This window comes from Actinoplanes sp. NPDC049548 (genome assembly GCF_040676695.1).
Taxonomy (GTDB): domain Bacteria; phylum Actinomycetota; class Actinomycetes; order Mycobacteriales; family Micromonosporaceae; genus Actinoplanes.
In genome coordinates, this window is the sequence record NZ_JBFAPM010000007.1 from 114,696 (window position 1) to 168,998 (window position 54,303).

General features: G+C 72.1%; 60 protein-coding genes and 2 pseudogenes (2 of these 62 running past the window's edge). 29 read left to right on the top strand and 33 right to left on the bottom strand.

What is annotated here, in order from left to right; all coding sequences use genetic code 11:
* From AB0J80_RS16085 to AB0J80_RS16110, 6 genes are all read left to right on the top strand, one after another.
* Positions 1 to 923 carry the 3' portion of a DUF1996 domain-containing protein gene (locus tag AB0J80_RS16085; protein WP_364705243.1) on the top strand. Its footprint begins 520 nt before the window's first position, so the window shows 923 of its 1,443 coding nt (coding positions 521-1,443); its start codon lies beyond the left edge, outside the window; it ends in the stop codon at positions 921 to 923.
* A 150-nt stretch (positions 924 to 1,073) separates the two neighbouring features.
* A complete protein-coding gene (gene aceB, locus AB0J80_RS16090; protein WP_364705245.1) occupies positions 1,074 to 2,621 on the top strand; it encodes a malate synthase A in 1,548 nt (515 codons plus the stop codon).
* Between the two features lie 2 nt (positions 2,622 to 2,623).
* The gene (locus AB0J80_RS16095) at positions 2,624 to 3,778 is read left to right on the top strand and encodes an aldolase/citrate lyase family protein (protein WP_364705247.1); all 1,155 of its coding nucleotides are present in this window, start codon (positions 2,624 to 2,626) and stop codon (positions 3,776 to 3,778) included.
* 53 nt (positions 3,779 to 3,831) lie between these two features.
* Positions 3,832 to 5,145, top strand: coding sequence for an allantoinase AllB (gene allB, locus AB0J80_RS16100; RefSeq protein WP_364705248.1), 1,314 nt, complete (start codon positions 3,832 to 3,834; stop codon positions 5,143 to 5,145).
* Positions 5,145 to 6,146, top strand: a complete 1,002-nt coding sequence (gene alc / locus AB0J80_RS16105) for an allantoicase (RefSeq protein ID WP_364705250.1) — start codon at positions 5,145 to 5,147, stop codon at positions 6,144 to 6,146. Before allB ends, alc begins: the two co-directional genes overlap by 1 nt.
* Before the next feature lie 43 nt (positions 6,147 to 6,189).
* A complete protein-coding gene (locus AB0J80_RS16110) occupies positions 6,190 to 6,954 on the top strand; it encodes a methyltransferase domain-containing protein (RefSeq protein ID WP_364705252.1) in 765 nt (254 codons plus the stop codon).
* Here the strand turns inward: AB0J80_RS16110 and AB0J80_RS16115 are convergent.
* Positions 6,932 to 7,486, bottom strand: coding sequence for a hypothetical protein (locus tag AB0J80_RS16115; protein WP_364705254.1), 555 nt, complete (start codon positions 7,484 to 7,486; stop codon positions 6,932 to 6,934). The genes AB0J80_RS16110 and AB0J80_RS16115 overlap by 23 nt on opposite strands.
* 83 nt (positions 7,487 to 7,569) lie before the next feature.
* Here AB0J80_RS16115 and AB0J80_RS16120 point away from each other — a divergent pair, with 83 nt between their 5' ends.
* The 3 genes from AB0J80_RS16120 to AB0J80_RS16130 are packed head-to-tail and all read left to right on the top strand — an operon-like array spanning position 7,570 to position 10,509.
* On the top strand, positions 7,570 to 8,160 hold the full coding sequence (locus AB0J80_RS16120; RefSeq protein WP_364705256.1) for a dihydrofolate reductase family protein: 591 nt from the start codon (positions 7,570 to 7,572) through the stop codon (positions 8,158 to 8,160).
* Positions 8,161 to 8,212: 52 nt separating this feature from the next.
* On the top strand, positions 8,213 to 9,415 hold the full coding sequence (locus AB0J80_RS16125; RefSeq protein WP_364705258.1) for an aminoglycoside phosphotransferase family protein: 1,203 nt from the start codon (positions 8,213 to 8,215) through the stop codon (positions 9,413 to 9,415).
* A complete protein-coding gene (locus AB0J80_RS16130) occupies positions 9,412 to 10,509 on the top strand; it encodes a methyltransferase domain-containing protein (protein WP_364705261.1) in 1,098 nt (365 codons plus the stop codon). The genes AB0J80_RS16125 and AB0J80_RS16130 overlap by 4 nt, the downstream gene beginning before the upstream one ends.
* 27 nt (positions 10,510 to 10,536) lie before the next feature.
* On the opposite strand, the gene AB0J80_RS16135 is transcribed toward AB0J80_RS16130, so the two are convergent.
* The 6 genes from AB0J80_RS16135 to AB0J80_RS16160 all read right to left on the bottom strand — a co-directional run bounded on the left by AB0J80_RS16135 (position 10,537) and on the right by AB0J80_RS16160 (position 16,220).
* The gene (locus tag AB0J80_RS16135; RefSeq protein ID WP_364705262.1) at positions 10,537 to 10,785 is read right to left on the bottom strand and encodes a helix-turn-helix transcriptional regulator; all 249 of its coding nucleotides are present in this window, start codon (positions 10,783 to 10,785) and stop codon (positions 10,537 to 10,539) included.
* On the bottom strand, positions 10,785 to 11,276 hold the full coding sequence (locus AB0J80_RS16140; RefSeq protein ID WP_364705263.1) for a DUF2975 domain-containing protein: 492 nt from the start codon (positions 11,274 to 11,276) through the stop codon (positions 10,785 to 10,787). The genes AB0J80_RS16135 and AB0J80_RS16140 overlap by 1 nt, the downstream gene beginning before the upstream one ends.
* A gap of 63 nt (positions 11,277 to 11,339) precedes the next feature.
* Entirely contained in the window at positions 11,340 to 12,518 is a 1,179-nt protein-coding gene (locus AB0J80_RS16145; protein WP_364705265.1) for a DUF1996 domain-containing protein, read from the bottom strand.
* 96 nt (positions 12,519 to 12,614) lie between these two features.
* Positions 12,615 to 13,277 carry a response regulator transcription factor gene (locus tag AB0J80_RS16150; protein ID WP_364705267.1) on the bottom strand — a complete coding sequence of 221 codons (663 nt, stop codon included), beginning with the start codon at positions 13,275 to 13,277 and terminating at the stop codon, positions 12,615 to 12,617.
* A complete protein-coding gene (locus AB0J80_RS16155) occupies positions 13,265 to 14,572 on the bottom strand; it encodes a sensor domain-containing protein (RefSeq protein ID WP_364705268.1) in 1,308 nt (435 codons plus the stop codon). The genes AB0J80_RS16150 and AB0J80_RS16155 overlap by 13 nt, the downstream gene beginning before the upstream one ends.
* Before the next feature lie 70 nt (positions 14,573 to 14,642).
* On the bottom strand, positions 14,643 to 16,220 hold the full coding sequence (locus tag AB0J80_RS16160) for a phospholipase D-like domain-containing protein (protein ID WP_364705270.1): 1,578 nt from the start codon (positions 16,218 to 16,220) through the stop codon (positions 14,643 to 14,645).
* 98 nt (positions 16,221 to 16,318) lie between these two features.
* Between AB0J80_RS16160 and AB0J80_RS16165 the strand changes: the two genes are divergently transcribed.
* Together AB0J80_RS16165 and AB0J80_RS16170 are read left to right on the top strand one after the other, a co-directional pair.
* Complete coding sequence (locus AB0J80_RS16165) at positions 16,319 to 16,447, top strand: hypothetical protein (RefSeq protein ID WP_364705271.1); 129 nt, start codon at positions 16,319 to 16,321, stop codon at positions 16,445 to 16,447.
* Between the two features lie 88 nt (positions 16,448 to 16,535).
* Positions 16,536 to 18,038: a hypothetical protein gene (locus AB0J80_RS16170; protein ID WP_364705273.1), complete on the top strand. Its 1,503-nt coding sequence runs from the start codon at positions 16,536 to 16,538 to the stop codon at positions 18,036 to 18,038.
* Positions 18,039 to 18,053: 15 nt separating this feature from the next.
* Here AB0J80_RS16170 and AB0J80_RS16175 read toward each other — a convergent pair whose 3' ends face one another.
* The 10 genes from AB0J80_RS16175 to AB0J80_RS16220 all read right to left on the bottom strand — a co-directional run bounded on the left by AB0J80_RS16175 (position 18,054) and on the right by AB0J80_RS16220 (position 24,759).
* Positions 18,054 to 18,698, bottom strand: coding sequence for a DUF4241 domain-containing protein (locus tag AB0J80_RS16175; RefSeq protein ID WP_364705275.1), 645 nt, complete (start codon positions 18,696 to 18,698; stop codon positions 18,054 to 18,056).
* 78 nt (positions 18,699 to 18,776) lie between these two features.
* Entirely contained in the window at positions 18,777 to 19,748 is a 972-nt protein-coding gene (locus AB0J80_RS16180; protein WP_364705277.1) for a pirin family protein, read from the bottom strand.
* A 10-nt stretch (positions 19,749 to 19,758) separates the two neighbouring features.
* On the bottom strand, positions 19,759 to 20,217 hold the full coding sequence (locus AB0J80_RS16185; protein WP_364705278.1) for a MarR family transcriptional regulator: 459 nt from the start codon (positions 20,215 to 20,217) through the stop codon (positions 19,759 to 19,761).
* A 45-nt stretch (positions 20,218 to 20,262) separates the two neighbouring features.
* Positions 20,263 to 20,862 (bottom strand): HAD-IA family hydrolase, encoded by a 600-nt coding sequence (locus tag AB0J80_RS16190; protein WP_364705280.1) that lies wholly within the window; start codon positions 20,860 to 20,862, stop codon positions 20,263 to 20,265.
* A 32-nt stretch (positions 20,863 to 20,894) separates the two neighbouring features.
* On the bottom strand, positions 20,895 to 21,317 hold the full coding sequence (locus tag AB0J80_RS16195; protein WP_364705282.1) for a hypothetical protein: 423 nt from the start codon (positions 21,315 to 21,317) through the stop codon (positions 20,895 to 20,897).
* 30 nt (positions 21,318 to 21,347) lie between these two features.
* Positions 21,348 to 21,965 carry a Clp protease N-terminal domain-containing protein gene (locus AB0J80_RS16200; RefSeq protein WP_364705284.1) on the bottom strand — a complete coding sequence of 206 codons (618 nt, stop codon included), beginning with the start codon at positions 21,963 to 21,965 and terminating at the stop codon, positions 21,348 to 21,350.
* 1 nt (position 21,966) lies between these two features.
* Complete coding sequence (locus AB0J80_RS16205) at positions 21,967 to 22,203, bottom strand: helix-turn-helix domain-containing protein (protein WP_364705286.1); 237 nt, start codon at positions 22,201 to 22,203, stop codon at positions 21,967 to 21,969.
* A 100-nt stretch (positions 22,204 to 22,303) separates the two neighbouring features.
* Complete coding sequence (locus tag AB0J80_RS16210; RefSeq protein WP_364705288.1) at positions 22,304 to 22,513, bottom strand: DUF3072 domain-containing protein; 210 nt, start codon at positions 22,511 to 22,513, stop codon at positions 22,304 to 22,306.
* Between the two features lie 42 nt (positions 22,514 to 22,555).
* Positions 22,556 to 23,338, bottom strand: a complete 783-nt coding sequence (locus AB0J80_RS16215; protein WP_364705290.1) for a VOC family protein — start codon at positions 23,336 to 23,338, stop codon at positions 22,556 to 22,558.
* A 152-nt stretch (positions 23,339 to 23,490) separates the two neighbouring features.
* Complete coding sequence (locus AB0J80_RS16220) at positions 23,491 to 24,759, bottom strand: cation:proton antiporter (RefSeq protein WP_364705291.1); 1,269 nt, start codon at positions 24,757 to 24,759, stop codon at positions 23,491 to 23,493.
* Positions 24,760 to 24,840: 81 nt separating this feature from the next.
* Here AB0J80_RS16220 and AB0J80_RS16225 point away from each other — a divergent pair, with 81 nt between their 5' ends.
* Positions 24,841 to 25,638: an SDR family oxidoreductase gene (locus AB0J80_RS16225; protein ID WP_364705293.1), complete on the top strand. Its 798-nt coding sequence runs from the start codon at positions 24,841 to 24,843 to the stop codon at positions 25,636 to 25,638.
* A gap of 4 nt (positions 25,639 to 25,642) precedes the next feature.
* Here the strand turns inward: AB0J80_RS16225 and AB0J80_RS16230 are convergent, their stop codons facing one another.
* Both AB0J80_RS16230 and AB0J80_RS16235 read right to left on the bottom strand, forming a co-directional pair.
* Positions 25,643 to 26,317 carry an HAD family hydrolase gene (locus AB0J80_RS16230; protein WP_364705294.1) on the bottom strand — a complete coding sequence of 225 codons (675 nt, stop codon included), beginning with the start codon at positions 26,315 to 26,317 and terminating at the stop codon, positions 25,643 to 25,645.
* A 9-nt stretch (positions 26,318 to 26,326) separates the two neighbouring features.
* Entirely contained in the window at positions 26,327 to 28,477 is a 2,151-nt protein-coding gene (locus AB0J80_RS16235; RefSeq protein WP_364705296.1) for a SpoIIE family protein phosphatase, read from the bottom strand.
* A gap of 189 nt (positions 28,478 to 28,666) precedes the next feature.
* Here AB0J80_RS16235 and AB0J80_RS16240 point away from each other — a divergent pair, with 189 nt between their 5' ends.
* Complete coding sequence (locus tag AB0J80_RS16240) at positions 28,667 to 29,671, top strand: cellulose binding domain-containing protein (protein ID WP_364705658.1); 1,005 nt, start codon at positions 28,667 to 28,669, stop codon at positions 29,669 to 29,671.
* A 199-nt stretch (positions 29,672 to 29,870) separates the two neighbouring features.
* Positions 29,871 to 30,506, top strand: a pseudogene (locus tag AB0J80_RS16245) (hypothetical protein); the annotation flags it as partial.
* 1,445 nt (positions 30,507 to 31,951) lie between these two features.
* Here the strand turns inward: AB0J80_RS16245 and AB0J80_RS16250 are convergent.
* On the bottom strand, positions 31,952 to 32,308 hold the full coding sequence (locus AB0J80_RS16250; RefSeq protein ID WP_364705298.1) for a DUF6401 family natural product biosynthesis protein: 357 nt from the start codon (positions 32,306 to 32,308) through the stop codon (positions 31,952 to 31,954).
* 140 nt (positions 32,309 to 32,448) lie between these two features.
* Here AB0J80_RS16250 and AB0J80_RS16255 point away from each other — a divergent pair, with 140 nt between their 5' ends.
* Positions 32,449 to 32,877 (top strand): hypothetical protein, encoded by a 429-nt coding sequence (locus AB0J80_RS16255; protein ID WP_364705300.1) that lies wholly within the window; start codon positions 32,449 to 32,451, stop codon positions 32,875 to 32,877.
* A 288-nt stretch (positions 32,878 to 33,165) separates the two neighbouring features.
* On the opposite strand, the gene AB0J80_RS16260 is transcribed toward AB0J80_RS16255, so the two are convergent.
* The gene (locus AB0J80_RS16260) at positions 33,166 to 33,369 is read right to left on the bottom strand and encodes a hypothetical protein (RefSeq protein WP_364705302.1); all 204 of its coding nucleotides are present in this window, start codon (positions 33,367 to 33,369) and stop codon (positions 33,166 to 33,168) included.
* Positions 33,370 to 33,652: 283 nt separating this feature from the next.
* Here AB0J80_RS16260 and AB0J80_RS16265 point away from each other — a divergent pair, with 283 nt between their 5' ends.
* Positions 33,653 to 34,336, top strand: coding sequence for a hypothetical protein (locus AB0J80_RS16265; protein WP_364705304.1), 684 nt, complete (start codon positions 33,653 to 33,655; stop codon positions 34,334 to 34,336).
* A gap of 181 nt (positions 34,337 to 34,517) precedes the next feature.
* Here AB0J80_RS16265 and AB0J80_RS16270 read toward each other — a convergent pair whose 3' ends face one another.
* The 4 genes from AB0J80_RS16270 to AB0J80_RS16285 form a co-directional block, all read right to left on the bottom strand.
* On the bottom strand, positions 34,518 to 34,757 hold the full coding sequence (locus AB0J80_RS16270; RefSeq protein WP_364705305.1) for a hypothetical protein: 240 nt from the start codon (positions 34,755 to 34,757) through the stop codon (positions 34,518 to 34,520).
* A 62-nt stretch (positions 34,758 to 34,819) separates the two neighbouring features.
* On the bottom strand, positions 34,820 to 35,284 hold the full coding sequence (locus AB0J80_RS16275) for an SRPBCC family protein (RefSeq protein WP_364705307.1): 465 nt from the start codon (positions 35,282 to 35,284) through the stop codon (positions 34,820 to 34,822).
* 49 nt (positions 35,285 to 35,333) lie between these two features.
* Positions 35,334 to 35,723: a DUF2795 domain-containing protein gene (locus AB0J80_RS16280; protein WP_364705309.1), complete on the bottom strand. Its 390-nt coding sequence runs from the start codon at positions 35,721 to 35,723 to the stop codon at positions 35,334 to 35,336.
* Between the two features lie 28 nt (positions 35,724 to 35,751).
* Positions 35,752 to 36,720, bottom strand: coding sequence for a YihY/virulence factor BrkB family protein (locus tag AB0J80_RS16285; RefSeq protein ID WP_364705311.1), 969 nt, complete (start codon positions 36,718 to 36,720; stop codon positions 35,752 to 35,754).
* 98 nt (positions 36,721 to 36,818) lie between these two features.
* Here AB0J80_RS16285 and AB0J80_RS16290 point away from each other — a divergent pair, with 98 nt between their 5' ends.
* Positions 36,819 to 38,408 (top strand): NAD(P)/FAD-dependent oxidoreductase, encoded by a 1,590-nt coding sequence (locus tag AB0J80_RS16290; protein ID WP_364705313.1) that lies wholly within the window; start codon positions 36,819 to 36,821, stop codon positions 38,406 to 38,408.
* On the opposite strand, the gene AB0J80_RS16295 is transcribed toward AB0J80_RS16290, so the two are convergent.
* The gene (locus tag AB0J80_RS16295) at positions 38,399 to 39,412 is read right to left on the bottom strand and encodes an SDR family oxidoreductase (protein WP_364705315.1); all 1,014 of its coding nucleotides are present in this window, start codon (positions 39,410 to 39,412) and stop codon (positions 38,399 to 38,401) included. The genes AB0J80_RS16290 and AB0J80_RS16295 overlap by 10 nt on opposite strands.
* Entirely contained in the window at positions 39,409 to 39,855 is a 447-nt protein-coding gene (locus AB0J80_RS16300; protein WP_364705317.1) for an SRPBCC family protein, read from the bottom strand. The genes AB0J80_RS16295 and AB0J80_RS16300 overlap by 4 nt, the downstream gene beginning before the upstream one ends.
* A gap of 123 nt (positions 39,856 to 39,978) precedes the next feature.
* On the opposite strand from AB0J80_RS16300, the gene AB0J80_RS16305 reads away from it, so the two are divergent.
* The 5 genes from AB0J80_RS16305 to AB0J80_RS16325 all read left to right on the top strand — a co-directional run bounded on the left by AB0J80_RS16305 (position 39,979) and on the right by AB0J80_RS16325 (position 44,794).
* Positions 39,979 to 41,178 carry a glycosyltransferase gene (locus tag AB0J80_RS16305; protein WP_364705319.1) on the top strand — a complete coding sequence of 400 codons (1,200 nt, stop codon included), beginning with the start codon at positions 39,979 to 39,981 and terminating at the stop codon, positions 41,176 to 41,178.
* A gap of 81 nt (positions 41,179 to 41,259) precedes the next feature.
* Entirely contained in the window at positions 41,260 to 42,165 is a 906-nt protein-coding gene (locus AB0J80_RS16310; protein WP_364705321.1) for an ABC transporter ATP-binding protein, read from the top strand.
* Positions 42,166 to 42,167: 2 nt separating this feature from the next.
* Positions 42,168 to 42,908 (top strand): ABC transporter permease, encoded by a 741-nt coding sequence (locus tag AB0J80_RS16315; RefSeq protein ID WP_364705323.1) that lies wholly within the window; start codon positions 42,168 to 42,170, stop codon positions 42,906 to 42,908.
* A gap of 6 nt (positions 42,909 to 42,914) precedes the next feature.
* A complete protein-coding gene (locus AB0J80_RS16320; protein WP_364705325.1) occupies positions 42,915 to 44,171 on the top strand; it encodes a sensor histidine kinase in 1,257 nt (418 codons plus the stop codon).
* Complete coding sequence (locus AB0J80_RS16325) at positions 44,168 to 44,794, top strand: response regulator transcription factor (RefSeq protein WP_364705327.1); 627 nt, start codon at positions 44,168 to 44,170, stop codon at positions 44,792 to 44,794. Before AB0J80_RS16320 ends, AB0J80_RS16325 begins: the two co-directional genes overlap by 4 nt.
* Here the strand turns inward: AB0J80_RS16325 and AB0J80_RS16330 are convergent.
* The 6 genes from AB0J80_RS16330 to AB0J80_RS16355 form a co-directional block, all read right to left on the bottom strand.
* The gene (locus tag AB0J80_RS16330) at positions 44,791 to 45,273 is read right to left on the bottom strand and encodes a VOC family protein (protein WP_364705329.1); all 483 of its coding nucleotides are present in this window, start codon (positions 45,271 to 45,273) and stop codon (positions 44,791 to 44,793) included. The two genes, AB0J80_RS16325 and AB0J80_RS16330, sit on opposite strands and share 4 nt — an antisense overlap.
* 134 nt (positions 45,274 to 45,407) lie before the next feature.
* Positions 45,408 to 45,581 (bottom strand): hypothetical protein, encoded by a 174-nt coding sequence (locus AB0J80_RS16335; protein ID WP_364705331.1) that lies wholly within the window; start codon positions 45,579 to 45,581, stop codon positions 45,408 to 45,410.
* Between the two features lie 14 nt (positions 45,582 to 45,595).
* Entirely contained in the window at positions 45,596 to 46,099 is a 504-nt protein-coding gene (locus tag AB0J80_RS16340) for a hypothetical protein (RefSeq protein ID WP_364705333.1), read from the bottom strand.
* 13 nt (positions 46,100 to 46,112) lie between these two features.
* A complete protein-coding gene (locus AB0J80_RS16345) occupies positions 46,113 to 47,759 on the bottom strand; it encodes a RecQ family ATP-dependent DNA helicase (RefSeq protein ID WP_364705334.1) in 1,647 nt (548 codons plus the stop codon).
* 39 nt (positions 47,760 to 47,798) lie between these two features.
* Positions 47,799 to 48,749: a TIGR03557 family F420-dependent LLM class oxidoreductase gene (locus tag AB0J80_RS16350; RefSeq protein ID WP_364705335.1), complete on the bottom strand. Its 951-nt coding sequence runs from the start codon at positions 48,747 to 48,749 to the stop codon at positions 47,799 to 47,801.
* An 18-nt stretch (positions 48,750 to 48,767) separates the two neighbouring features.
* Positions 48,768 to 48,896, bottom strand: a complete 129-nt coding sequence (locus AB0J80_RS16355) for a hypothetical protein (RefSeq protein WP_364705337.1) — start codon at positions 48,894 to 48,896, stop codon at positions 48,768 to 48,770.
* Between the two features lie 174 nt (positions 48,897 to 49,070).
* Here AB0J80_RS16355 and AB0J80_RS16360 point away from each other — a divergent pair, with 174 nt between their 5' ends.
* From AB0J80_RS16360 to AB0J80_RS16390, 7 genes and pseudogenes are all read left to right on the top strand, one after another.
* Positions 49,071 to 50,648 (top strand): glycoside hydrolase family 3 protein, encoded by a 1,578-nt coding sequence (locus tag AB0J80_RS16360; RefSeq protein WP_364705338.1) that lies wholly within the window; start codon positions 49,071 to 49,073, stop codon positions 50,646 to 50,648.
* Between the two features lie 32 nt (positions 50,649 to 50,680).
* On the top strand, positions 50,681 to 51,004 hold the full coding sequence (locus AB0J80_RS16365) for a hypothetical protein (RefSeq protein WP_364705340.1): 324 nt from the start codon (positions 50,681 to 50,683) through the stop codon (positions 51,002 to 51,004).
* A gap of 60 nt (positions 51,005 to 51,064) precedes the next feature.
* A complete protein-coding gene (locus tag AB0J80_RS16370; protein ID WP_364705342.1) occupies positions 51,065 to 51,886 on the top strand; it encodes a DUF1206 domain-containing protein in 822 nt (273 codons plus the stop codon).
* 92 nt (positions 51,887 to 51,978) lie between these two features.
* Complete coding sequence (locus AB0J80_RS16375; RefSeq protein ID WP_364705344.1) at positions 51,979 to 53,187, top strand: mechanosensitive ion channel domain-containing protein; 1,209 nt, start codon at positions 51,979 to 51,981, stop codon at positions 53,185 to 53,187.
* A 71-nt stretch (positions 53,188 to 53,258) separates the two neighbouring features.
* Positions 53,259 to 53,696: a phage holin family protein gene (locus AB0J80_RS16380; RefSeq protein ID WP_364705346.1), complete on the top strand. Its 438-nt coding sequence runs from the start codon at positions 53,259 to 53,261 to the stop codon at positions 53,694 to 53,696.
* A pseudogene (locus tag AB0J80_RS16385) lies at positions 53,693 to 53,857 on the top strand (DUF3618 domain-containing protein); the annotation flags it as partial. The gene AB0J80_RS16380 and the pseudogene AB0J80_RS16385, both read left to right, overlap by 4 nt.
* A 269-nt stretch (positions 53,858 to 54,126) precedes the next feature.
* Positions 54,127 to 54,303: the 5' portion of a DUF4235 domain-containing protein gene (locus tag AB0J80_RS16390; RefSeq protein WP_364705348.1), read on the top strand. Its footprint extends 96 nt past the window's final position; only the first 177 of its 273 coding nucleotides appear in the window; it begins with the start codon at positions 54,127 to 54,129; its stop codon lies beyond the right edge, outside the window.

The window sequence follows — 54,303 nt, forward strand, 5'->3', positions numbered from 1 at the left end:
TCACGCTGGGGACGGTGACTGCCGCGCCTTCCGCGCCCGCGCCTTCGACCGCTGCCCCGGACGGGGATGGCTGGGTGAAGATCGACAAGGCCAAGTGGGACAAGCAGCTCGCCGAGTACCGGGCCACCGTGGCGAAGCCCGTGCCCGCCGGGAACGTCCGGGTGCCCGAGTTCAACGCCGCCTGCAAGATCAGCCACCGGCTCGCCGACGACGCGATCGTCTTCCCCGGCATGGCCGGCGCCTCGCACCTGCACTCGTTCTTCGGTAACAAGAGCACCGATGCGTCGTCCACCAACGAGTCGCTGTTCGCCAGCAAGGAGACCAGCTGCGAGCCGAAGGTGGACCGGTCGGCGTACTGGATCCCCACGCTGGAGGAGAACGGCAAGCCGGTGGATCCGCACGGCGTCACGGTGTACTACGGCTCGCGGCTGAAGGACCCGACGGAGACCGTACCGTTCCCGGAGGGCTTGCGGATGATCGCGGGTAACGCCAAGAACCAGGCCGCGTCCCCGAAGGGCACGCCGGGGCAGTTCTGGTGCGCAGGCGCGGGCGGCGAGATCGGGCGCAGCACCGACGGTAACTGGCCGGTGTGCGCCAAGACCGCCGAGCTGACCTACCAGCTCACGTTCCCGGACTGCTGGGACGGCGTGCACCTGGACAGCCCGGACCACAAGTCGCACGTCGGCTCGACCGGCCCCGACGGCACGTGCAGGAGCGGCAAGTTCCCGGTGGCCATCCCCTCCCTGTCCTTCGTGATCGGCTACCCCACCTCCGGTGGCCCGGCCGGGTTCAAGCTCTCCTCCGGCGGCGCGCTGTCGATGCACGGCGACTTCATGAACGCCTGGGAGACGAAGCCGCTCGCCGAGCGCGTGCGCAACTGCATCACCCAGAAGGCGAAGTGCGACTCGTTCGGAAACTTCTGACCATCCCCAATTGTCAGAAGGAATGAGGAAGGCGACGGTCCCCGGTTCCCCGCGGGGGCCGTCGCCCTTCGCTTTGTCCACAGGCCCTGCGCGCGGCAAGGCCCGGACCGATACGGTACGGAGAGCAACCTGTGAAGGGAGTGCCCGCCCGTGACCGAGATCCTGTCCGACGAGGCCGTGGCGTTCGTCGCCGACCTGAACCGCCGGTTCCGGCCCCGCCGCAACGAGCTGCTGGCCCGCCGCGCGGAGCGCCGCGCCGAGATCGCCGCCGGTGGCAGCCTCGGGTTCCTGCCGGAGACGGCCGAGATCCGTGCCGGCGACTGGACGGTCCCGCCCGCGCCTGCCGACCTCACCGACCGGCGGGTCGAGATCACCGGGCCCACCGAGCGCAAAATGACGATCAACGCGCTCAACTCCGGCGCCAAGGTCTGGCTCGCCGACCTGGAGGACGCCAACACCCCGCACTGGGCCAACGTCGTCGACGGCCAGCAGAACCTCCACGACGCCATCCGCCGCACCATCCGGCTCGAGACCGACAAGAAGACGTACGAGCTGGGCGGCGGCCCCTACCCGACCATCGTCATGCGGCCGCGCGGCTGGCACCTCGACGAGCGGCACCTGCCGGTCGACGGCGAGCCGGCCGTGGGCGCCCTCGTCGACTTCGGGCTCTACTTCTTCCACAACGCCGCCGAGCTGGTCGCGCGCGGTTCCGGGCCGTATTTCTACCTGCCCAAGATGGAGTCGCACCACGAGGCGGCCCTCTGGAACGACGTCTTCACCCACGCCCAGGAAGCCCTCGGCATTCCGGTGGGCACCATCCGCGCGACCGTGCTCATCGAGACGATCCCGGCCGCCTTCGAGATGGACGAGATCCTGTGGGCGCTGCGCCCGCACATCTCCGGCCTCAACGCCGGCCGCTGGGACTACCTGTTCAGCATCATCAAGTACTACCGCGACAATCCCGCGATGGTGCTGCCGGACCGTGCCTCGGTGACGATGACGGCGCCGTTCATGCGGGCGTACACGGAGCTTCTCGTCTCGACCTGCCACCGCCGGGGCGCCTTCGCGATGGGCGGCATGGCGGCCTTCATCCCGAGCCGGCGCGACCCGGCCGTCAACGAGGTGGCCCTCGCCAAGGTCCGCGAGGACAAGGAGCGCGAGGCGGGCGACGGCTTCGACGGCTCCTGGGTGGCCCACCCCGACCTCGTGCCGGTGTGCCGGGAGATCTTCGACAGGGTGCTGGGCGACCGCCCCAACCAGCTGGACCGGCGGCGCGACGACGTCACGGTCGAGGCGGCGCAGCTGCTCGACGTGGCCGCGACGGGCGGCGCCGTCACCGAGGCCGGGCTGCGCTCCAACGTCTCGGTCGCCCTGCAGTATCTGGAGGCCTGGCTGCGCGGCAACGGCGCGGTCGCGATCTTCAACCTCATGGAGGACGCCGCCACGGCCGAGATCTCGCGCTCGCAGGTGTGGCAGTGGATCCACAACGGCGTCCGCCTCGACGACGGCACCCCGGTCACCGCGGACCTCGTCGGCCGCATCGAGGACGAGGAGCTCGCCAAGATCCGCGAGTCGCTGGGTGACGAGGCGTGGGCGTCGAGCCGCTTCGACGACGCCCGCAAGCTGTTCGAGCGGGTGGCGCTCGCCGACGACTTCGCCGACTTCCTCACCACCGCCGCCTACGACTCGATCGACTGACCGTGCGGCTGCGCGACGACGACTACGCCGCGATCGACGACCGGCTCGCCGCCCACGACGCGTTCCTCGCCGCCCGCTATCCGGGGGAGCGGCCCGGACGGCAGCCGGTGCACACGGTCTACATCCCGGCCGACCGGATCGCCGGCTTCCGGGAGTGGGGCACGCAGGCCCTGGCCGTCCTCGACGAGCACCCGCCGTTGCCGTTCCCGGCCGCGCTCGCCGACCGGGTCCGGGACAAGCTCGCCACCGAGCCGATCGAGGACCTGCGGATCGACTTCGAGGACGGGTACGGCGTCCGCGACGACGACCGGGAGGACGCCGCCGTCAAACAGGCCGCCGCGGTGCTCCTCGACGGCCCCCGCCCGCCGTTCGTCGGCATCCGGATCAAGTCGCTCGAGGCGCCCACCCGGCGCCGGGCGCTGCGCACCCTCGACCTGTGGCTCGAGCTTTATCGGGAGCCGTTCGTCGTCACGGTGCCGAAGGTCAGCGGGCCGGCCCAGGTCGAGGCGGCGGTCGCGCTCTGCGAGCGGCTCGAGCGGGCGTACGGCCTGCCCGCCGGGCGCCTCCGCTTCGAGATCCAGATCGAGCTGCCCGCCGCGGTGCTGGGAGCGGACGGCACGGCGACCGTCGCCCGCCTCATCACCGCCGCGGCGGGCCGGTGCACGGGGCTGCACTACGGCACGTACGACTACAGCGCCGCGGCCGGTGTCGCGGCGGCGTACCAGGCGATGGACCACCCGGTCGCCGACTACGCCAAGGCCGTGATGCAGGCCGCGGCCGCGGGCACCGGCGTACGCCTCTCCGACGGCTCCACCAACATCCTGCCGGTGGGCACCGACGTGGCGGTCCACGACGCATGGGCGCTGCACCACCGGCTCGTGCGCCGCTCCCTCGAACGCGGCTTCTACCAGGGCTGGGACCTCCACCCGGCCCAGCTGCCGACCCGTTTCGCCGCCACGTACGCCTTCTTCGCCGACGGCATGGACGCGGCGATGACCCGCCTGCGCCGCTACCATGACCGCCAGGCCGGCGGCATCCTCGACGAACCCGCGACGGCGCGCGCCCTCGCGGGCTATCTGCTCCGGGGCCTCGACTGCGGAGCCCTGCCGGCCGACACGGTCGGCTTCTCCCGCGAAGAGCTGATGACACTCGCGTGAGTGGCTTCACGCGACGTAGCCGCTCGGCGACGCCGGGCGGTTAGGCTCGCTTCATGGTCGATCTCGTGCTGCGGTCCCGCCGCGCCGTCACCCCCGGTGGCGAGCACGCCGCCGCCGTGTCGGTCCGGGACGGGCGGATCGTCGCCGTCGACGCCTACGACGCGGTGATCGCCGCCGCCGAAGACCTCGACCTCGGCGAGCTGGCGCTGCTGCCCGGCCTGGTCGACACGCACGTGCACGTCAACGAGCCCGGCCGCACCGAATGGGAGGGCTTCGCCAGCGCGACCCGGGCAGCCGCGGCGGGCGGGGTCACCGCCATCGTGGACATGCCGCTCAACAGCCTGCCGCCCACGGTCACCGCCGATGCGCTCGAGATCAAGAAGAAGGCGGCCGCCGGGAAGATCCAGGTCGACGTCGGCTTCTGGGGCGGGGCGATCCCCGGCAACGCCGCGGCGCTGCCCGGCCTGCACGCTGCGGGCGTGTTCGGTTTCAAGGCCTTCCTCGCCGACTCCGGGGTGCCCGAGTTCCCTCCGTTGACCCCCGGACAGCTCGCCGAGGCGCTGGCCGCCGTCGACGCGCTGTTCGTCATCCACGCCGAGGACCCCGACCACCTGCACGCGGCCGCGTCGTCCCCGGCGTACCCGGACTTCCTGGCCTCCCGCCCACCCGACGCCGAACATGCCGCCGTGGCCACCGCCATCGAGGCGGCCCGGGCCGCCGGCGCCCGCGTCCACATCCTGCACCTGTCGGCATCGGACGCGCTGCCGCTCATCGCCGCCGCGCGGGCCGACGGACTGCGGGTGACCGCGGAGACCTGCCCGCACTACCTGACCCTCGACGCGGCCGAGATCCCCGCCGGGGCCACCGAGTTCAAATGCTGCCCGCCGATCCGCGACGCCGCCAACTCCGACCGCCTGTGGGCCGCGCTCGCCGACGGGCTCATCAGCTGCATCGTGAGCGACCACTCGCCCTGCACCCCCGACCTCAAACGCCGCGACACCGGCGACTTCGCGGCGGCGTGGGGCGGCATCGCCTCCGTCCAGCTCGGGCTGCCGGTGATCTGGACGGCGGCGCGCGAGCGAGGGTACGCCCTGCGCGACGTCGCCGATTGGATGGCCCGGCGGCCCGCCGACCTCGTCGGACTCACCCGCAAGGGACGGATCGCCGTGGGCGCCGACGCCGACCTGGTCGCCTTCGACCCGGACGGGACCTTCGTCGTCGATCCGGCGCGGCTGCACCACCGCAACCCCGTCACGCCGTACGCGGGCAAGACCCTCACCGGGGTGGTCCGCACGACCTGGCTGCGCGGCCGCACGGTGACCGGCGCCGCACCGCACGGCCGTTTCCTCACCCGGGAGGTCTCCTGATGGAAGAGTTCACACTCCTGCCCGACCTGGCGTCGCGCACCTTCGGCGGCGGGGTGGTCCACGCCAACGACGAGTTCTTCGCCGCCGCCGACCATCTCGTCGACCCTGCCACCCCGGTGTTCGCACCGCAGACGTTCGGCCAGAAAGGCCAGGTGTACGACGGCTGGGAGACCCGGCGCCGCCGCGAACCCGGCCACGACACCGCGATCATCCGGCTGGGCGCGCCGGGCGTGGTGCACGGCATCGACATCGACACCGCGTTCTTCACCGGCAACTACCCGCCGTACGCGTCGGTCGACGGATGCGCCTTCGACTTCTACCCCGACGCGACCCAGCTCGCCGAGGCACAGTGGACGCCCCTGGTACGCCGCTCGCCGCTCGCCGGGGACAGCCAGAACCTCTTCGCCGTCGACTCCCGCCAGCGCTACACCCACATCCGCTTGAACATCTACCCGGACGGCGGCGTGGCCCGCCTGCGGGTCCACGGCGAGGTGGTCCCCGACCCGCGCCTGCTCCCCAGCGTCTTCGACGTCGCCGCGGCCGAGTACGGCGCCCGCATCGCCGGCTGCAGCAACATGTTCTACGGCCACCCGCAGAACATGCTCAACCCGGGCGTGGCCCGCTCGATGGGCGACGGCTGGGAGACCTCCCGCCGCCGCGACGACGGCAACGACTGGGTCCTGGTCCAGCTCGCCGCGCCCGCCGTGATCGAGCTCGCCGAACTGGACACCAGCCACTTCAAGGGCAACGCCCCCGGCAGCGCCACCCTGCGCGGCATCGACACGCGTACCGGCCTGCTCGACGACCCGGACGACTGGTTCGAGCTGCTGCCCCAGGTCCGCCTGAGCCCGGACACCCGGCACCGCTTCCCGGTCGCGGTGGTCCCGGTCGCGACCCACGTGCGGCTCGACATCTTCCCGGACGGAGGCATGGCCCGGCTGCGCCTGCACGGCCGCCCCGACGGCGCGGCGCTCCGAGCCCGCTACGAGGCCGTCACGTAGGGCCGCTCGTTCATCGCCGCATCGGCGGTCGAGAATGGGTGCCGTGACGGATGAGAAGAAGGTCGGGATCGCGGTCGATGACTACGACGCGGCGCACGCGGGGGTGCAGGCCAGCCCTCTGATGCAGCGCCTCTGGGCGCAGGCGATGGGCGACGACTACCCCCACGGTGTCGAACCGTTCAGCGCCTGCTCCTGGTGGATGCTCGGAAACATCGTGGCGACCCTGCGCCTGCGACCCGGTGGGCGCCTGGTCGACCTGGGGTGTGGCCGCGGCGGTCCGGGCCTGTGGCTGGCGCGGGCGCTGTCGGCCCGGCTGACCGGCATCGACTTCAGCGCCGTGGCGGTGGAGCTGGCGTCCCAGCGGTCCGCCGACTTCGTCGCGCCGGGGCAGGCGGAATTCCGGCAGGGCACGTTCGCGAAGACGGGACTTCCCGCCGACTACGCCGACGGAATCGTCAGCGTCGACGCGCTGCCGTTCGCCCCGGACCGGCCTGCCGCGTTCCGCGAGGCGCGTCGCATCCTCAAGCCCGGGGGCAGGTTCGTGCTGACGGTACGCGAGCAGCCGGCCGGCGCGGACAGCTGGGAGTCGATGGCGGCCGGTGCCGGGCTGGAGGTCGAACAGCTGCTCCTCAACGAGAACCATCACGAGTTCTGGCTGCGGTTGTTCGCGCTGTGGCAGTCCCACGCGGATGAGCTTCGGGCGGAGCTCGGCGAGCGGGCGGCCGAGAACTTCCTGCTCGAGTCCCGTCAGCCCCGGTCCGCGCTGGAGGAGCGTCCGGCATACCTCATGGTCCTGTGCCGACGATGATGTCGGCGCGTTCCCGGGTGCCGTCGGCGGCGAAGAACCGCTCCTCTTCGGTCATCCAGCGGCGCCACAGCCGGTCCGCGCCGGCGAAGGCCCGGTCGCGTTCGAGGCCGCGGGCCAGTCGCAACGATGCGGGCGCCTCCACCCAGGCGGCGTACGCCAGCCGGCCGACCGTCTCGCGGCGGGTGCAGGTGACGCCCTCGATGATGATCGCCGGGGCCCAGGGCTGTCGCTTCCACTCGCCGAGGGACGAGCCGTACCAGTCGTTCCAGTCCCTCGCCTGGTAGACGGCGTCCTCGCCGGCGAGCAGCGGCGTGAGGACCTGGGCGTCGAAGCGGGGCCACCAGCCGGCGAAGCTCTCCCACGAGGCGAAGTCGTCGATCTCGATGATCGGTGCGGAGAGCAGCTCGCCGAGCGGGCGGGCGAGGTGGCTCTTGCCCGATCCGCTGGGGCCGTCGATGCCGACGATGCGGATGCCGTTGATCGGCTCGCGGGAGGTCACGGCCGCTGCGATCGCTGCGACACGGTCGGACATGAATCGCAGCCTAGATGTCGAGAGCCGGCGGGTGGCTCCGACTCAAGGACGCAAGCGTTTCCCCGGACGAAGGAGTGAGGGTCATGGCCAAGGTCGTCGCGGACATGTCGATGTCGCTGGACGGGTTCATCGCGGACCCGCAGGATCGCACCGACGAGCTCTTCGGCTGGTACGGCAACGGCGACGTCGAGGTGCCGACCGCCGTTCCCGGATTCTCGTTCAAGGTCTCCGAGGCCAGTGCCGAGCACCTGCGGCCCGCGTTGACCGGTGGGGTGGGCGCACTGCTCGCCGGGCGCCGGATCTTCGACCAGACCGAGGGCTGGGGCGGCCGGCATCCGCTGGGCGTGCCGGTCTTCGTCGTGAGTCACTCGGTGCCCGAGGGATGGCCGCGTCCGGATTCCGACACCACGTTCCACACCGACGCGATCGCCGCGCTGGAAGCGGCGAAGAAGGTCGCGGGGAACCGGATCGTGGCGGTCTCCACGCCGACGCTGACCCGGCAGTACCTCGACGCCGGCCTGCTCGACGAGATCGTGGTGTCGCTGGTGCCCGTGCTGCTGGGCAGCGGCATCCCGTTCTTCTCCGGGCTGGCCAAGCATCCCGTACGCCTCGGCGACCCGAAGGTCGTGGCCGGCCGGGGCGTCACCCACCTGACCTATCCGGTGCGTCCCTAGCTTGTCCACAGGGGTCCGACGCGAAGGCGCCACGCACGTTACGGTTCCTCGGGTGGGAAGGACTGTGACTCTCGTGCTCGTCGACGCCGCCGGTGAAGTGCTCGGCGCGTTGCCGCCCTTCGACGTCGAGGTGCCGTGGTGGCCGGAGGTGGCGGACGTCGTCGCGGCGGCTCGTGCGCTTCACGGGGTCGAGGTGACGGTCCTTCGCCTGGTGTCGGCCGCGCGGGCCGCGCCGCCGGGCGGAGCCGTCACCTACCTCGCGCAGACCCACGGCACGGTCAGCGCGCCGCTGCAACCGGCATGTCTCGACGGGAGCCCGGCGCCGCTGCGTGCGCCCTGGGCGGTGCCCGGCGGACCGGCCGCCTCGCTGCGCTGGGCCGCCGAGGCGCTGGGGCGCGACGACGTCGTCGCCGTGCAGCACCGCACGTGGAACCTGTCGGCGATCTGGCGCCTGGAGGCCGGCGGCGCGCCGGTGGCCTGGCTGAAGCAGGTGCCGTCCTTCTTCCGGCACGAGGCGGCGGTGCTGCGGCTGGTCGATGCGGTGGTGCCGGGGCTGGTGCCCACGGTGCTGGCGAGCGGCGACGAGGGTCGCACGCTGCTGGCGCATGTGCCGGGGGAGGACCGTTACGGCGCCGACACGCCGTTCTGTGCGGAGGTCGCCCGGGACTTCCACCCCGTCCAGGAGCATTTCGTCACCCGGACGAGCGAGCTGTTCGCGGCCGGGGTGCCGGACCGGCGGCTGAGCTACGGCCGTTTCGCTCGGGTGGCGGCACCGTGGCTGGACACAGTGGACGGGCTGCAGGCCGTGTTGGAGGAGCTGCCCGCGCGGCTCGCCGCCATCGACGCGTGCGGTCTGCCCGACACGCTCGTGCACGGCGACCTGCATCCGGGCAACGTCCGGTCGGCGGGTGCGGACCGGGTGATCGTCGACTGGGGCGATGCCACCGTGACCCATCCGGCGTTCGACATCCTGCGGCTGACCGAGGGACTGCCGGAGCCGGAGGCCGTCGGGCTGATCGGCGAGTGGGCGCACCGGTGGCGCGAGACGGCACCGGACAGCGACCCGGAGACGGCGGCCGCGCTGATCCGGCCGGTGGCCGCGCTTCGCTCGGCAGCCGTCTACCAGGAGTTCCTGGACCACATCGAGTATTCGGAGCGGCCGTACCACCAGGCCGACGTCCCGGAACGGCTGGCCGCCGCCGTCGAGGCCGCCCGCCTGCCGGAGAGCGTGTCACGGCCTACGGTGGATCGGTGACCGATCTGCGGCGCCGCTTCGTCGAGCAGCTCCGGCGCCACGGTGCGCCGTTGACGCCGGAGCTCGCCGCGGCTTTCGCCAGCGTGCCGCGCGAGATCTTCGTGGCCGACGGCTTCCAGCGGCGCGACGGCACGTGGGCCGAGCCGGGCACCGCCGGGTTCCTGGAGACGGTCTACCAGGACGAGGTGCTGGTCACGAAGGTCCACGGCAGGACCCCGGTCAGCTCCTCCAGCCAGCCCTCGCTGATGGCCGTCATGCTGTCCGCGCTCGACGTGAGCGCCGGCCACCGGGTCCTCGAGATCGGCGCCGGGACCGGCTACAACGCCGCCCTGCTCAGTGCGGTCGGCGCCGAGGTGACGAGCATCGACGTGCAGGCCGACGTCGCGGACCGGGCCCGCGCGGCCCTCACCCGGGCCGGAGTCGAGAAGGTACGGGTGATCGCGGGCGACGGCTACGCGGGTGCGCCGGGGCAGCGCTTCGACCGGGCGATCGTGACGGTCGGCGTGGCGGGCGTCTCCCCGCACTGGCTGCAGCAGACCGGCCCTGGCCCGATCGTGGTGCCCGTCGAGCACGCCGGCACCCATCCCGTCCTCGCCGTCCGGGGCACCATGGACGGCCCGGTCACGGCCACGGTCGTCTGCCCCTCGGGCTTCATGACCGCGGCCGGCCCGCTGACCGCGCAGCACGCCCGCGCGCACCCGCACCCGGTGCCGGCGGAGAGCCTTGCCACCTTCGCCGAGACCGCACCCGCCCGGTGGGAGCAACCGCTGGACCCGTACGAGTACCGCGATCTCTGGTACGCCGCCGGCGTCTGGCACACCCGCGCCACCCAGGCGGCCCTGCCCGGACGCGACGGCAGCACCCTCACCCTCCTGGACGAGACGGGTACGGGCGGAGCGGCCATCCTCCCCGACGGCTCCGTCATGGCGGGCGGCGGCGGGGCGCAGCGCTACACGGCGGAGGCCGTCGAGGTGCTCGACCGCTGGGACGCCGCGAACCGCCCGCCGATGCAGGCCTGGCGCATCACCCTCGAGCGGGCCGGCGACCCCGACACCCCGATCTGGTGCCCGGCCGCCTGGGAGCTCGCGCGGTAGGTCACCGGCGGGTCTTCTCGCCGTGCCCTATGCCGCGTCCTCCGCGCCGGGCCGGGCCGACGCCTCGGCTTCGTCGGCTTCCCAGCGCAGCAGGTCACCCGGCTGGCACTCGAGCACCTCGCACAGGGCCGCCAGCGTCGTGAAGCGCACCGCCTTGGCGCGGCCGTTCTTCAGCACTGCCAGGTTCGCGGGCGTGATCCCCACGCGGTCCGCGAGCTCGCCCACCGACATCTTCCGCCTGGCCAGCATCACGTCGATGTCGACGGCGATCGGCATCAGATCACCTCGTTGAGCTCGGCCTGCATACGCGTCGCCTCGACGTCGCGGGCGACGGCCTGGGCGAGCAGCATCCGCAGGACGAGCACGATGAGGGCGACCCCGAGGATGGCCACGCCGACGCCGCCCATGATGAGGGTGACGCCCGGGTCCTCCCGCTGGCCCGGCGCGTTGAGGGCCGTGACGGCGAACCACACGAGGGCGGCCGCCACGATCGCACCGATCATCACGTCCACGTACCGGAAGGCGGCGTGGGAGAACACGGTTCCGCGTCGCACCATCGTCACCAGCCGCCATACGCAGACCACAGCGACCTGGACGGACACGATGCCCAGAACCGTGATCACTCGCAGCGGAGTGAGCGGGAGCGACCCGTCCTCCGGGTCGTTTCCGCTGACCAGCAGCCACAGCATCGACGCCTGGACGAACAGGGTGCCGGCGAGCACCACCACGAGCACCGCTCGCAGTGCCAGCACAGTCAGCTTTCCCATGGCCAATCCTTCCATCGAGTTGCGATGGAAATCTATCGTAAATCGATAGGTGACGGCAAGTCCTCAGTAAGAGAACGGGTCGTAGCCGTCGTTGTTGCATGTCCGGCGCTGGGCGATGCAGTTCCTGACCCGCTGGTTCATCTGATCGACGTCCCACATCACGAACGCGTCGCCGTGCATCGACGAGGCGCTCCTGCCCACCGGGTCGGAGGAGAGGTAGTAGCCCGCCTTCGTGCCCTTGGCGCCGTACGCGATGTCGAAGGTCAGCGCCGGGATGCGCACCGGATGACTGCGCGGGCAGCCCTCGTCGGTGCCGAACGCCATGTGCGCCTTGTGGTCGGGGCTGTCGAGGTGCTTTCCGTCCCAGCAGTCCTGGAACTGCAGGATGAAGTGCAGGGTCGCCGGTTTCGCGCAGATCGGCCAGTTGCCGTTGTCGCTGCGGGCGTAGCCGTTGATGTCGCCCGGGCCGTAGAAGGCGCAGAAGAACTGGCCCTGCGCGCCGCGCGGAGTCGGCTGCTTCTTCTTGGCGTCGCCGGCGATCATGCGCAGGCCGTTGGGTGCCGGCAGGACGCCGTTCGAGTTCTTCCGGATCGAGCGGTAGTAGACGCGGAAGCCGGTGGTCTCGACCGGCTTGCGGGTCGCGGCCTCGTACAGCGTCGGCACCCAGTAGGCGGAGTGGTCCACGACCGGCTTGCAGGTGGTGGCCGTGAACGCCATCAGGTCGCCGGCTCCGGTGTGCGCGTCGACGGCCTTGTTGCCGACGAAGTCATGCATGTGCGAGGCACCCGGCAGGCCAGGGGCGACGATCGGATCGTCGGGCTTGCGGTGGCTGTACCGGCAGTCGGCCCGGAACTCCGGCAGGTTGCCCGCCGTGCCCGGGGGCTGCGCCTTCGTGGCTTTGTACTTCGCGATCTGAGCATTCCAGGCTGCCGGGTCGACCAGCACCCAGCCGGGCTTGGGCGCCTTTTGTGGAGCGGCGGCGGAGGCGGGGCGAGAAACCGGAGCGGAAGGCGAAACGGCCGGAGAAATGGATGGCGCAGGGGACGGGGAAGCGGACGGGGAAACGGAGGCGGCAGCGACCGGCCGCTGCCGGGAGGCGGAGGCGTCGGTGCGGCTGACCGACAGTGCCACCGCGGCGATCAGGACGACCGCCGCACCCGCGCCGCCGACGGCCAGGCCTCGTCTGCGCCGGGCATGGCGGCCCTGGCGCGACGAGGGTTCGCGGTACGCGGAAGACGACATGAGTCGGAATGCTAGGCAGGCCAGCCTCGCGCCCGACAGGCACTTAAAACAAAGAAAAGAACGACTGTCCGGTCGTCCAGAATTCGCCGAAAACTGTTATGGCCCGTCCGCGCGCAGAAAGGCGAGCACCGCGAGCACGCGGCGGTTCGTGTCCTCGGCCGGGGGCAGGTCCAGCTTCGCCAGTATGTTGCCCACGTGCTTGCCGACCGCCGCCTCGGTCACGAACAGCCGGGCCGCTATCGCCGAGTTGGAGTGGCCCTCCGCGACCAGCGCCAGCACCTCCCGCTCCCGGGCGGACAGCGCGGCGAGCGGGTCCCTCGGGCGGCGCAGCAGCCGGCGGACCACCTCCGGGTCGACCACCGTGCCGCCGCCCGCCACCGTACGCAGCGCCGCCACGAAGTCCTGCACGTCGACGATCCGGTCCTTGAGGAGGTAGCCGACACCCGACCCGCGGCCGCTGTCCAGCAGTGCCGCCGCGTAGTCGTCCTGGACGTACTGGCTGAGCACCACGACCGGCAGCTCCGGGCGTACCCGGCGAAGCGCGACGGCCGCGCGCAGACCCTCGTCGCGGAAGCCCGGCGGCATGCGGATGTCGGTGACCACCAGGTCGGGCCGGTGGGCGGCGACCACCGCGACCAGTTCGTCCGCGTCGCCGACCGCGGCCACCACCTCGAAGCCGAAGCGGGTCAGCACGCCGGTCAAACCCTCGCGGAGCAGCACCCCGTCCTCGGCGAGGACCACTCGCGTCACGGCCGGCACGGCAGCTCGACCCGGACCAGCGTCGGACCGCCCTCGGGGCTGGCCAGCAGCAGCCGCCCGCCGACCGCCGCGACCCGGTCGGCCAGCCCGGTCAGGCCGGAGCCTCCGGCGGGGTTTGCACCGCCTCGGCCGTCGTCACGCACCTCCAGCACCAGGACGTCGCCGGCCCGGGCGAGCAGCACGTCGGCGCGGGCCGCGTGGGCGTGCTTCACCACGTTCACGAGGGCTTCGGAGGCCGCGAAGTACGCCGTACCCTCGATCTGCTCGGAAGGCCGCGGGACGCCGTCCGCGACCGTCACGGCGACCGGAAGTGGCGACCGGCCGGCCAGCTCGCGCAGCGCCGCGGGCAGGCCCAGGTCGGTCAGCTCCTGCGGCCGGATCCCGTAGATCAGGTCGCGGAGCACGACCATCAGCTCCTTCGCCTGGTCGTGGGCCTGGCCGAGCGGCGCGGCGGCGGGGGAGTCGTCCGGCACGTCGAGGCGCGCCATCCCCAGCTGCAGGGTGAGGCTGGTCAACCGGTGCTGGGCGCCGTCGTGCAAATCCCGCTCGATACGCCGCCGTTCCAGGTCGAAGGCGTCGACGAGCCGGGCCCGCGACTGCGCCACCTCCCGCAGGGCGGCCCCGGTCCGGTCACCCAGCAGCGCCCGCGTGACGGTGGCCTGACTGGCCGCGATCACACCGAGCAGATAGGCCAGTACGGGGGCGAGCACGACACCCAGGATCGCGAGCGGCACAGCCTCACCCGACGAGTGCACCGTGAACGCCCCGAACGTCCATTCGGCGGTGCCGGTACGGGCGAACAGCGGGCTCACCACGAACGCGATGTCGAGGATGACCAGCAGCCCGTAACCGAAGTAGACGACGGGCACGACCAGGCCGAGGAACGCCGCATACAGCAGCTCCCGCCAGGTGGCCGTCTCCGCGTAGCGGGCCCGCACCCAGGCGAACGGCTCGGTGGGGACGGGCGGGTGCGGCGAGGGCAGCGGGCGTGGATCCATCAATGCGAGCCGGGCCCGGTCGACCGCTCCCAGCGGGATGGCGAACAGCGGCCCGAAGCCCGCGAAGAGCACGAGCGACACGAGCATGAAGAACAGCGCGTCGCCGGTCGGCATGGCGTGCGTGGTCAGCCGGGACAGCGCGGCGACCCAGGGCAGGACCAGCAGGGTCATCACCGTGGCGACCGGTGCCGCGACGGGCAGGGTGGTCAGGACGTAGACGAAGGCCCGCCAGGGACCGGCCGAGAGCAGGTAGCGGCGGTGCAGGAGGGCGCGCAGCGGAGCATCGTTGGTGGACACACCGTCACGCTAGGTGCGCTGCCCGGGCGTTCCCAGCCGCCCACGGATAGTTCCGGGGGTATACCCAGCACTACCACGCGCCCTTGCGGCGGGCCCGCCACGGGCGGCCGTCCGGGTCGTAGACCAGGCGATACATCGGTACGGCCCAGAGCCGCTGGTGCCACGGGAGCTGCTCGGTCTCGTGGGGCACCAGGCGGCCCGGCGGGCGCGGACCCCGTTGCCCGTTACGGTGCCAGTCACGCAGGGTGTCCGCCGCTTCCCGCACGGCCCGGACGGTGTCCTCGGGGTCGATCAAGCCGTCGTCGGAATCACGGTCGAGGTGCTCGCGCAGGAGCTGGAGCCGCAGGTTCCGGGCGTAGACGCGGGCGCCGTCGCCCAGCCCGGCCGGGTCGAGGGGCTTGCGCTCGTCCCGGGTCCGGTCCAGCACCGCGCATGAAAGCTCGCTGTCGTGTGTCCACGAACGACGGTTGAAGTTGTCGCTGCCCACGCTGGCCCACACGTCGTCCACGACGCAGACCTTCGCGTGCACGTAGACCGGCGTACCTTCATGGTTCTCGACGTCGAACACGTGCACCCGGTCCGGCGCGGCCTTGCGGCACAGCGAGATCGCCTCCGCCCGCCCGACCTGGTTGGGTGGCAGCGAGAACCGGCCGTCCACGTCCGGGTGGCGGGGCACCACCGCGATCAGGTGCAGCTGCGAGTTGGCGTTGAGCGCGTCCGCGAACAGCTGCGCCACCTCCTTGGACCACAGGTACTGGTCCTCGAGGTAGATGAGGCGCCGGGCCCGCTTGATCGCCTTGGTGTAACCGCGCGCGACGGTCTGCTCACCGAGCTTCGCGAAACCGTACGGCGGGCGCATGGCGGGATAGGTCCGCAGCACCTGGATGTCGTGCGGCCCGCACTCCGGCGGATCGGGTGGCTGGGGCGGGAGTCGGTCGGCCCGCAGGTCGGCGTGGCGCAGCTTGTCGGTCACCGTGCTGATCGGGCCATGCTGGTCCAGGGGCGTCGGATCGTTCCACCGCTCCCGGAACGAGAGATCCAGCGCGCCGACCACCGGACCGCGCAGGGCCTGCTGTACGTCGTGCCATGGCGGGTTCTTCCCATACGCCCCGGCCATGGCGACCGCCTGCGGATCGCCCCGATGGTCGGCGTCGTCGCGCCGGCTGTGGCACAGGTCGATCCCCCCGGAGAACGCGATGTCCCGCTCGGGCGCCCCGGGGTGACGCAGGATGACGATCTTCTGGTGGTGCGAGCCGCCCCGGCGTACCCGCTGGTCCAGCAGCACCTCCCCGCCGGCGGCCTCGACGTCCTCGCTGAGGGTCCGGTTCTCCTCCTCGCTGTACGCCAGCTTGTCCAGGTGTGAACGCCACAGCAAGCCCTTGACCACGACACCCCGCTTCGCGGCGGCGGCGAACAGCTCCGCGATGGTCGGCCCGTCCTCACGCATCCGCTCGTCGGGATCGCCCCGCCAGTCGGTGAAGAACAGGTAGTCGCCGTCACCGAGCGTTTCCACCTCGGTCACCAAACGGTCGAAATAGGTTCCGCCGTGAAAGAGGGGTTCGGCGGTGTTTCCCCGCGTCCAGGTGGGTATCTGTGAGTCCGGGTTGCCGCGTTCGTCCGCGGTCAGGAACCAGTCCTCCAGTGACACGGGCAGCCCTTTCGAGGTCGACGACGCCCTCTCACGGTAGGCCCCTTGACGCCCGCCCGCACCCTGAGCCCGTAGCCATTCCCTCGTGAAGGACCCCCATGAGCAGCGAGCCTCTGACCACGACCGCCGTACCGACCGACGCCGCCGCCTCGTCCGAACGCGGCCTGCTGATCGCGATGCTCCTCATGGTGCTCATGGGCGTGGGCGCAATGCTCCTGATGTCCTGACATGCGGCTGTGACCCGCTTCACCGGTGACCTCTTCGTGACAGAAAGCGGGCAGCGCGACGCGGCCCGGCTCATTCATACTCGTCGGCATGACGGGGGAGCCGGCTTTCAGCAGCGCAACGATCGAAGTCCCGCCGGGTGAGGCGGCAGCCGGTGCCACCAAGGTGGTATGGACGCCGACGCACGGACCGCTGACCGTGACGGTGCCCCCGGGCACGGTGGACGGGTCGGTGGTGTGGGTACAGACGCCGGCCGGCACGGTCGCGGTGACGATCCGCGTCGCGGCGCCGTCCGATCCTCGGTTTCCGCCTTTTCCGGCTCCTTACGGTCCTCCCATTTCTTCCGCTCCTCCGGCTTTTCCGGCCGCAGGGCCGCCGGTTTCGGGGGCGCCGGCCTCCGGTTTCCCCGCGCCGGGTGAACAACCGCCCGGGGCCGTCCCGCCCGCGGGCGGCTTCCCCGCGGCCGGCGGCTACCCGGCTCCTGGCGGCTACCCGGCACCCGGCGGATATCCTCAGGGCGCTTACCCGCCACCGCCCGGCGGATACCCCCAGGGCGCCTACCCGCCACCGCCCGGTGGTTACCCGCCCGGGCAGGGTCCGGCCTTCGCCGGTCCGCCCACCGCGGCGCCGCCCACCGGCCGGCGCAACACGATCATCGGGCTGGTCGTCGCGGCCGCCCTCGTGCTCGGCTGCTTCGGCGTGATCCGGGTGGCCTCCGGTGGCGACGATGACGACACCCCGCAGGCGGACAAGCGCAACGGCCTGGCGGCGACGACCGCGCCGGCCGGCGCCGAACCGGTCACGCCGGAGCAGTACGCCCAGCTCCTTGCGGCCTCCGACAGCGCGATCAAGGTGCCCTTCGCCAAACTGAACACCGGCGACACCGCCGCGTTCGCCAAGGCGGCTCCGGCGGCGGCCAGTGCGATCCGCGCCGAGGCCGGCAAGCTGCGCTCCACCCGGCCGCCGGCGGGCGCCGAGGCCGCTCACACGCAGCTCGCCCTCGAGCTGGAGAGCCTCGGCGACATGGTGGAGCAGACCGCGGGCGCCAAGCAGGAGTGCCCGGCCGCCTCGCCGTACGCGACGATCCTGCAGTCGGGCTGGGCGGACGGGCTGCGCGAGGACGCCCGGAAACTTGCGGCGGCGGACGCCGACTACAAGTTCGGCACGTTCCTGCCGGGTGCCCCGAAGGAGCAGAACCGCCGGCTGAAGAACGGCACGTACGTCAAGCGCACCGGCTCCGGCGGCCTGGGCCACCTGAAGATCAAGAATGGCGCCTCGGACACCACGATCTCGCTGGTACCGAACAAGGGCAAGAAGCCTAAGCCGGTGTTCACCGTCTACGTGCGGCGCGGCGGGACGTACACGGCGAAGGGGATCCGTGACGGCACGTACCGGATCTACACGGCGTCGGGCAAGGACTGGGACGCGGGCAGGAAGGGCTTCACGCGGGACTGCTCGTTCTCCAAGTTCGACGACACGTTCAAGTTCACGACCACGTCATACTCGTCGTCGATCTGGACGATCACCCTCACCCCGATGATCGGCGGCAACGCCTCCACCAGCGACGTCGATCCCAACTCCTTCCCGAACTGATCCCGGGCCGAGGCGTCAGAGCACCCGGAAGTCCGTGACGAACGAGGCGACCTCCCCGTCGGCTGTCCGGCCGACGAAGGTCGCGTACCCGCCGTCGTCCGGGCCTGTGCACACCGTAACGACGTTCGCGCCGGTGGCGCGGTCGGTGACCGCGTCGAGGGCCGCGGGGGCCGGCGGGCTCGGCTCGGGAAGATACGTCCGCTCGACCCGCTCGTAGGGCCACGCCCGCAGGGCGGCCAGGGCCTGCCGGTCGGCGAGCGTGGCGGTGCCGCAGTCCGCCGGGTACGCGAAGAAGCCGTCCTCGTCGACAAAGGACGGTCCTGTCCGCGCCGGCCGCGCCGGCTCCCACGTGGCCACCGGCTCGTCGCGGACGACCAGCTGCAGGGCCGCCGTGCGCCGATCCGACTCCACGCCGTGGTAGGAGGCCGGGCACGCCACCGCCACCCACGCGCGCAGCGGATAGCGGCCGGGTGGGACGGTCACGGTGAAGGGTGGCGTCTCGCCCGGGCCGCTCAGGGGATCGCAAGCGACGACGTGACCCGTCGGCAGGCTCACCCGGCCGGCCGGGATCATGGTCAGCCGGTAGTCGTGGGTGTCGTCGAAGTGGTGCGCGCCCTCGGTCAGCAGCCGATCAAGCATCTCGCCGATGTCCACAGCCATGCCCGGAGGATATCGGCGACGACCGACAAAACCGCTGCGTGCGCGAAGCGATCCGCCCGCGGCCGGCGAGCCCGGCGCTCAGTCCGTGTGCGGGAGCCGCTCCGCCGGGATGACGCCCAGCCGGCCCTTCTGGAAGTCCTCGAACGCCTGCATCAGCTCTTCGCGGGTGTTCATCACGAAGGGCCCGTAGTGCGCCACCGGCTCCCGGATCGGTCGCCCGCCCATGATGAACAGCTCCATCGCTGGGATGTTCGAGTCCTGCACCGGCGCCGCCTCCACCCGGAGGGCGTCGCCGGCCCCGTGGGTGGCGAGCTGGCCGATGCGGATCGGGCGCTGCTCCGCGCCGACCGTGCCACGTCCGGCCAGGACGTACACGAGGGCGTTGTAGTCGGGCTGCCACGGCAGGTCGAGCCGGGCGCCGGGCTGCAGTGTCACGTGGGCGAGGTTGATCGGGGTGTGCGTCGACCCCGGACCGGCGTGGCCTTCGACCGTGCCGGCGATGACCCGGATCAGGCTGCCTCCGTCGGGGGTGGTCACCAGGGCCGACTCCCGGCCGCGGATGTCCTGGTACTTGGGGGCGATCATCTTCGCGACCCGGGGCAGGTTGACCCAGAGCTGCAGGCCGTGGAAGAGCCCGCCGCTCATGACCAGCTGCTCCGGCGGCGCCTCGATGTGCAGGATGCCGCCGCCTGCCGTCATCCACTGGGTGTCGCCGTTGGTGATCGTGCCGCCGCCACCGAGGGAGTCCTGGTGGTCCATGGTGCCGTCGATCATGTAGGTGACGGTCTCGAAGCCACGATGCGGGTGCCACGGCGTGCCCTTCGGCTCACCGGGTGCGTAGTCGACCTCGCCCATCTGGTCGAGGTGGATGAACGGGTCCAGCTCCGGCATGGGTACGCCCGCGAACGCCCGCCGGACCGGGAAGCCCTCGCCCTCGTAGCCGGTGGGTGCGGTGGTCAGCCGGCGAACCGGCCGGTAGGCGGTGGTGGCCGGGTCGAGCCGCGGCAGGCGCGGCAGCACCAGGACGTCGTCGACGGTGATCGCTGGCATGAAGGTCCCCTCAGGTGGTGGCCGGGCGCAGGCGCGTGCCGAGCCGGGTGAAGACGCGGGCGAGGACGGCGATCTCGGCGTCGTCGAGGTCGTCGATGAAGCTGTCGCGCACGGTGGCCAGGTGCAGCGGGGCGGCGGCGACGAGCGCCGCCATCCCCTCGCCGGTGAGGACCGCCTCCTGGCCGCGGCCGTCGTCGGGGCAGCTCTGCTTGCGGACGAGGCCGCGTTTGACCATGGAGGTGATCTGGTACGTGACGCGGCTGGGCGAGAAGACCATGCGTCCGGCCAGCTCACCCATGCGCAGCCGGTGCTCCGGTGCCTCGGACAGCACCACGAGCACGTGATAGTCGGCCATGCTCAGCCCGGTCTGCGCCCGCAGGTCGTCCTCGAGGCGGGTCTGCAGCGCCCAGCTGCTCTCGATGTACGCCCGCCAGCAGGTCTGCTGCCGGGCGTCGAGTGGTTCGGCCATGCCGCCGAGCCTACTCCTTAAAATTTGAAATACCAGAGGCGGACCTCACAGCAGGCGGGCCAGCTCGGCCAGGTCCTCGATCATGATGTCGGCGGCGATGCCTTTCAGGGCGGCGACGGTCGCCCCCGCGGCACGACCGGCGGCGACACCCACCTCGGCGTCCTCCACCACCAGGCACCGCGCCGGAGGTACGCCCAGCAGCTCGGCGCCGCGCAGATACCCCTCCGGGTCCGGCTTCCCGCGGCTGATGTCCTCGACCGTCACCAGCACCGGTACGTCGATCCCCGCGGCGCCCAGCCGTGCCTTCGCCAGCCGTACGTCCGCGCTGGTCACGACGGCCCAGGGCAGCCGCAGGCCGGCCAGCAGCTCGATCGCTCCGGGAGTGGCCACCACGTCGCTGAGATCGTCGTACTGCAGCTCGAGCTGCCGTGTCGCCGCGGTCGCCACCGCGGCGTCGTCGAGGTCGGGGCGCACCAGCCGGACAGTGCGCTCGGCGGGGGCGCCGTGCGCGACTGCCAGGACGGCGGCCGGGTCGGCGCCGTACTCGGCGGCCCACGTACGCCAGGCCCGTTCGACGGCCGCGTCGGAGTCGACCAGCGTGCCGTCCATGTCGAAGAGCACGGCCTCGAGGAGGGTGAGATCCATCCCTCCATGGTCCCGTACGCGCCGGGCGGAGGTCAGGCGCGGTAGTAGACGCGAGCCTCGTACCCGGTGCGGGTGAGGTGCCAGCCGAGGTCGTCGACGTCGAGGATCTCGGGGCGGCCGGCGAGCCAGGCGGCCGCCATGTCGAGCGTCTCGGCGGGCGTCGCGCCGGTGAAGGTCATGCACCGGGCGGCGGTGTCCCCGGCGGCGGGTGCGTGCCGGGGGAGTGCCTCGGCGGTCATGGTCGGCTCGGGGCCGGTCACCACGGCGGTCGCACCCACCGCCTCGCCGTCCAGGACGCCCTGGACGAACCAGTCGTTGATCGTCTCGTCGTGCTCGACGGCCCATCCGCTGACCGGGCCGACGTCGGCGGCGATCGCGTGCTTGGCGTTGTCGAGGGCGGCATCCAGCGTGGCGACCTCGAGGTCCTCGCCGTTGTACTCGACCCGGTACGTCATGGCGCCCTCGGTACCCAGCTCGCGGTGTTCCTACGCCGCCTCGGTGTTGAGAGCCCGGGTGAGCTCGGCCCGCAACGCGTCGACGTCGACCTCGCGGTCGGCCAGGATCTGGGCGCCGAGCCCGCGGCCCTCCCGCAGCAGGCCCAGCATGATGTGTTCCGGGGCGATGAAGTTGTGCTTGAGCCGCAGCGCCTCCCGCAACGACAGCTCCAGCACCTTCTTGTTGCGGTCGGAGAACGGGCTGTGCCCGCTGCCGCCGTAGAAGCGCCGCATCAGCCCTTTGCGCTTCGACTGCGCGGGCCGGGGCAGGTTGAGCGCGCCGGGGCCGAAGTTCTCCTCGATCGCCCGGCGGACGGCGTCGAGGTCGATGCCGATGGCCCGCAGCGCCTCCCGGTCGGCGTCGTCGGGGTCCACGACGCCCGGGTCGGTGGAGCGGGTGCCCGCCCGGCGAACGATCTCGGACCGGACGAACCGGGCGTCGATCCCCTTGCCGCGCAGCGCCGGGGCCGAGGCGACCGAGCCGGCCGGGTCGGCGAGCAGCGCCAGCAGCACGTGTTCGGTGTCGACGGGCGTCTGCCCGAGGTCGCGGGCCTCGGTTTTGGCGCGGACGACGACCTCGCGCGCCGCGTGGGTGAATCGCTCGAACATCTCAGTCCTCCCGTGGGTCCTGCATCGGCATGCGGTTCGCGTGCTTCTTGTGTACGCCCTGGCGGGTCACCTCGAGGGCGTCCGCGATCTCCTGCCAGGACCAGCCCTTCCGGCGTGCGTTGGCCACCTGCAGGTGCTCGAGGCCCTCGAGCAGGCGGCGCAGCGCCACGACCGCGCGTAGACCGACCCGGGGGTCGGCGCTGCCCGCGGCGGCGGCGAGATCGGTCGCTTCGGTCATGCTGTCAACCTACGTTGACACATGGCCGCTGTCAACCCCGGTTGACACGGCGGGTGCGAAAGAGGGGCCCGCCACAGTGGCAGGCCCCTCTCGGTGATCTCTATCGGCCGCGGCCGGTCTTCTCCTGCAGGTCGTCGATGCGCTGGGACGCTTCCGCCTTGGTCAGGTCCTCGGGCACCTCTTCGTGGGCTTCGGACGCCAGCGTGTGCAGATACGACTGCTGGGCTCCGGTGGCCGGCTCGTCGCCGGTGGTCCAGTCGGCCGGGTCCTTGATCGTGTTCGACGCCGGATCCTGCTCGCTCGCCGCCATGGTGCCGCCTCCTCGATGACAATCATTCGAACAGGCGTACCACTACCCGCCGAACGTCAGCTCCATGCCTGAGTTCGGCGTGTAGGACATGGTGAGCTCGATCGGGATCGCCGCGGGCGCTGCGATGGAGAACGGGACGCCCCACGGGTCCAGCAGCTCCGCGTACGTGCCGAAGCCCATCTCGCGGGCCCCGGAGATGACGGTGGCGCCGTACGCGCGGGCGTCCTCGAGCGTCTCGACGCAGTCGGCCACCTGGAACGCGGCGCGCCACCAGCTGCCGCCGAGGCTGGGTGCGAGACCCGCCATCGCGTCGTGCGCGGTCGTGATCCACTCGCCGCGGGTGCCGTCGCTGCCGTACTCGTCGCGCAGGAGCCAGCCGAAGGCCTGACCGTAGAAGTTGGCCGCGGCCACCGCGTCGTCGGTGAGCAGCTCGGGGAAGGTCATCGTGCCGGGCTCGCCGCCCACCTGCGCACCGGTGAAGCCGCGCGGCTCCCAGATGCCCAGGACGGCGCCCGCCGGGTCGGCGATGACCGCGGAACGGCCGCCGTGCCCGTCGGCAGGCTCGTGGACCAGGCGCCCGCCGGCCTCGCGCACCCGCAGGATCGAGGCCTCGAGGTTGTGCTCGGTCAGGTAGGTCAGCCAGCCCGCGGGACGGTCCTCGCGAATGCGCGTCAGGCCGGCCACCGCGCGCCCCTCGAGCTTGAACCGGTCACCGGCGGGTTCCCAGCCGAAGAGCCGCGCATAGAACTCCGCCGCCCTGGCGGGATCCGCGCTCGCCAGCTCGACCCAGCAGGGTGTCCCCGGCGCAAAGCCCCGAATACGCATGGCCGCACCTTTCGTCGGTCTACCTTGGAATCCCGGCCTGGGGAGGTGCCGCTTACCTTACAGCCATGAATACGCTCTGCCACTAGAGCCGGGTTCAATGTCCTCAATAAACCACGATCTCGCGGCATTGCGATTACGCAGAGTTGTGGCCGTTACTGAGAGTGTTTCTCTTCCGGGGTATGGGACCGCTCGTTGTATCGGTCCAGAAGCCGCATCACGGGCGTGACCGCAACGCCGTGCAACACCACGCTCACCAGAACGACGAAAGCTGCTGTCGCCCATACGACATCCACCTTCGGGAACTTGGCGTGGCTCATCGCGTACGCCAGGTAGTAGAACGTGCCGATTCCCCGGATGCCGAAGCTCGCGATGACCCAGTGCTCCGCCGTGTGGCCCGGGGCCCCGCGCAGCGACAGGAATCCTGACACTGGCCGGATGACGAACACCAGCGCCAGCCCCACCAGCGCCGCCTTCCAGGTCAGCGGCCCCAGCAGCCCGCCGACCACCGCACCGCCCAGCAGCAGGAGCAGCAGCACCGTGAGCAGGCGCTCGATCTGCTCCGCGAAGTCGTGCAGCACCTGGTGGTACTCGTGCGAACGCTGCGCCGACCGGATCCCCCGTGCGGCGATGAAGACCGCCAGGAAGCCGTACCCGCCGGCGAGCTCGACCAGCCCGTACGCCAGGAATGTCGCCGCCAGGGCGAGAAAGCCCTCCGAATGGTGGGCGAGGCGCAGCTTCTTGTTCCGCGCGCGGAAGAAGAGCCGGCCGAGAAGCCTGCCTATCAGAATGCCGCCGATCGTGCCGATGGCGACCTTGTACAGCAGGTGCATCAGCGCCCACTCGCCGAACCAGCTCTCGTGGGTGACGGCGGCCGTGGCCATCGCGATCGCCGCGTAGACGAACGGGAAGGCGAGCCCGTCGTTGAGTCCCGCCTCGGAGGTCAGCGCGAAGCGCACCTCGTCCTCGGAGTCCTCCTCGTCGGTGGGCTCGCCGACCTGCACGTCGGACGCCAGCACCGGGTCGGTCGGGGCGAGGGCGGCGCCCAGCAGCAGGGCGGTGGCCGGCACGAGGCCCGCCCACCACCATCCGAGCAGGGCGACGGCGGCGATGGTGACCGGCATGGCGACCGCCAGCAACCGCCAGGTGGACGTCCATCGCCGCCCGCTGAGCGGACGGTCGATCTTCAGGCCGGCGCCCATCAGGGCGATGATCACGCAGACCTCGGTGAGGTGCTGCGTCAGCTGCGGGTGGGCGAGGGGATCGGCCTCCGGAAGACCCGACGGTACGGCGAAAAGCACCATGCCCAGCGCCAGGAACACGATCGGCATCGACAGCGGGCGGCGCTCGAGAACCCGGGGGAGGATGCCGGCGAGCAGCGCACCGACGCCGAAGATCGCGAACAGGAGGTCGGGCAGTTGCACCCGCTACCACTGCCCGGCGGCGGGGCAAAACATGCCGGACCGCAACGGTTGTCTGCGGCACAGCAGGGTAAGCGCCCACCCATGACTGAGTATCCTCGCGTCGCCGTCGTCACCGGCTCCGAGTCGGGCATCGGCCGGGCGATCGCCGTCGCCCTCGCCGAGGACGGGTACGACATCGGCATCACCCGGCACCGCGACACCGAGTACGCCCAGCGCACCGCCGACGAGGTCCGCAAGGCCGGCCGGCGCGCCGAGATCCGGTCGCTGGACCTCACCCGCCTGCCCGGCGCGGCCGCCGTCGTGGACGACTTCGCCGAGGCGCTCGGCGGCATCGGCGTGCTGGTCAACTGCGCCGGTACGGGCATCTCCACGCCGGTGCTCGACACCGGCTGGGAGCAGTGGCGGGAGGTGCTCGCCGTCGACCTGGACGGGCCGTTCCTGTGCGCGCAACGCGCCGCACGCCGCATGGTCGAGGCGCGCCGCGGTGGCCGGATCATCAACATCACCAGCGTGCACGAGACGGCCCCGCGGGTCGGCGCGGGCGCGTACTGCGCGGCGAAGGGCGGCCTCGGGCTGCTCACCAAGGTCATGGCGCAGGAGCTCGCCGAGCACGGCATCACGGTCAACGCGGTCGCGCCCGGCGAGATCGCCACCGCGATGACCGGGCAGGAGGACGAGGACCCGCACGACGAGCGGCGTCCGGGCGTACCGCTGGGCCGGCCCGGCGACGCCCGCGAGGTGGCCGCCGTGGTGGCCTTCCTCGCGAGCCCGCAGGCGTCCTATGTGACCGGTGCGTCATGGCCGGTCGACGGCGGCATGCTGACGATGGGCCCGCAGGCCGGCTCCCACCTGACCGGCGACGACTGGCGCCGGCCCTGACCCCTCAGCTGCTCAGCTTCTTGATCGCCGAGCGGTCCAGGGCGGCGAGCAGAGCGGCGGGATCCTTGTAGGTCTCGATGGCACCCGCCGCGGTCAGCTCGTCCGCGCTCGTGCCGCCGCAGGCCAGGCCGATGCACGGGATGCCGAGCTTCCCGGCCGCCTTGACGTCCCACACCGCGTCCCCGACGAAGACGCACTGCTGCGGGTCCACGTCGGACTGGTCGAGGGCCGCCTGCAGGATGTCGGGCGCGGGCTTGCTCTCCTCGGCGTCAGCCGACGAGGTGGCCGCCGTGATGACGTCGTCGGCGTCGATGACCCGCCGCAGCTTCGTCAGTTCGGCGCCCTTCGCGGACGAGGCCAGCACCACCGCGAGCCCCAGGTCCGCGCACGCCCGCAGCAGGTCGGCGGCCCCGGGCAGCGGACGCAGCCGCTCCCACCACGCGCCGTACAGGATGTCGTGCGCGGTGGCCATGTGCTCGTCGTCGCTCTTGTCGCGGTCGGCGCCGAGCAGATGATCGAGGATCTTGTCGGACCCCATCCCGATGGCCCGGTGGATCTCGGCCATGGGTACGTCCTTGTCGTGCTGGCGCAAAGCCTCCCACCAGGCGACCGCGTGCAGGTAGGTGGTGTCGACCAGCGTGCCGTCGACGTCGAAGAGCACTCCCCGGTTGGCTGTCATGCGCAGCGATTACCCCTTTTCCGCGGGGGGTATCAGCATCTCGAACCAAACCGTGGACCCGCGCACCGTGGGATCCGTGCCCCAGGTGTCGCTCAGCTCCTCGATCAGCCCCAGGCCACGGCCGCGGCTGCTGAGGGTGTCCGTGCGGGCGCGAGCGACGCTGCCGCGCGTACCCGTGTCGGCCACCGAGACCAGCAGACGCTCCGCGCTGAGATCGATGTGCACCTGGGCGGGGGTGCCCGCGTGCAACAGGGCGTTCGTGGTCAGCTCACTGGTGCACAGGATGGCGGCGCCGATCACGGCCTCGGGAACGGACCACTCGCGCAGCCGGGCGGTCATCCACTGCCGGACCCGGCTCGGCCCCGTCGGCTCCGCCGGCACCTGCATCGTCGCCGACCGGCTCAGCGCCACGGCCCGCTCGACGGCCAGCACGGCGACATCGTCATCGGTACGCCCGGCCACCGCCGCCGTCGCCAGCGAGCACAGGTTGCGCGGGTCGCCACTGGCCGCACCCGCGGCGGCGCGGACCAGGTCCTGGAGGCCGGCGCTGAGCGTACGGCCACGGCGCTCCACCACGCCGTCGCTGAACATCAGGATCGTGTCGCCGGGCTCGAGCTGTACGGTGCTGGTCCGCCACGTACCGCCCAGCCCCAGCGGCGCACCCGGCGGCACGGCGACCAGCTGCGCCGACGCCCGGGCCTGCCCGGCCCGGCGCAGCACCGGAGGCGGATGGCCGGCACTGGCCAGCGTGATCGTCCCGTCGCCCGGATCGAGCACGCCGTAGACGACGGTCACGAAGATCTCCTCGTTGCGCGACTCCGCCCCGAGGGACCCGACCAGCCGGTCCAGACCCGCCAGCACCGTACCGGGCGCCGGATCGGTGAGCGCCAGCGCCCGCAGCGCCGCGCGTACCTGGCCCATGACCGCGGCCGCCCGCACGTCATGGCCGGCCACGTCGCCGAGAACCATCGCCAGCCGGCCGTCGGCCAGCTCGAACGCGTCGTAGAAGTCGCCCCCGGCCGCGTTGCCGTCCACGCCGACGTCGTACCGGGCGGCGATGCGGAACCTGTCCAGCTCCGGCAGATGCTCCGGCAGCATGCTGCGCTGCAACAGCTGGGCGGTGCCGTGCTGCGCCTCGAACCGCCGGGCGCGCTCGGCCGCCTGCGCGACCAGCTCGGCCGCCGCGTACAGCAGGGCGCGCTCGGCCGGCAGCCAGGTGTGCGCGTTGCGGTAGCCCATGGTCAGCGCGCCCCGCAGCGACGGCGTGCGCAGCGGCATCGCGGCGAGCGCGCGGATCCGGCGCTCGTGCCGGTCGGTCGCCACCTTCGCCAGCGGCGCGCCGTCGGGCTGGAACGAGGGCCGGCCGCTCTGCGCGGTCACCACCAGCGGATAGGCCGAATCGTTGCCGACCCGCTTCCACAGTGGCGGAAGGCGCTCGTCGACCTCGTCCACCATCTCGCCGCGGATCCGGCGGACGTACCGGAACTCCGCGCCGTCGTCGACCGCGAAGACGCAATGGTCGACGTCGAACGAGGCCATCGCGTACGCCAGCACGACCCGCGCGACGTCGTCGATGGTCAGCGTGGCAGCGAGGCGGGCGGTGAGCTCGCCGAGGCTCTGCAGCCGCCGGGTGACCTGGGTCGTCTCGGCCGCCACGGTCAGCACGCCGACGACGGAACCGTGCCGGTCGCGGACCACGGAGTGGCCCCGGGTGAATGACGCCTGCTCCACCTGACCGCCGCGCGGGACCGCCACCTGGGTCTCGGCCTCCAGGAAGGACTGACCGCTGCGGTAGACGTCGGCGATCACCCCGCCGACCCCGGGCGTCTGCCAGAGGTCACCGAAGGTGTCGGCAGCCGGCCGCCCGAGCGCTGCGGGGTGCTTGCCCCCGATGACCTCGGCGTAGGCGTCGTTGTAGATGAGGACGTGGTCGTCGCCGTAGGCCAGCGCCATCGGCACCGGGGAGGAGAGCACCACCTCCACGGTGGCCCGGACGACCGGGTCCCAGACCTCCATCGGGCCAAGCGAGGTGGTCTCCCACGGGTGCGCGCCGACCAGCTCGGCGCAATCCGGTTCGCGGCGCGCCGGCCCGCCGTCCTGTGCGGGCCCGCCGTCCTGCGCAGGCAGCGTCGTCGCCGAAGGACTCCCCATGCCGACCATGACATGAGCGTAGCCCGCCTCGGCCGTTCGGACGATGCCGGTACTGTACGTACGTCCGGTTCTGTCCGGTACGCGCGGGTGCCAGTCCGAGGCGCGTCCCGTGTGCGGTGACGGTGCGTAGTGTGGCCGTACCGGAAATGGGTCTCGGTCTTGGATCTTGGCTCGCTTATAGTGCCGCGCGTGAGTGAGATGTGGCGGCCCCGGCCCAGCCGCGGCGTCATGGGATACGTCGCTGAGCTGCAGCAGTTCGACCCTGTCCCGCCGTCGGTCTATGAGCTGGACCCGCCGGCGGTCCACGACTCCGCCACGGTGGTCCTTCCGCCTGTCTCCCCGCCCTCCTCCTTCGCCCCGCCGGCTTCCTTCGCCCCGCCGGCTTCCTTCGCCCCGCCGGCTTCCTTCGCGTCGCCGGGAGATGCCTTCTTTGCGGAGCCGGACAGCGAACCGGTTCCGATCGCTTCCCACGTGCGGCCCGAGCCGTCGGGCAGGCGGAAGCGGGCCGCCGTGCTCTCCGCGGCCGTCCTGGCGATCATCGGTGGGCTGGGCATCGGCTACGCGGCCTGGGACACGACGGGCCAGGCCACAGCCGCACCGCCGCCCGGTGCGGTTACTTCCGCCGCGCCGGAGGACGGCATTCTCGATCCTGAACCCGCGCTGCCGGGCGTCGACCCCGTGACCGGCGCCGCCTCCGGTCCGGCGACGACGCCCGCCGCGGTGCCCACCACGACACAGCAGGCCACACCGGTGCCGGTGCACGTACCTAAGAGGACGACGGCTCCGGACGTACCCGATCTTCCGGACCCGCCCGAGACCACCACCGCGCCGGAGCCTTCCGACACCGCGGACCCGCCCGAGGACACCGATCCGATCGCCCTGCCGCCAGGTCTTCTTCCGCTGACCGCCGCCTTCACGTACGCCGCGGAGCAGGGGGAGGACGGCTGGACCGGGTACACCGGCACCGTGCGGGTGACCAACCCGGGCGGAAGGGCCGACAGGGACTGGACAGTGTCGGTGACCGTGCCCGGAGGGAACGCGGTGACCGCCTCGGGCGCGCAGGTGCGGCAGAACGGGGAGTCGGTGACGTTCAGCGGGGAGGCGATCCCGGCCGGGGAGTCGGTGACGTTCACGTTCAGCGTCGAGGGGACCCTGGCTGCTCTGCCGGGAGGGTGTCTCATCGAGGGTCTCGCCTGCTCCTGAGCTGCCACTCCGGCCAGGGTGGTTCGCGCGCCGGAATCCTTGCGATCTGCTGACCATCCGGCTCGCACCGGTGCGGGCCGGCGACGGTCGCTCTAACCTCGTCTCAGGCAGGCCGGGCTCGAGGTCCGGCCGCCCCACCCCGGCCTTCCGGCGCACGCGGCCGGACCGGCCCCACCGGCCCCACCGGCGAGGAGAGCGGATGAACGGCTCCGATCTGAGCGAGGGACTCAGCGACATGTGGCGCTCGGTGCTGCTGTTCGTGCCGGCAGCCCTCGCCTTCCTGGCGATCCTGATCATCGGCTACGTGCTGGCCCGGCTCGTGCGTACTGTCGTGGGCAAGACCCTGCACCGCGTCGGATTCGACCGCGCGGTCGAGCGTGGCGCGATCGGACGCGCCCTCGGCGGCCGGGTGGAGCCCAGCGACCTGTGCGCCAAGATCGCCTTCTACGCGGTGCTCCTGTTCGCGCTCCAGCTGGCGTTCGGCATCTGGGGCCCCAACGCTGTCAGCGACCTGCTGACCGCCCTGGTCGCCTGGCTGCCACGCGCCTTCGTGGCCATCGTGATCATCGTGGTCGCCGCGGCGATCGGCGGAGCGGTCCGCGACCTGATCGGCAGCGCGCTGGGCGGCCTGGCGTACGGCCGGATCCTGGCTCAGGCGGCCTACTGGCTGATCCTTGGCCTCGGCATCATCGCCGCCCTCGAACAGGTCCAGATCGCCACAGCCGTGACCCAGCCCTTGCTGATCGCAGTCCTGGCAACGGTCGCCGGCGTAGTGATCGTCGGCGTGGGAGGCGGCCTGATCCGCCCGATGCAGAACCGCTGGGAGATCTGGCTCGAACGAGCAGGCGCGGAGTCGGCGGTGATCCGGGAGCACGCCCGCACGTACGCAGCAGAAAAGGCGCGGCTCGCTGAGGAGGCTCGCAAGGCCGAGGAAGCGCGCTTGGCTGAGGAGGCTCGGAAGGCGGAGGAGGCTCGGAAAGCGGAGGAAGCGCGCTTGGCTGAGGAGGCTCGGAAGGCGGAGGAGGCTCGGAAGGCGGAGGAGGCTCGGAAGGCTGAGGAAGCGCGCTTGGCTGAAGAGGCTCGGAAGGCTGAGGAGGTCCGCCTGGCCGATGAAGCCAGAAAGGCCGAGGAGGCCCGCCGCGCTGAAGAGGCTCGGAAGGCCGAGGAAGCGCGTCTGGCTGAGCAGGCGCGGGAGGCTGAGGAAGCCCGCTTGGCTGAAGAGGCTCGGCGGGCCGAGGAAGCCCGTCGGGCGGAGGCAGCCCGGAAAGCCGAGGACTCGCGGCTTGCTCAGGAGGCTCATACGGCGGAGGAGGCGCCGAAGGTCGAGGAGGCTCGGAGAACGGAAGGTGCCCGATCGGACCAAGCGGCATCCGAAGGCCCGGCGTCTCAGGCCGAGGAGGCGGCGCAGGCCGTCCAGCCTCGTGACTCGACCAGCGCCGCTGGAGCGGGCGCGGGCGGCGAGGGCTCTCGAGCTGATGCGGCGCGCGGGCCCGAGCCTGGGGGCGCTGTGGCGGCCGGCGAGGTCTCGAAGCCTTCCCGGAGGAGGAGGCTCAGGGGTCGTGAGGCGGCGCGCAAACAACAGGAGGAACGTGCTGAGGCGGCGCGGCAGCGCCTCCTGGAGGCCGTCGCGGGTGAGCAGACGCAGGTGATTCCGGTGCAGCGGACCCGCCGGCAGAGCTCCAACCCGGTGCCCGGCTTCGACGACGAGGACGACGATTCCGAAACCACGGCCGACGTGATCACCACGCCGTCTCCGGCAGGTCAGGACGCGCCGGACGACGGCGACGAGCGGACACAGGTGATTCCTCGCCTGCCCGACCCGGCCGACGGCGAACAGACCCAGGTCATCAAGCCACCGCCCAAGACCCCGGGCGGAGCGTGACGGCCCCTGGCGACAGCGGCCCGCTTGCTTAGCCGGTGCGGTGCGGTGCGGTGCGGTGCGGTGCGGTGACTGTGCGGTGCGGTGGCTTGTGCGGTGCGGTGCGTGGCTTGTGCGGTGCGGTGGCTTGTGCGGTGCGGTGGGTTGTGTGGCGCGGTGGCCTGTGAGGCGGCGTCGCCGGCCCGGTTTGCGTCGCTGGTGCGGTGCGTGACGCCTGGCGTCGTCACGCCTCGACAGCCGGGTCGGTCCGCGCGGTAGGCCGGCCTTTCTTTCCGGCTGTGGCCGGGGCGGTTTGTTGACCGGGCACGAGGTGTTGCTGCCGTATACGTAGGAAGGGCCGGCACCTCGGAGGAGGTGCCGGCCCAGAACGGGTCGAAAGGCCTGTTGGGACTGAGCAGCCGTCAGCGGGTCTGGGGCAGCTTGCGGGCGAGCGAGCAGACCGCCAGAAGGCGGGTGAGCACCCAGTCGTTCGCGCTCCAGTCGATCGCGCCCTCCGGTGCGCGCCAGCCGTGCTTGAAGGCGGCGTCGCGGACGCCCTCGGCGTATGCGGCGAGGATCACCGGGGTGAGCGGGCGCACGTCGGTCGAGAGGCTGTCGCGGATGCCCGCCTCGTGCTGGTCGACGGCGGCGAGCAGACCCGCAGAGCGGGCCGCGGCCTCGAGACCGGTGACGCCGACGGACGACATCAGCTCGGCGAGGCAAGCGTTGGCGGAACGCAGGGCAGCACGGGCGGCAGCGCCGCTGAACAGGCCATTCATGAGAAGAAACGTTAGGGACGCCGAGGTAGCCAACGGTTCGCCTGATCGGTGCAGCTCGGTTGAACTCGGAGCCGTCCGAGCCGGTCGGGGGCCGGGTGAGATCTTCGGTTGAATCGCGTACCAGGGGGAATTGGTGCCGCATGAAAGATGGTCCCGACAGCGAGCACCGGCGCCCCGAAGGGCTCGACGACACCACGGTCGAAGCCCTCGGCAAGCTCAGCGAAGCCCTGGAAGTGGTCGAACGCGTCCGCGGCCACCTGTACTCCCTGCACCAGCTGATCGGCGAGGCCGACTTCAAGCTCGACGACGCGGTGGAGCTGCTGCGCAAGGCCGGACACGACGAGCTCGCCGAGCGGGTGCAGCACGAGCTGATCGGCCGCAACGTCATCGGGGGCCGGTGGACGTTCCAGCTGGTCGAGGAGTTCGACGACGGGTACTACGCCGAGTTCAAGGGCATCGAGAAGGACGCCCGGGACCAGCTCGCCCAGGGCAAGCGGCACCTGTACGAGGCCGAGCTCAAGGAGCAGCGCCGTACCCGGGGACGCAAGGGCCACGAAGCACGGCCCTGACCGAGCGGTCACGCCACGGCGCAGATCCGAACCACGACTGAGCGCAGGCCACGGTGGCCCCCAGCAGCGCAGGTCGGCGCGGTCATGGCACGGTGTGCGCTCGGTGACACCGGCATCACCGCCACACACAACTGAGCGGCTGTCACCGGCTCGGCGGCTCTTGCAGCGGTGAGGTGCCGGCGCGGTGGCGGCCTCGGGTGCTTGAGCTTTGACCTGGATGGGCGGCTGAGGGGTCCGGCCTGTTCGGTTCGGCGGCCGGGACCGCGTGGGTGCGGTTGGGCTTGGGGCCTACTCGAGCTCGGCGCGCGGACGGCGGCGCTGGGCGTCGTCGGCGATGATCACGGTGGCGACGAGGAGGGCCACGACCACGGCGAAGAGCCATGAGGCGTCATCGATGAGCGACGCTGCCAACGGCGCCTGGAAGGCGGCGAGCAGGAAGCCCACCCAGGCGAGACGGCGCTGACGCTCGGAGAGGAAACCGGCAGATCGCATCCGGCTAGTGTTGCCGGATTCGGGCGGTTCGCCGTCACCCTTTCGGCCGATCTCGGGTTGTCCGATAGTGCCCACTGCGCTCCGTCGTCGCCGTTCCACGAGCGGTACGCGACCGCTGTTTCCGCAGGTCAGCGCGTTGTCCGCGCGGATGCTCCGCGGCCGGCTCCAGGATGCATCGCAGGTCAGAGGGTCTCTGGAGGTTTGCCGGGCGTTTATCCCTTTCGTGATGCTCCGCGGAAATCGACCAAAGGGCCGGATCTGGCGTGTTTGCACGCATCTGGCGGTGGTGGCGACCCTGTCGGCCTGCTCGCCGGCCACCACGCTGGGCGCGCGCCAGGTGCCGCCTGACGACGGCCCGCAACCGCACGTTCAGGCCGGGGCGTTGCACGGGCGTACGGGTGCCTTCCTGATCCTGCGCGATGCCGCCTCCCGCGTCGAAGTGCGCCTGGCCGATCTGCCCGGTCTGCTCTACCGCGTGAGCACTCCTGCTGACTCAGGGTTGTCTCCGCAGGTCACCGGCGCGCCGGGGCGGGTGCGGGTGGGGCTCGTACCCACCGGGGGCGATGGGCCCGACACCGTCGAGATCCTGCTCAATCGCCAGGTCCGCTGGGACATCCGGCTGCCGGCGGGCGCGGGGGAGCAGCACCTCGACCTCGCGGACGGGCGGCTCCGGCGGCTCGAGCTCGGGTCCGGGGCCGGGCTGGTCAGCATGCGGCTCCCGGCGCCGTCCGGGTCCGTGCCGGTGGCCCTGAGCGGCTCGGTCGGCGAGCTGGCCGTGGCGGTGCCGCCCGAGACCGCCGTCAAGCTGCGGCTTCGCGGTGGGGCCGGGCTGGTCGCGGTGCCGTGGGCGGGCCGGGCCGGCGCCGCGCCAGGAGCCGTCGTCGCCCCGGACCAGTGGGGTACGGCCGCAGACCGCTACCTGCTCGACGTCGCCGCCGAGGTGGGAACCGTGACCGTCCTGGGCTGAGCCCGACGGGGTCCGGCCGGAGCGGCTGGGTCCCGCGGAAGCCTGACAGCGGGGCCGGAGCCCGCGGCGGGTGGGGAGGTGCCGGTGGGCCGCGGCGGGTGGGGAACTGACCGCAGGCGGCGGGTGGGGAAATGACGGCAGGCCGCGACCGGTGATGGTCGCGGCCTGGTGAACGGCGTCGTCAGTGCGGGCCGCTGCGTCCTGTCGTGCTCGGGCGGTACTCCCGGTCCGGGTCCGTCTCGCCGGCCTCGTTCTCGGACGTGACCTGAGCGCCGTGGCCGAAGGCCTGTTCCAGGCCCGCGTCGTTGTCGGTCGGGTCGCCCTGGCCGTCGGTGTCCCAGGTGGCCATGGCCTCGCTGAGGTCCTTGACGGAGAGTTTGTCCTCGTCGCGCCACACGCCGGCGTCTTCGCGATCAGTCATGTCTTCCGCGTACCCACGAAAAGGCCGCCGGAATCCCGGCGGCCTTTCGCGATCGTGGGTTCTTACGGCTGCGGGCGGTCGACCTCGCCGCGCCAGGCGCCGGTCTCGACGCCGCCGCGGTTCTCGATGAACTCCTTGAAGCGCTTCATGTCGCCCTTGACCTGGCGGTCGAGGAAGCCGAGCTTGTCGCCGGCCTGCTCCAGGACGCCGTCCGGTTCGAAGTCCATCTGGCAGGTGACCCGGGTGTGGGTCTCGTCGAGGCGGTGGAAGGTGACGACGCCGGCCTGCTTGCTGCCTTCGGTGGTGGTCCAGGCGACCCGTTCGTCCGGCAGCTGCTCGGTGATCTTGGCGTCGAACTCGCGCTTCACGCCGTCGATGTTGGTCTTCCAGTGGGTGGTCGTCGCGTCGAGCTGGCGGATCTCCTCGACGCCGCCCATGAACCGGGGGAACTCCTCGAACTGGGTCCACTGGTTGTACGCGGTGCGTACCGGCACGTTGACGTCAACGGACTCGGTGACTGTACTCACGGTGTTTCCCTCCTTGTGGGTTTCCCCGCCTTACAAGTGATGCGCCTGGTCACGCGTTGACCGCGTTCCAGACCTCGCTGACGGTGCGGTAGGTCGTGTGCGCCGGAAGCCGGTGCAGCGCCTCCATCACGTCGTCGGGTGCTTCCAGGTCGCGGGCGCTCTTCTCGAGCGCGTCGCGGTCGCCCGGCAGGGCCGAGAGCCCGATGTACGTGCCGAAGCGGCTCAGCGCCTCGCCCTGGGGGCTGCCGACACCGTTGGGCTGGCCGCGGCCGGCGCCGCCTTCCGGCACGACGCTGGTCCGGGGCTGGTCCTCGCCCGACGGCTCGGCCATCTTCCATTCCTCGGCCCGCGCGCCCGCCGTGCCCTGGACGGTCCCGCGGACCTCCTGGGCCATCTGGTCGTCGACGCGAGGGCTGTGCTTGTCGCTACCGCGTTCCATGACAAAAGGTTGCCCGGCGAGCCCCGGCCTAAACCGAAGAAGATTCCTCCGCCGGCTCCTTCGGGGGCAGCGGAGGGTCCGGGTCCTTCTCGCCGGCCTGCAGCTGGCGGCCGCGCTGCACCTCGGCGTTGATCTCGACGCCCAGCATGAGGGCGGAGTTGGCCAGGTACAGCCAGACCAGGAAGGCGATGATCGCGCCCAGGCTGCCGTACGTCTTGTCGTAGGAGCCGAAGTTGGCGACGTAGAGGCCGAAGCCGAACGACGCCAGCGCCCAGGCGAGGAGGGCGACCGCGCCGCCGAGGGTGAGCCACCGGAAGCGGGGCTGGCGGACGTTCGGGGCAATCCAGAACAGCAGCGACAGCAGCAGCATCAGGATCATCACCAGCACCGGCCAGCGGCCGATCGACCAGGCCGTCCGGGCGGTGGTGCCGGCGTGCAGGGAGTTGCCGACGGCGTCGACGAGTGGGCCGCTGATGACCAGCCCGGTGCCCACCGCCGCCATGAGCACCAGGGCGATGGCGCTGAGGCCGATCTGCAGCGGCCGGAGTTTCCAGAACGGCCGCCCCTCCTTGACGCCGTAGATGCGGTTGGACGCCCGGGTGAAGACCCCGACGTAGTTGGACGCCGACCACAGCGCACCGAGCAGGCCGAAGCTGAGCAGGGCCTTCGCGGAGCTCTGCTGGATGATGACGGCGTCGAGGACGGCGGTGAAGTTCTTGTTGGCCACCACCGAGCCGGCGCCGAGGTCCTTGAGGATGCCGAGGATCGTCTCGACCGCGGTCCGGCCGTCGGTGACGAGGTTGACCAGTGCGACGACCACGATGGCCACCGGGAAGACCGCCAGCACGGCGTTGTACGTCAGCGCCGCGGCCAGGTCGCCGCACTCGTCGTCGATGAAGCCGTTGACGCTGCGCCACAGCACGCCGCGCCACGTCGACCAGCGCAGCTGACGGAACCGGTCGGGCAGGCGGGTGGTCACGTCGGGACGGGTCGTCACGGCTGTCATCTCGTCTCCGGCTCCCATCCGTCACCGCATGCACTTTTGTCACTACCCGGGGTGGGTTTGCCGCAAACAGTGCGGGGTACGGTCGGCGCGTGGAACGAGCGGACGCGATCGTCATCGGTGCGGGACACAACGGCCTGGTTGCGGCGAACCTGCTCGCCGACGCGGGGTGGAGCGTCCAAGTGCTGGAGGCGACACCCCAGCCCGGCGGCGCGGTCCGCTCGGGGTACGTCACCGCTCCCGGGTACCTCAGCGACCTGTTCAGCTCCTTCTACCCGCTGGGCTTCGCCTCCCCGGTGATGCAGGGGCTCGACCTCGACGAGTACGGCCTGGAGTGGACCCACGCCCCGGACGTCCTCACCCACCTGTTGCCCGACGGGCGCGCGGCCACGGTCAACCGGGACCTCGAGAAGACCATGGCGTCGATGGAGGAGTTCGCGCCGGGCGACGGCGAGCGGTGGAAGCATGCGTACGACGACTGGTGCGGTGTCTCCGCCGACATGTTGAAGGTGCTGTTCACGCCGTTCCCGCCGGTACGTTCCGGGTTGCAGCTGGCGCGCCGGCTGCGGGTCGGCGGCTCGCTGCGGCTCGCCCGGCGCCTCGTGCTGTCCGTACGCGAGCTCGGGGCGGAGCTGTTCCAGGGGGAGGGCGCCCAGCTGGCCCTGGCGGGATGCGCGCTGCACACCGACCTGTCTCCGGAGGAGGCCGGGGGAGGCGTCTACGGCTGGCTGCTGGCCATGCTGGGCCAGGAGTACGGCTGGCCGGTCCCGGTCGGCGGCGCCCAGCGGATCACCCAGGCGCTGGTCGACCGGCTGCTGGACCGCGGCGGGCGGATCGACTACGAGACCCCGGTGTCGCGCGTGCTGGTCGCCGGCGGCAAGGCCATGGGCGTACGCACCCGCGACGGCCGCAACTGGCGTGCGTGCCGGGCGGTGCTCGCCGACGTCCCGGCCCCGGCGCTGTTCCTCGACCTGGTCGGCACCCGCTGGCTTCCGCCCCGGTTCGCGGAGGATTTGGAGTTCTTCCGCTGGGACGGCGCGACAGTGAAGGTCGACTGGGCGGTCGAGGGCAAGATGCCGTGGAAGAACCCGGCGGCGTCCGGCTCGGGCACGGTGCACCTGGGCGCCGACCTCAACGGCCTGACCCGCTACGCGGCGCACCTCGCCACGAACTCGATGCCCCCGAACCCGTTCCTGCTGCTGGGCCAGATGACGACGGCCGATCCGTCGCACTCGCCGGAGGGCACGGAGTCGGTGTGGGCGTACACGCATCTGCCGCACCGCTCGCACTGGGAGGCCGGGGAGATCGACGCGCACGTCGCTCGGATGGAGGCGGTGCTCGAGGAGCACGCTCCCGGCTTCGGCCAGCTCGTGCGCGGCCGCAACGTGTTCTCCCCGGCCGACATGGAACACGAGAACCCGTCGCTGGTCGGCGGCGCCCTGGGCGGCGGGACGGCCGCGGCCTTCCAGCAGTTGTTCCTGCGGCCGGTCCCGGGGCTGGGCCGCCCGGACACCCCGGTGGACCGGCTGTACCTGGCGAGCGCCTCGGCGCACCCGGGCGGCGGTGTGCACGGGGCGCCGGGCGCGAACGCGGCGCGGGCGGCGCTGGCCCGCAACCGGTTCCTGACCGGGCGGGCCTACCAGGCGGTCATCGACGCCGCCCACAGCGCGATCTACAGATAGGGCCGGCGGCGGAGGAAGCCCGCCGCCGCGAGGCTCAGGCCGGCACCCAGCACCCCGGCCACCAGCGGCTTGTGCATGGTCGCCCACAGGGCGAAGGAGCTGGTACGGCTCTCGTCGTCGAAGACGCCGTGCGCGCCGAAGTCGCGGTCCTCGTCCACCGGCTTGTCGACGTTGTCGTGCCACTGCGACAGGTCGATCTTCTCGCCGGTCTGCTGTCCCTGGTAGCCGCGCTTGTCGTTGGCCAGCAGCCGGTCCAGGAACGCCGGCGCCACGATGTTGCCCAGGCGGGTCTTGAGCGTGGGGCCGCCCACGTTGATCTCGCGCTTGCCCTTGTCGGCCACCCACAGCACCGCGCGGGCCACCACCTCGGGCTGGTAGATCGGCGGGACCGGCTGGGGGTGGTTGGGCAGGCGGGTGCGTACCCAGGAGAACTGCGGGGTGTTCACGGCGGGGAGCTGGACCATCGAGAGCTTGACCCGGTTGCCGTCGTGCAGCAGCTCCGCGCGCAGCGAGTCGTTGAAGCCCTGGATGGCGTGCTTGGACGCGCAGTACGCCGACTGCAGCGGAATCCCCCGGTACGCCAGCGCCGAGCCGATCTGCACGATCGCGCCGTGCCCGGCCGGCCGCATGTGCCGCAGGGCGGCCAGGGTGCCGTGCACCGTACCCAGGTAGTTGACCTCCGTGACGCGGCGGTACTCGGCCGGGCTGATCTCCCAGGTGGGCGCGAAGACCGACGTCATCGCGTCGTTGATCCAGACGTCGATGCCGCCCCAGGCCGCGGCGATGTCGTCCGCCGCCTCCTGCACCGCATCGGCGTCCGACACGTCCACCTGGTAGGTGCGCACGTCGGCGGCGCCGGCGGCACGGGTCTCCAGGGAAGCTCCTTCGAGGCCGGCGCGGCCGCGGGCGAGCAGGGCCACCCGGGCACCGCGGCGGGCGTAGGCGACGGCCACCGCGCGGCCCACGCCGGCGCTGGCTCCGGTGATCACGACGTTCTGGCTCATGGGCGGCTCTTTTCCCGCGTCGCGATGTCGGACAAACGTCGCAGCGACTCGACGTTGCGGCGGTGCAGCACCAGGTCGTTGAGCTTGGTGTGCACCCACCGCAGCGGTCCGGCGCGGAACGTCTCCTCGATCGTCACGCGGGTGCGGCCCCCGTCGACGGGGTCGAGCTGCATCCGTACCGTCGCCTCACCGAGCGGCCACAGGCCCGCGATGATGGTCAGCTCCCGGTCCGGCACGCAGCTGACCACGGTCGAGCTCTCGTGCAGCGACAGGGGCCAGGGGCCGGCCTTGTGGTGGAGTTTCGCGCCGGGTCGGGGCCAGCTCTCGTCGACGTCGCGGATGTGGACGGTGCCGACGACCCAGTCGCTGTAGGTCCAGCCGTCCGCGAGCACCGCGAACACCTGATCCGGGGGAGCGGGAACGATACGCTGCACGATAGCCACGGGCCGGACATACCCGCCCGGCCGATGTTTACGCTTTCCGGTCGGGGGCAAGACGCTCCGCGTATCGCAACTCAGCCTCGACTCCGGTCTTCTCCCGGAACCAAGCTGTCGGAGGAGGACCACGTGCGCATCGCGATGATCTCCGAGCAGGCGAGCCCGCTGCCCGCCGCCGACGCCTCCGCGGGCGCCCAGCAGCGGCACGTCGCGGAGCTCTCCACCGCGCTGGCCGAACAGGGCCACGACGTGCGCGTCTACACCCGCCGGGACAGCCCGGACCTGCCCGCCATCGTGCCGCTCACCCCGGGCGTCAGCGTGGTGCACGTGCCCGCCGGACCGGCGCGTGTGCTGCCCGACGACGTCCTGCTGCGCCACATGGGCGACTTCGCGCAGTGGCTGCGGACCGACTGGCACGACTCCGACTGGCTTCCGGACGTGGCGCATGCCCACTTCTGGACCAGCGGCCTCGCCGCCGTGACGGCGGCCCGGCAGGTCGGCATCCCGGTCGTCCAGTCGTTCCACGAGATCGCCTCCGGCGAGCCCGCCGGCGAGGGCACCTCCCGGACCGGCTACGAGCGCGCGCTCGGCCGCGCCGTGGACAAGGTCGTCGCCCAGACCCACGACGAGCTGCAGGGCCTGGTCCGCATCGGGGTCCCGCGGTCGCGGCTCACCGTGGTCCCGGCCGGCGTCGACAGCGAGCAGTTCACCCCGGACGGGCCGGTCGCCGAGCGCGATCCGGAACGTCCGCGGATCCTGAGCGTCGGCCGCCTGGTGGAACGCAAGGGCTTCGGCGACGTCATCCAGGCCATGCGGTACGTGCCCGGCGCCGAGTGCGTCGTCGTCGGCGGCCCGCCCGCCCCGCAGCTCGCCGCCGACCCGCAGGCCAAGAGGCTGCGCGCGATCGCCGAGCAGTGCAAGGTCGCCGACCGCGTCCGGCTCGTCGGCGGGGTCCCGGCCCGGGACATGCCGCGCTGGTACCGCTCCGCCGACCTGCTCGTCGCCGCGCCCTGGCAGGAACAGTTCGAGCTGGCGCCGCTCGAGGCGATGGCGTGCGGGGTGCCGGTGATCGGCACCGCCGTGGGCGGCCTCAACGAGACCGTCGTCGACGGCCTCACCGGTGACCTGGTGCCGGCTCGCGACCCCCGCGCCCTCGGCAGTGCCCTGCGCCGGCTGGTCAACGACAAGGTGCGGCGGTTCGCGTACGCGACCGCGGCGCTCGACCGGGCCCGCCAGGCGTACTCCTGGAAGCGGGTCGCGTCCCAGCTGGGCTCGGTGTACTCGGCCGTCGCGGGCAGGAAGAGCAACGAGGCGGAGGCCGTCGCCTGATCCCGCATCCACCGACTGGTGGATGTCCGCCGTCGCTCGCCGGTTGATTCGCCGGCGTGCGCCGGCTGTGACGATCGATGCATGACAGTCATCGATGTCCACCGGCTCCGCAAACGGTACGGCGAGACGACCGCGGTCGCCGACGTCTCGCTCGCCGTCGAGGCGGGGGAGATCTTCGGGATCCTGGGCCCCAACGGCGCCGGCAAGACCACCACCGTGGAGTGCATCGCCGGCCTGCGGAAGCCCGACGGCGGCAGGATCGGGGTGCTGGGACGCGAGCCGGGTGATCCGGCCCTGCGGCGGCTCGTCGGCGTGCAGCTGCAGGAGAGCCGGCTGCCCGAGAAGATGACCGTACGGGAGGCCCTCGAGCTCTTCTCCGCCTTCTACCGGGACCCGGCCGACTGGCGGGGGCTCGCCGCCGAGCTGGGCCTCACCGCCAAGCTCCGGGCGCGTTTCGGCAAGCTGTCCGGCGGTCAGCGGCAGCGGCTGTCGATCGCGCTGGCGCTGCTGGGCAACCCGCGGGTCGCGATCCTCGACGAGCTCACCACCGGGCTCGATCCGCAGGCCCGCCGTGACACCTGGGACCTGGTCTCGGCGGTCCGCGACCGCGGGGTCACCGTCGTGCTGGTCACGCACTTCATGGAGGAGGCGGAGCGGCTCTGCGACCGGGTGGCGCTGATCGACGCCGGCTGCGTCGTGGCCGTCGACACGCCGGGCGGGCTGGTCTCCCGGGTCGCCGCCGAGCAGCGGATCCGCTTCCGTCCCTCCGTACCCGTGGACGAGCGGATGCTGACCGCCCTGCCCGCGGTCGACGCAGTGGTCCGGCACGGACCGCAGCTGGAGGTCGTCGGCCATGGTGACCTGGTGCAGGCCGTCGCCGCCACCCTCGCCGCCCACGACGTCGTCGCTCTCGACCTGCGTATCGAGCGGGTCGGCCTGGACGAGGCGTTCGTCCGGCTGACCGGCCGCGGTTCCCGGGAGGTGTGACCGTGTCCGTCTTCGCCCGTCTCATCCGCTCCGAGCTCCGGCTGTTCCTGCGGGAACCGGCGCTGGTCTTCTTCACGCTCGCCTTCCCGTCGGTCCTGGTGGTGATCCTCGGCAGCTTCCCGGCCTTCCGGGAACGCGACGACGGCCTCGGCGGCCTGCGGGTCGTCGACCTGTACGCGGCCATATCGGTGGTCCTCACCCTGGCGATGCTCGCGCTGCAGGTCGCGCCGATGGTGCTGGCCGGCTACCGGGAGCGGGGCGTCCTCCGGCGGCTCGCGACCACGCCGGCGCGGCCGGTCGCCCTGCTCGGCGCGCAGCTGGTGATGAGCCTGCTGACCGCGGTGACGTCCATTGCGCTCGTCCTGCTCGTCGCGCGGGCCGGGTTCGACGTGCCCCTGCCGCGGCAGATCCCCGGTTTCGTGCTCGCGGTGCTGCTGACGGCCGGTGCCGCCTTCGCGATCGGGCTGTTCGTCGCGGCGCTCGCGCCGTCCGGCAAGGCCGCGAACACGATCGGTACGCTGCTGTTCTTCCCGTCGATGTTCTTCGCCGGGTTGTGGACGCCCCGCGAGGCGTTCCCGGAGGTGCTGCGGCGGCTCAGCGATCTGACGCCGCTGGGCGCCGGGGAGCGGGCCGTCCACGAGGCGATGACCGGGTCGTGGCCGGCCTGGGGATCGGTGACCGTGCTGGTGGCGTACGCGCTGGTGTTCGGCGCGGCCGCGGCCAGGCTGTTCCGCTGGGAGTAGACGACGATGTTGGTGGACACGACGGTGCTGGGTACCGTGTCGGACCGGTGGCGGACCAGGCTCGACGAGCGGCTGCGGCTGCTGCCGTACCTGGCGCTGGCGGCCTCGACCGTCATGGTGGCGCTCGCCGGGGACGACTCGCAGATGCCGCACCAGCCGCTGCCGGTGTCCTTGGCGGCGGCCGCGGCCACCGCGGTGTGGCTGCTGCTCTGGCGGCGCCGGCGCACGCACCTCGCCGTCTTCTTCACCGGCATCGTGGCGCTCGACGCGCTCCTGATCTGGACGAACGCGCTGTACGGCTTCTTCGCCTGGACCGGCTTCCTCTTCGTGCAGCACGCGCTGCACGGCAGGTGGCGGCTGCTGGGCGCCGCGGCCGTCGGCGTCTGTACGGGGGTGTCCCAGGTCAGGGGCGCGTGGGTGCCGGCCCAGTGGGGCACGATCGCGGTGGTGCTCGCCCTCAACGTGGCGATCGGCACCGCGATGACCTACCTCGCCATCGTCACGCAGGGCCACCACGCTCGCCGGGCGGATCTCGTCCGGGAGCTCGAGGAGGCGAACGCCAAGCTCGCCGCCGCCCTCGCGGAGAACGCGGACCTGCACACCCGGCTGCTCGTCCAGGCGCGGGAGGCCGGTGTGCTCGACGAACGGCAGCGCCTCGCCGGGGAGATCCACGACGTGCTCGCCCAGGGGCTGACCGGCATCGTCACCCAGCTGGAGGCGGCCGGCCAGGCGAGCGGGCGGCCCGCCGACCACGAGCGGCACCTGGCGACCGCCAAGCAGCTCGCCCGGGACAGCCTGGCCGAGGCCCGGCGGTCGGTCCAGGCGCTGCGGCCCCGCCCGCTGGACGCGGGGTCGCTGCCGCAGGCCCTGGCGGAGGTCGTCGAGGGCTGGTCGGCCCGGCACGGCATCGGCGTGGAGATGATCACCACGGGTACGGTGCAGCCGCTGCTGCCGGAGATCGACGCCACGCTGCTGCGGACGGCGCAGGAGGCCCTCGCCAACGTGGCCCGGCACGCGGGCGCCCGCCGCGTCGCGCTGACCCTGTCCTATCTGGAGGATCTCGTGACTCTGGACGTCCGCGACGACGGCTCCGGCTTCGACCCGGCGTCCCCGCCGGCCCGGCCGGAAGGCGGCTACGGCCTGACGGCGATGCGCGAGCGGGTACGCCGGATCGCGGGCACCCTGGAGGTCGAGTCTGAGCCCGGTGCCGGAACGGCCGTCTCGGCGTGCGTACCGGCGATCCCGCTGGGCGTCGCCGCATGATCGGGTTGGTGATCGTCGACGACCACCCGGTCGTGCGCGACGGCCTGCGCGGGATGTTCGCCGGCGACGACCGGTTCGAGGTGCGCGGGGAGGCCGCCGACGGGCGCGAGGCCCTGGCGGTGGCCCGCGCCGCCGACCCCGACGTGGTGCTGATGGACCTGCGGATGCCCGGCATGGACGGGGTCACCGCCATCCGCAAGCTGCGCGAGCAGGGGTGCGCGGCGCGGGTGCTGGTGCTCACCACGTACGACACCGACAGCGACGTGCTGCCCGCGATCAAGGCCGGGGCGACCGGATACCTGCTCAAGGACACCCCGCGGGAGGAGTTGTTCCGGGCGGTGCTCGCGGCCGACCGGGGCGAGTCGGTGCTGTCGCCGGCGGTGGCCGGACGGCTCATCGGCAACCTGCGGTCGCCCGGCCAGGAGCCGCTGAGCGCCCGTGAGCTGGAGGTTCTCGGACTGATCGCGCGGGGGTGCACCAATCGGGAGGCGGCGTCGCGGCTGTTCATCAGCGAGGCGACGGTGAAGACGCATCTGCTGCACGCGTACGCGAAGCTGGGTGTCCGCGACCGCGCGGCCGCAGTGGCCGCAGCCTTCGAACGTGGCCTGCTCGGCGGCTCCTAGCGCGGTTCTCCCGGGTAGGTGCCGAACTGCCAGCGGTTGCCCTCGGGGTCGCGGGCGGTGAAGTCGCGCGAGCCGTAGCCGGTGTCGTGGGGCTTGCGCAGGATCTCCGCGCCCGCCGCCACCGCCCGGTCGTGGACGGCATCGACGTCGGCGGTGACCACGTACGCCCCGAACGTGCCCGGACGCAGCGGCCAGGGGTCGTCCGGGTCCTCGCGGTGCGAGCCGAGCATGACGCCGCCGCCCTCGGGCCAGCTCAGCTCGGCGTGGTCGACGCGGTCGCCGGAACCGTGGACGGCGGTCTCCTCGAAGCCGAACGCGTCGACGAGGAAGCGGATGAGGGCGCGGGCGTCGCGGCACCGCAGGGTGGGCCACACCTGGGGTGGCGGGGTCGGCCGCGTCGAGGTCGAGCGCCGCGAGCTCTCCGGCGGGTAGCCCGAGCAGCGCCCGGCACCCGAGCGGGTGCAGGGCCACCTGGACACCGGACTGGAACCCGTCGTGGGTAATCATCGCCGGTGCCAGGTGCAGGCCGCCGATCAGCGCGTCGTACCGTCCCGGGGCCTGCCGCGGGTCCGGATGCGCCGCGACGGTCAGCGGGTCGTCCACGGCTCAGCCTTCAGTCCAGCCGTGGGAGGTGGGTGGGGCGGTTGGATGGCAGCGTCAGGTACGGCGACGGCAGGCCGCGATGCGTCCCCGGGACGATCCCGGCCTGCCGGTAACCGGAGTACCAGGCCACGTACGGCCGGAGCACCGGCGCGGGCCGGGCCTGCACGTACTCGTCGACGACCAAGGCGGGCGAGGGTCTCAGGCCGCGAGCGCCTTGGCCAGCTCGTCGCGGAACGCCCGCTCGCTCTCGGTGATCTGGTCGCCGCCGATGCCGAGCACACCACCGGTCGAGGCGGCGCCGACCACGCTCTCGGCGATCTCCACCAGCCAGTGCTTGTAGGTCTCGGCGTCCGCGGGCGCGGCCTTGGCCGCCAGCAGCGCCGACGCCTCCGCCGCCCGGGCCACCACGTCCTGGGCGTAGCCGGCCGGGTCCGCGGGCTCGATGGCCGGCATCTCCTCGCCGCGGTCCGGGTCGCCGGTCGCGTCGAGCACGGCCCGGGCGACGGCGCTCACCAGCCGGCTCGCCGACGCGCGGGCGTCGGAGATCTGGTCGAGTCCCGCCGCGGTCTCCTGGCGGGTCTTGCGGGCGCTGTCCGGCGTCGCGGCGCTGGCGGCGGTCAGCACCGACTGCGGCAGGCCGACGAGCAGCCCCCACTCGGCGTCGGTGAACCCGAGCTCGGCGTACAACGGTTGGTCGGTCACGAATCTCCTCGCTTCACTTCTTCGTCTCGGCGACAAGGAGAGCATGCTCCTCGACGACGGGCACCGAGAGGGTCTTGTAGCCGACCTCTTCGAACAGCACCGTCACCCGATCCTCCTCGTAGCCCATCACCATGCCGGGACCCCACTCCGGGTGCCGCACGGTGCTGTGCACGGGGAACAGCTCGTCGCCGGTGGCTTCCTCCACCTCCTCGGCGACGCCTTCGACGCAGTTGTCGCAATGGCCGCAAGGCTTCTTCACGTCCTCGCCGAAGTAGGCCAGGAGCGTCTGGGTGCGGCACGCCCGCGTCTCGGCGAAGCCGCGCATCATGTCGGTGCGGGAGCGCTGGACGGTCTGCTGGCGCTCGTACGCGGCGACGGCCGCATCCGCCGCAGCGGCCGGCAGCGGCGCGAAGACCGGGACCGTCCACTTGTTGCCCTGACCCGCGGTGGCGGCGCCGACCTGCTCGAGCAGGCTCAGGAACTGGCCCAGTTTGCGCGGGCCGAGGCCGGTCTTCTCCTTGAGCGCGGTCTTGGTGCTCGGGCCGGAGCGCAGGGCCGCGGCCAGCTCGCGCAGCTCGGTGACGTCCGGGGCGCCGCCGGTGAAGAAGCGCTGGATCGCCTCGTCCTCGGCGCGCCACAGCAGCAGGGCGCGGCCCGGCTCGCCGTCGCGGCCCATCCGGCCGATCTCCTGGAAGTAGCTGTCCGGGGAGTCGGGGAGCGCGACGTGTGCCACCCAGCGGATGTTCGGCTTGTCGATGCCCATGCCGAACGCCGACGTCGCCACCATGATCTCGATCTTGTCGGCGGTGAAGTCCTCGTGCCGCTGCTCACGGGCGCCGGCCGCCATGCCGCCGTGGTAGAAGTCGGCGGCGTACCCGGCCTGCGTGAGCCGCTCGGCGAGCTCCTCGGCCGCGCGCCGGGTCGCCACGTAGACGATGCCCGGCCGCGGCGCCTCGTCGAGCAGGGCGGTCAGTCGCCGCCACCGGTAGTCCTCGTCGGGGCAGTACGCGACCTCGAGGAACAGGTTGCGCCGGTCCAGCCCGGAGACGTGGATCTCGGGGTTGCGCAGGTGCAGCCGTTCGATGATGTCGTCGCGCACCGGCGGGGAGGCCGTGGCCGTCAGCGCCAGCACCGGCGGGCGGCCGAGGCCCTTGATCAGGTGGCCCAGCGACAGGTAGTCGGGGCGGAAGTCGTGGCCCCAGGCGGAGATGCAGTGGGCCTCGTCGACGGCCACGAGCCCGGGCCGCAGGCCGCGCACCTCGGCCAGCCGCTCGGGGTCGCTGAGCTGCTCCGGGGTGATGAAGAGGAACTCCGCCCGGCCCTCGCGGATCTCCTGGATCGCCTCCCGCTGCTGGTTCGGCGTCTCGGCGGAGCTGACGCGCACCGCCCGGGTCTTCGGGTCGCCGGCGGCGTTGAGCGCGGCGATCTGGTCCTGCTGCAGGGCCAGCAGCGGTGAGATCACCACTGTCGGCCCCGGCAGCAGGACCGCCGGGATCTGGTAGATCGCCGACTTGCCGGCGCCGGTGGGGAGGACGACCAGGGCGTCCTTGCGGCGCAGCACGGCTCGCATGGGCTTGAACTGGCCGGGGCGCAGCGAGGGCCAGCCGAAGTGCTTGCGGGCGACCCTGCGCAGGCGCGGCCCGTAGACGGGGATCTTCATCGAGCGGCCATTGTGCCCTGGCTCGGCCACCGCGAAACCCTACTTGTACTTCGGCAGGACGTGCTCGGCGTACAGGTCGAAGAGGCCCTGGTAGTGCGGCCCGGTGTTGGCGACGTAGATCTCGTCGAAGCCGGCGTCGGCGTACTTGCCGATCATCTCGAGGTGGGCCTGCGGGTCGTTGCCGCAGACGAACGCCTCTTTCATCATGTCCTGGGTGACGAGCTGGGACGCCTGCTCGAAGTGCTTGGGCGAGGGCAGGACCTGGGACAGCTCGCCGGGCACGCCGGCGTTGGGCCACTTCTCGTACGCGATGCGCGCGCCCTCGTCCTCGCTGGTGGCGTACGCCGCCTTGAAGCCTGCCTGGCAGACGCGGTCGCCGCCGCCGGCGGAGCGGAACTGCCGGACCGCGTCGCCGTCCGGGCTGACGTGGATGTAGCCCTCGCCCATGCGCGCGGCGACCTCGATCGCCTTGGGCCCGAAGCCGGAGACGAGGATCTCGACGGGCTTCTCGGGCAGCGTGTAGATCCGCGCGTTCTCGACCGTGTAGTGCTTGCCCCGGTACGAGACGACGCCGCCCTTCCACAGCTCCCGCATGATCTCGACGGCCTCTTCGAGCATCTCGAGCCGGACGTCCGCCTCCGGCCACGCGTCGCCGAAGATGTGCTCGTTGAGCGCCTCGCCGGTGCCGACGCCGAGGCGGAACCGCCCGCCCGTGAGCACCGCGCTGGTGGCGGCGGCCTGCGCGATGACGGCCGGGTGGATGCGGACGGTCGGGCAGGTGACCGCCGTGGTGATGGGCAGCGAGCACGCCTGGCTGAGGGCACCGATGGTGGACCAGACGAACGCGCTCTGGCCCTGCGCGTCGGTCCACGGGTGGTAGTGGTCCGAGATCCACAGCGCCGAGAACCCGGCTCGTTCCGCGCCCCGGGCCTGCTCGATGAGCTCGGCGGGGGTGTACTCCTCGCTGGACAGGAAGTATCCGATTCGCATGCCGGGCGGATACCCCGGTTACTTGCCGCCGAACATGCGCTTGATGGCCCACAGCAGGATCAGCGCGGCCAGCGCCACGCCGAGCAGGCGTACGGCATGCACCTCGGACCAGTCGACGCCGGAAGCGGCCAGTTGTGTCTGCGGCACTCCGCGAGCTTAGCGGCCCGCGCTTAAACCACACTTAATAGAAAGGTTTGTTGACTGAAGCCGTCGCCGTGGGTGACCATAGGGCGTCGCCGCGCCCATGACGGTTGTCGGTTGATCACTGAGGGGACGCGCTCGCGGAGCGCGTATTGATCGCCACCGGAGGTACGCGCACCCATGCCGCATTCTGGCGAACTGGCCGAACTCGCCGCGACGGTTCTGCAGCCCGGATTCGTGGGCACCACCGTGCCCGACTGGATCCGCCGCAGTCTCGGGGAAGGGCTCGGCGGCGTCGCACTGTTCGCCCGCAACGTCGAGTCGCCCGCGCAGGTCGCCGCCCTCACCGCGCAGCTGCGCGCCGAGCGGCCCGACGTCATCGTGGCGATCGACGAGGAGGCCGGCGACGTCACCCGCTTCGAGTCGCGGCACGGCAGCTCCCGCCCCGGCAACCTGGGCCTGGGCGCCATCGACGACCCGGAGCTGACCGAGGACGTCGCCCGCGACCTCGGCCTGGAGCTCGCCCACGCCGGCATCACCCTGGACTACGCCCCGGACACCGACGTCAACTGCAACCCCGACAACCCGATCATCGGCGTACGCGCGTTCGGCGCCGAGGCACCGCTCGTGGCCCGCCACGGCGCGGCGTGGATCCGGGGCCTGCAGGAGGCCGGCGTCGCCGCCTGCGCCAAGCACTTCCCGGGCCACGGCGACACCGCCGTCGACTCGCACCACGACGTACCCGTCATCGACCACGACCTGGCCCGCCTCGCCGAGTGCGAGCTGGTGCCGTTCAAGGCGGCCATCGCGGCCGGCGTGCAGTCGATCATGACCGGGCACCTGCTCGTGCCGGCGTACGACCCGGAGCTGCCGGCCACCCTCAGCCGGCGCATCCTCACCGGGCTGCTGCGCGAGGAGCTCGGCTTCGACGGGCTGATCGTCACCGACGGCATCGAGATGCAGGGCGTACGCCGCAAGTACGGCCTCGAGGGCGCCACCGTCCGGGCCCTCGCCGCGGGCGCCGACGCGATCTGCGTGGGCGGCGACCACGCCGACGAGCGGACCGCCGTACGGCTGCGCGACGCCATCGTGGCGGCCGTCCGCGGCGGACAGCTCTCCGAGGAGCGCCTGCGCGACGCGGCCGCCCGGGTCCGCCGGCTGGCCACCTGGACGCTGGAGACCCAGACCGCGATCGGGGCCCGGGCGGCGGCGGACGCGGCCGGCGCGGTGCTCCACGAGATCGCCGTCATCGGCGGCTCGGTCGTCGGCCAGGCCGCCGCCCGCCGCGCTCTGCGGGTGACCACGACCGCCGAGGCGCCCGGCCTCCCGCTGACGGACGCGCCGCACGTGGTCGAGTTCGCACCCCCGCGCAACATCGCCATCGGGGCGGAGACGCCGTGGGGCGTGGGCGCGCCGCTGGCCGAGCTGCTGCCGGGCACGACGTCGGTGCGGCTCTCCGCCGACGACCTGGCGGGGGTGACCGACCCGGTCGCACCGATCCTCGACGGCACCGGAGCCCGCCCGCTGGTGCTCGTGGTCCGCGACGCTCACCGGCACCCGTGGGTCGGCGACGCGCTGGCCCGTACGCTCGCCGTCCGTCCCGACGCGATCGTGGTGGAGATGGGCGTCCCGGTCTCCGTGAGCGGTGGACTGCACGTGGCCACGTACGGCGCGACGCGGGCCTGTGGCCGGGCCGCTGCCGAGCTGATCGCCGGCTCGCTCGTCCCGGACCGTACGGAGCAGGCGCTGGCCGCCTGATCGGCTGGCCGGGGTTCCGTATCCTCGATCACGTGACGACCACCGGAGCCCGCCTCGCCGCCCTGCTCGCCTCCGCCGCGCTCGGCCTGACCCTGCTCGGCGGCTGCAGCAGCGACAACGTCGACTGCGGCATCGACCAGTGCACGGTGACCATCGACCGCAGCGTGAACGCGAGCGCCGAGGTGCTCGGCGTCGAGGCGAAGTTCGTCAGCGCCGACCAGAACACCGTGACGCTGGAGGTGGCGGGGGAGCAGATCCAGCTGACCAAGGGGCAGCAGTCCGTCGACGTCGGCGGCCTGCAGGTCTCGCTGGACAGCATCAACGCCGACAACGTCAAGTTCCAGGTGTCGCGCTAGCACAGGAACCGCCTGCTCGAGGCAGGTTTGGAAAATCCCGCCGCCGGTCACTTAGGCGCCATGACAGCCTCCTCACACGTCCGGGGCACGGCATCGCGCGCCGCGGACAGCAAGCCCCTCGAATACCTGGCCCGCGGTGGCTTCATCGCGTACGGCGTCATCCACCTGATCTTCGCCTGGATCGCCCTGCAGCTGGCCTTCGGCAACTCCTCGGCGGAGGGCGACCAGTCCGGTGCCTTCCAGAACCTGGCGAGCCAGCCGATGGGCAAGACCCTCGTGGTCATCACCGTCATCGGCATGGTCGGGCTCGCCCTCTGGCAGGCCCTCGAGGCCGCCATCGGCGAGAGCGGCGAGCAGGGCAAGGAGGCGGTCGCCAACCGGGTGATGTCCGGGATCCGGGCCATCATCTACCTGTCCTTCGCCTGGACCGGCATCAGGGTCCTCAAGGGCGCCAACGCGTCCACGGGAGACAAGCAGCAGCAGAGCGCCTCCGGCCTGATGGACAACGCCGGTGGGCGGTTCCTGGTGGGACTGATCGGCGTCATCGTCGTGGGCGTCGGGGTCGGACTGGTGATCTACGGCCTCAAGAAGAAGTTCGAGAAGCGCCTCAACACCCAGCAGATGAAGCCCGCGGTGCTGAAGACGACGCGCCGGCTCGGCGTCGCCGGCTACACCAGCAAGGGTGTCGCGTTCGGCATCGCCGGCGTGCTGGTCGTCGCTGCCGCGGTCACGTACGACCCGGAGAAGGCCCGCGGCCTCGACGCCGCCCTCAAGACCCTGGCGGGACAGCCCTACGGTCCGTGGCTGCTCGGCCTGATCGCCCTCGGCATCGCCGCCTTCGGCATCTACTGCTTCTCCCAGGCGCGCTACCGCAAGGTGTGAGGAAGGTCCGACCTTCCGCGGGCGGGGTTGTGCCGCCGGGCGGGCGGGGCATGCTGGATCGCTGGCAACGCACCCTGTGAGGAGAGGGAACCGTGACCAGCCTTCTGACCGCCCTGCTCGCCGTGGCGATCGCGGCGGGTGCAGCGATCGTGCTCGTCGAGATCGTGCACTCCGTCACCAAGCGCCTCGGTCGTCGCTCGCAGCTGCTGCGCGACCTGGCGACCACCGCGCACCGTCCCTTCCTGGCCACCGCGACCGTCTTCGCGGTGCAGGTGGCCGTCCGCGGCTTCGCCGGCGAGTTCCCGGCCCGCGGCGGCGTCCTGCACGCGCTGGTGATCCTGGTGATCGCCGCGGCCGCGTGGCTGGTGGGTGCCCTGATGCTGGTGCTCGAGGACGTCGCCCTCGCCACGTGGCGGGTGGACGTCCCGGACAACATGAAGGCCCGCCGCCTCAAGACCCAGGTGCAGATGCTGCGCCGGGTCACCGTCGCCGCCATCGTGGTGATCACCCTCGGCGTCGTGCTGATGACCTTCCCGGCCGTACGCGCCCTCGGCGCGAGCGTGCTCGCCTCCGCGGGGATCGTCTCGGTGATCGCGGCCCTCGCCGCGCAGAGCACGCTGGGCAACGTCTTCGCCGGCCTGCAGCTCGCGTTCAGCGACGCGGTGCGCATCGACGACGTGGTCGTGGTCGAGGGGGAGTGGGGCCGCATCGAGGATCTCACCCTCACGTACGTCGCGGTGCAGATCTGGGACGACCGGCGGCTGATCCTGCCCACCTCGTACTTCACCACCAAGCCCTTCCAGAACTGGACCCGCACCGGATCCGCCGTGCTGGGCACCGCGGAGATCGACGTGGACTGGTCCGCCCCGGTGGAGCCGATGCGTGCCGAGCTGCGCAGGGTCTGCGAGGGTACCGAACTGTGGGACGGCCGGGTCTGCGTGCTGCAGGTGACCGACGCCGTCGGCGGCATGATCCGGCTGCGGGCGCTCGTGAGCGCGCACGACGCGGGAGCCCTGTGGGACCTGCGATGCCTGGTGCGGGAGCGCCTCGTCGCCTGGGTCTTCGAGCACCGCCGCGACTCCCTGCCCCGCCTGCGTGCCGACGTGGCCGGCCTCGGCGCGCAGCCGGCCTCCCGGCCCGTGCCCGGCGGCCGTCAGGCCGAAGCGTCTGACGATGCCCGGGTCTTCAGCGGCACTGGGGACGGCGACGAGCGGGCTGCCGCCTTCGCCGGGCCCGGCTCCGCGGAGGCGCCGGACCAGGGGCTGAGGGTGCCGGCCGGTAGTTCCGGTGACCGCGCGTGAGGGCCATGGTCCCCGACAGGATTGATGTGACCCCGGGCAGGGCATACACCGGGGAGTGAAAGGAGGACTCCATGGCCGATGTCCTGAACGGTAGCCCGGCCCGTCCGGGGACCGACCAGTCCACCTCGGAATTGGTCCAGAAGGCGAGCGAGCAGATCACCCGCCTCGTCCGGGACGAGATCGCACTCGCCAAGGCGGAGCTCACCGAGAAAGGCAAGCACGCCGGCATCGGTGTGGGTCTGTTCGGCGGGGGCGGCGTGCTCGCCCTGTACGGCGTCGGCGCGCTCCTCGCCACGCTGATCATCGTGCTGGACCTGTTCCTGCCGCTGTGGCTCGCCGGCCTGATCGTCACCGTGGTGCTGTTCGCCGCGGCCGGCGTGCTGGCGCTGCTCGGCAAGAAGCAGGTCACCCAGGCGGTCCCGCCGGAGCCGAAGTCCGCGATCGAGAGCGCGAAGGCGGACGTCGACGAGGTCAAGCACGCGATCAAGAGCGGTAGGAGCCGGGCATGAGCGACAAGAACGGTGGGTCGGGGGCCAAGCCCGACGTGGACGCGCTTCGTGCGGACATCAAGCAGACCCGGGCGGAGCTGGGCGAGACCGTGCAGGCCCTCGCGGCCAAGGCGGACGTCAAGGCCCGGGCGAAGGAGCAGGTCGAGCTGACCAAGGCCAAGGCGAAGGCCCAGGTCTACGAGGCGACCGAGAAGGTGCGCGGTGCGGCGGCCAACGCCGCGGCGGTCGCGACCGACAAGGTCCGCGCGGCCACCTCCCAGGCCGGCGACAAGGTCTCCCCGGCGCTCGACAAGGTCCGTGAGACGGGCGCGCTCGACAAGGCGCAGGAGGCCCGCGAGCAGGTACGCCGCAACCCCGTCCCGTTCGCGGCCGTGCTCGCGGCCGGCGTGGCGCTGGTCGGCATCATCCTGATCGTGCGGGGGAGGCGTCGGTGAGCGGAAAGCTCCAGAAGGTGGCGTACAAGCCGGTGGGCCTGCTGCTGGGTATCGGCGCCGGCGCCATCGCGGGTTTCGTCTTCAAGGAGGTCTGGAAGCTGGCCTCCGGTGACGACGACGCCCCCAACGCCACCGACGAGGATCGCGGCTGGGGGGAGATCATCGCCGCGGCC

Excerpts from the sequence above, each read along its gene's own strand:
- allB (WP_364705248.1), top strand. The coding sequence starts at position 3,832 with ATGGTCGATCTCGTGCTGCGGTCCCGCCGCGCCGTCACCCCCGGTGGC.
- alc (WP_364705250.1), top strand. The coding sequence starts at position 5,145 with ATGGAAGAGTTCACACTCCTGCCCGACCTGGCGTCGCGCACCTTCGGC.
- AB0J80_RS16115 (WP_364705254.1), bottom strand. The coding sequence starts at position 7,486 with ATGTCCGACCGTGTCGCAGCGATCGCAGCGGCCGTGACCTCCCGCGAG.
- AB0J80_RS16120 (WP_364705256.1), top strand. The coding sequence starts at position 7,570 with ATGGCCAAGGTCGTCGCGGACATGTCGATGTCGCTGGACGGGTTCATC.
- AB0J80_RS16135 (WP_364705262.1), bottom strand. The coding sequence starts at position 10,785 with ATGCCGATCGCCGTCGACATCGACGTGATGCTGGCCAGGCGGAAGATG.
- AB0J80_RS16140 (WP_364705263.1), bottom strand. The coding sequence starts at position 11,276 with ATGGGAAAGCTGACTGTGCTGGCACTGCGAGCGGTGCTCGTGGTGGTG.
- AB0J80_RS16145 (WP_364705265.1), bottom strand. The coding sequence starts at position 12,518 with ATGTCGTCTTCCGCGTACCGCGAACCCTCGTCGCGCCAGGGCCGCCAT.
- AB0J80_RS16165 (WP_364705271.1), top strand. The coding sequence starts at position 16,319 with ATGAGCAGCGAGCCTCTGACCACGACCGCCGTACCGACCGACGCCGCC.
- AB0J80_RS16170 (WP_364705273.1), top strand. The coding sequence starts at position 16,536 with ATGACGGGGGAGCCGGCTTTCAGCAGCGCAACGATCGAAGTCCCGCCG.
- AB0J80_RS16175 (WP_364705275.1), bottom strand. The coding sequence starts at position 18,698 with ATGGCTGTGGACATCGGCGAGATGCTTGATCGGCTGCTGACCGAGGGC.
- AB0J80_RS16180 (WP_364705277.1), bottom strand. The coding sequence starts at position 19,748 with ATGCCAGCGATCACCGTCGACGACGTCCTGGTGCTGCCGCGCCTGCCG.
- AB0J80_RS16185 (WP_364705278.1), bottom strand. The coding sequence starts at position 20,217 with ATGGCCGAACCACTCGACGCCCGGCAGCAGACCTGCTGGCGGGCGTAC.
- AB0J80_RS16190 (WP_364705280.1), bottom strand. The coding sequence starts at position 20,862 with ATGGATCTCACCCTCCTCGAGGCCGTGCTCTTCGACATGGACGGCACG.
- AB0J80_RS16195 (WP_364705282.1), bottom strand. The coding sequence starts at position 21,317 with ATGACGTACCGGGTCGAGTACAACGGCGAGGACCTCGAGGTCGCCACG.
- AB0J80_RS16200 (WP_364705284.1), bottom strand. The coding sequence starts at position 21,965 with ATGTTCGAGCGATTCACCCACGCGGCGCGCGAGGTCGTCGTCCGCGCC.
- AB0J80_RS16205 (WP_364705286.1), bottom strand. The coding sequence starts at position 22,203 with ATGACCGAAGCGACCGATCTCGCCGCCGCCGCGGGCAGCGCCGACCCC.
- AB0J80_RS16210 (WP_364705288.1), bottom strand. The coding sequence starts at position 22,513 with ATGGCGGCGAGCGAGCAGGATCCGGCGTCGAACACGATCAAGGACCCG.
- AB0J80_RS16215 (WP_364705290.1), bottom strand. The coding sequence starts at position 23,338 with ATGCGTATTCGGGGCTTTGCGCCGGGGACACCCTGCTGGGTCGAGCTG.
- AB0J80_RS16225 (WP_364705293.1), top strand. The coding sequence starts at position 24,841 with ATGACTGAGTATCCTCGCGTCGCCGTCGTCACCGGCTCCGAGTCGGGC.
- AB0J80_RS16230 (WP_364705294.1), bottom strand. The coding sequence starts at position 26,317 with ATGACAGCCAACCGGGGAGTGCTCTTCGACGTCGACGGCACGCTGGTC.
- AB0J80_RS16235 (WP_364705296.1), bottom strand. The coding sequence starts at position 28,477 with ATGGTCGGCATGGGGAGTCCTTCGGCGACGACGCTGCCTGCGCAGGAC.
- AB0J80_RS16240 (WP_364705658.1), top strand. The coding sequence starts at position 28,667 with ATGTGGCGGCCCCGGCCCAGCCGCGGCGTCATGGGATACGTCGCTGAG.
- AB0J80_RS16250 (WP_364705298.1), bottom strand. The coding sequence starts at position 32,308 with ATGAATGGCCTGTTCAGCGGCGCTGCCGCCCGTGCTGCCCTGCGTTCC.
- AB0J80_RS16255 (WP_364705300.1), top strand. The coding sequence starts at position 32,449 with ATGAAAGATGGTCCCGACAGCGAGCACCGGCGCCCCGAAGGGCTCGAC.
- AB0J80_RS16260 (WP_364705302.1), bottom strand. The coding sequence starts at position 33,369 with ATGCGATCTGCCGGTTTCCTCTCCGAGCGTCAGCGCCGTCTCGCCTGG.
- AB0J80_RS16270 (WP_364705305.1), bottom strand. The coding sequence starts at position 34,757 with ATGACTGATCGCGAAGACGCCGGCGTGTGGCGCGACGAGGACAAACTC.
- AB0J80_RS16280 (WP_364705309.1), bottom strand. The coding sequence starts at position 35,723 with ATGGAACGCGGTAGCGACAAGCACAGCCCTCGCGTCGACGACCAGATG.
- AB0J80_RS16295 (WP_364705315.1), bottom strand. The coding sequence starts at position 39,412 with ATGAGCCAGAACGTCGTGATCACCGGAGCCAGCGCCGGCGTGGGCCGC.
- AB0J80_RS16310 (WP_364705321.1), top strand. The coding sequence starts at position 41,260 with ATGACAGTCATCGATGTCCACCGGCTCCGCAAACGGTACGGCGAGACG.
- AB0J80_RS16320 (WP_364705325.1), top strand. The coding sequence starts at position 42,915 with ATGTTGGTGGACACGACGGTGCTGGGTACCGTGTCGGACCGGTGGCGG.
- AB0J80_RS16325 (WP_364705327.1), top strand. The coding sequence starts at position 44,168 with ATGATCGGGTTGGTGATCGTCGACGACCACCCGGTCGTGCGCGACGGC.
- AB0J80_RS16345 (WP_364705334.1), bottom strand. The coding sequence starts at position 47,759 with ATGAAGATCCCCGTCTACGGGCCGCGCCTGCGCAGGGTCGCCCGCAAG.
- AB0J80_RS16350 (WP_364705335.1), bottom strand. The coding sequence starts at position 48,749 with ATGCGAATCGGATACTTCCTGTCCAGCGAGGAGTACACCCCCGCCGAG.
- AB0J80_RS16360 (WP_364705338.1), top strand. The coding sequence starts at position 49,071 with ATGCCGCATTCTGGCGAACTGGCCGAACTCGCCGCGACGGTTCTGCAG.
- AB0J80_RS16370 (WP_364705342.1), top strand. The coding sequence starts at position 51,065 with ATGACAGCCTCCTCACACGTCCGGGGCACGGCATCGCGCGCCGCGGAC.
- AB0J80_RS16380 (WP_364705346.1), top strand. The coding sequence starts at position 53,259 with ATGGCCGATGTCCTGAACGGTAGCCCGGCCCGTCCGGGGACCGACCAG.